We start from the raw sequence: 57,671 nt of genomic DNA, 5'->3' as shown, positions 1-57,671 counted from the left end.
TCCCCCTTAACCCCGCGGTAGCGGTCGTTCAGTCCATACACCGTTGTGTTGTACTGATCGTGTGAGCGCAATGTCTGCAGTACTAGATCCGCCTTACTCGCGCCCTTGCGGCCAATCTTTTTCAGCACCTCGTCTGGCAGTGGTGCCGGCAGCGAATGACTGACAAAGTTTGCTTTTCCGGTGCTGGTATTCCAGCGACGCTGCGCCGCTGAATTCTGCAGGTAAAACCCGCCCGGGGCGGTCAGCTTTTCCTCGAAATTTTCGAATCCAGGAATCACATCTTCGATCAGGGTGCGAATCCTTCGGTAATCCTCGGTGAGCTCACTCCAGGGTACCGGGTGGCTACCAAGTGTCGCCTGGGCAATGCCACAGATAATGGCAGGCTCCGAGCGCATGTCTTTTGATAGCGGCTGCAACTGCCCGAAGGATGCGTGCACCATACTAAACGAGTCTTCCACCGTGACCGCCTGCGGACCGGTATGTTGCAAGTCGATATCGGAGCGGCCCAGACACGGCAGGATCAGCGCTTTCTTACCCGTGACCAGGTGACTGCGATTGAGTTTGGTGCTGATCTGCACCGTTAGGTCGCAGTGACGTATGGCTTTATGGGTGTGGTCGCTATCCGGGGTTGCCCGCGCAAAGTTGCCGCCCAGGCCAATAAAAACTTTGACCTTGCCAGCGTGCATGGCCTCGATCGTCTTCACCACGTTGTAGCCGTCTTGCCGTGGCACCGGGATGCCAAAGCGAGCTTCCAGAGCGTCTAGCAACCACGCCGGTGGGCTGTCATCGATACCCATGGTGCGGTCGCCCTGCACATTGCTGTGACCACGTACCGGGCACAGGCCGGCACCTGGTAGGCCAATCTGCCCTCGCATCAGTTGCAGATTGGTAATTTCCTGAATGGTGGCGACAGAATGACGGTGTTGGGTAATACCCATGGCCCAGCAGATGATAGTGGCGTTGCTGCGACAGTAGATATGCGCCGCCCGCTCCAACTCATCTTTATCAAGACCACTGAAGGCCTGTATCTCATCCCAACCCGTTGCCGCGACCTGCGCCTTGTATTCGTCAAATCCCGTGCAGTGTTCGCGGATAAATGCCAGATCCAGGAGACCATTGTCAGCGTTGCCCTGCTCGGCGCCCTCCTCCCATTCAAAAAGGAATTTGGCGATGCCGCGGATCGCCGCCATATCGCCACCGAGAGCCGGCCTCAGATAGGCAGTATTCAGTGGTGTTTCACCGCCGGTCAGCATCTGTACAGGATCCTGCGGCGCCTGGAATCGCTCGAGCCCGCGCTCACGCAGGGGATTCAGCACCACCACCTGCGCACCCCGCGCTACCGCTTCGCTCAGCGGCTCCAGCATTCTTGGGTGATTGGTCCCCGGATTCTGGCCAATAACAAAAATCGCTTCGGCCTTCTCAAAATCCTCATAGGTGACCGTACCTTTACCGGTGCCAATACTTTCCTTGAGTGCTACGCCACTGGCCTCGTGGCACATGTTTGAGCAGTCCGGCAGGTTGTTGGTACCGAAAGCGCGAGCGAAGAGCTGATAGAGAAATGCCGCCTCATTGCTGGCACGGCCAGAGGTATAGAAAGCGGCCTGATCTGGTGATTTCAGCGCCTTCAGTTCATGGGCGATCAAGGCGTAAGCCTCGTCCCAGCTAATGGGCTGATAATGTGACTGAACCCCATCGAAATACATCGGCTCGGTCAGGCGCCCCTGGTACTCAAGCCAGTAATCCTCCTGCGCCAAAAGGTCTTCCAGGCTGTGGCGGGCGAAGAAGTCTCGGTCGACGCCGCGCCCGGATGCCTCCCAGTTCACTGCTTTGGCACCATTCTCACAGAAGCGGATACGCCCTTCTTTTGGCGCTTCGCCCCAGGCACAACCGGGGCAGTCAAACCCGCCATTCTGATTGGTCTGTAGCATGGCGCGCAGATTCTTGAACGGCTGGCGGCTATCCAGCCAGGCATGCGCAACACTGCGCAGTGCCCCCCATCCCGCAGCGGGGCGCTGGTAAGGTCGAAAGCGAAATCGGTCGACTGGCGTTTTCATGGATCACCCAGCAGTAAGATTTTGGGACGTTAAATGCGCGAAGGCAGCGCCGCTGTATAACCGTGCTGGCCCCCGGGCCGGTTGATGCAGCAAATTCAGCCGATACTGACGTGCCCAGCGCACGGCAATATCTGATGGGGACGCAAGACTGACTAGGGTGCCGATTCCGGCACGCGAGGATTTCTGGATCAATTCAAGACTACAGCGACTGGTGATTGCCACGAAGCCAGCACTGAGATCAAGCCCCTCACGTACACAGGCTCCGATTAATTTATCCAGGGCATTGTGGCGACCGATGTCCTCGCGACAACATCGTGTCTGGCCCTCTTCACTTACAAAAATAGCAGCGTGCATTGCACCACTGGCTTCGCGATACTGCTGGGCGAGCTGGAAGCGCTGTCGCAATCCGGCTAGATGTTCCAGAGGGGGTAACTCGGCAAATTGCGGGGGAAATTCCGGCTCAGGGGAGACCAGCACCTGTGAAAGCGCTTCGGCGCCGCAAAGGCCACAACCGCTAGTGCCGGCCAACGTTCTTCGCGACAATCTGAGTTGATTCAAGGTCCGCTGATTGAGGCTGATATGCAGTAGCGCGCTGTCATTGGCAATCTCGACATCCAGATCCACGATCTGGTCACCGCGCTTAATCACTCCGGAGGTCAGGCTGAAGCCGTAGGCAAAGTCTTCCAGGTCTAGAGGACTCGCCATCATCACCGCATGACTGATGCCGTTGTAGCAAAATGCCACAGCGACCTCTTGCGCCAGAGCCTGCCGGCCGACTGCTGTTCGGGTAACGCCTTCGGCCTCGCTTCCATTGACGTCGAGCACGACGAAAAGACCCTCGGAGGAGCCCGTGTCTCTTTCAGTCTTCGAGTAATTATCGGGCAATTCGGCAGTTCCGTTATTTCAGCGAAGCTTTACTGCTGTACCGCTGACACTGACCATCATCATGCCTCCTTTTTCTCCGACTACTTCGTAATCGAGATCAATACCGACAATGGCATTGCCACCCAGCGCGCGGGTCTGCGCCTCGATTTCGGCAAACGCAATTTTACGCGCCCTGCCCATCTCTCGCTCGTAGGAGCCGGAACGACCACCAATAATATCGGTAATGGAACCAAACAAGTCCTTGAAAATGTTGGCACCAAGAATGGCCTCTCCGACCACGACGCCGAGGTACTCCTGAATCGGCCGGCCTTCTACAGTGTGCGTGGTTGTCTTGAGCATGTGTATATCCCTCCTTTGACGCTGCTAACAGACAATTACCTTGTACTCCCACAGCTTACACAAATAAAAAGCCCCGCGCGCGGCGGGGCTTTCTCCTTTTTATCTAGGCGTTGTGATCAACGCTGACTTGCCTTGAATTCACGGCGGCGACGGTGCAGTACCGGCTCGGTGTATCCGTTGGGCTGGGCACAACCTTCGAACACGAGCTCACAGGCCGCCTGGAAAGCAATACTTTTGTCGAAATTGGGCGCCATATCGCGGTACCCGGCGTCTCCAGCATTCTGGCGATCAACCACCGCGGCCATTCGCTGCATGGTTTCCTCGACCTGGGCGCGGGTACAGATCCCCTGCTCCAACCAGTTCGCAATATGCTGGGAAGAAATACGCAGTGTCGCACGGTCTTCCATCAGGCCCACATCATTGATGTCTGGTACCTTGGAACAGCCAACACCCTGATCAATCCAGCGCACCACGTAACCGAGAATACCCTGGGCGTTGTTGTCCAGCTCACGCTGAATTTCATCAGCACTCCAGTTGGGTGCTTCGGCCACCGGCACGGTAAGAATATCGTCCAGGCTCGCCGGCTTGCGACTGGCCAACGCTTCCTGAACCTCGGCCACATCCACTTTATGGTAATGCAGTGCGTGTAACGTAGCAGCGGTAGGCGATGGTACCCAGGCAGTATTGGCACCAGCTTTCGGGTGGGCAATTTTCGCCTCCATCATAGCCGCCATCTGATCGGGAATGGGCCACATGCCTTTGCCGATCTGGGCGCGACCTTTCAGGCCGGTTGCCAGCCCCGTGTCCACGTTCCAGTCTTCGTAGGCAGAAATCCACTTTGACTGCTTCATCTCACCTTTGCGAATCATCGGTCCCGCGAGCATGGAGGTATGGATCTCATCGCCGGTTCGATCGAGAAAGCCGGTATTGATGAATACCACACGCTCCTGCGCGGCAGCGATACACGCCTTGAGATTCACTGTGGTGCGGCGCTCCTCGTCCATAATGCCCATTTTGAGCGTGTTACGGGCCAGACCTAGCGCGTCTTCCACACGATTAAACAGGGTGTTGGCGAACGCCACTTCTTCAGGACCGTGCATTTTCGGCTTCACGATATATACGCTGCCGCTGCGCGAATTGCGCAGAGGCCCATTGCCGCGCAGATCGTGCATGGCGATGAGGCTGGTGATCATGCCATCGAGAATACCTTCGGGCACTTCATTACCGTCTTTATCGAGAACGGCATCGTTGGTCATAAGGTGGCCAACATTGCGCACAAACATCAGGCTGCGACCGGGCAGCGTTACCTTGCCCCCTTCCGCACCACTGTATTCACGATCCGGGTTGAGCGTGCGCAGGATTTCCTTGCCACCCTTGCTGACTTTTTCCTGCAGGTCACCCTTCATCAGGCCGAGCCAGTTGCGGTACACCACAACTTTATCTTCGGCATCCACGGCGGCCACAGAATCTTCACAGTCCATGATGGTGGTCAACGCCGACTCGACAAGAATATCTTTGACGCCGGCCTTGTCGGTTTTACCGATGGGGCTTTCGCGGTCAATCTGAATTTCGAAATGCAGGCCGTTGTGTGTCAGCAGCAGCGCCTCGGGCGCCTCCTGGGCACCGCGATAACCGACAAACTGACGGCTATTCATGAACGCGGCAACCTTGCCATTTTTCAATTCTGCTTCCAGTAGCGAGCCATTGATACGATACTCTCGCACATCGGTATGGCTGGCACTGTTCAGCGGTGCGGCTTGATCAAGAAACTCGCGGCCGTAGGCAATGACCTTGTCACCGCGCACCGGATTGTACTGTCCAGTTTTCTCCGCGCCGCCCTCTTCGCTAATTACATCGGTGCCGTAAAGCGCGTCGTACAGGCTGCCCCAGCGGGCGTTGGCAGCGTTCAGCGCATAACGGGCATTCATCACTGGCACCACCAGTTGCGGACCCGCCATGGTGGCGATTTCCGCATCAACATTTTCAGTTTTTGCACTGAAATCAGCGGGCTCATCGACCAGGTAACCAATCTCCCGCAGGAATTCCCTGTAGGCATTCAGGTCTTTGTACCCCTGGGGGTTGTCGCTGTACCACTGGTCCATGCGCGCCTGGATATCGTCGCGCTTTTTAAGCAGTTGACGATTGAGCGGGGCCAGGTCATTGACGATTTTTTCGAACTCCACCCAGAACACTTCGGCATCTACGCCGGTGCCTGGGATCACTTCTTGTGCAATCAATGCATGGAGTTCTTCGGCGATCTGCAGACCGCCAATACAGACTCTTTCCGTCATGTCTGACCTCTTGGAACTGATGGTTATTGATGGTGACGACTTAGCTTGCGACTGCTACACGTGACTGCGCAGTTGTATATGGCAGCATTCTAAACAGGCAAACATCCATATCACTAATTTATAGCCACTATCTTCACTATTCTTGATATGAATTTGGGGTCTCAATTAAATTACAACTGACGCCCCACATCCAATATCAGTCGTCGCATCCAGCGGTGTGGTGCGCTCTGCTGCAACAGCGGGCTCCAGGCCATTTTCAGTTCCAGGGGCGGAATTTGTAACGGCGGTTCTCTCAATGCCACCCGCGGGTTGCTGGTGGCGAGCTGCGCGAGGCGCGTTGGCACGGTGACGATCAGGTCGCTCTGCTCAGCGAGCAACATGGCCACCTGATAGTGGCGGGTGAATACGGAAATATCCCGCTTCTGCCCCAGGCGACCGATGGCCTCGTCTACCCAGCCCAGGCGCTGGACATCCTCGGGGTTAACCCCGACCCCGACGCCCATACCGGTTTTGCTGACCCAGATATGCTGGGCGTTGAGATAGCTTTCCAGATTGTAGTCCTGCAGAACCGGATTATCCGTGCGCATAACGCAAGAGAAGGTGTCGCTCCATATGGTGGCCTGGTGGAAGCTCTGGGGCATGGAGTCAAAGCGGTTGATCACCATGTCCACCTTGCCCTGCTCCACATCCACAAAGCTGACGTCACTCGGCGTCATGATGTCTAAACTGATACCAGGAGCACTGACGCGCAATTGCTTCAGCAATGGCGGTATCAGTGTGGATTCCGCGTAGTCACTGGCCATGATACGGAAGGTACGACGGGCGTCTGCCGGTGCAAAATCCCGGTTTGGCTGAATTACCTGATCGATGGCTGCCAGCGCCTCGCGCACCATGGGCTGCAACTCCATGGCGCGTTCGGTGGGCATCATGCCCTCACGGGTACGCACCAGCAGCGGGTCACCGAACAGCTCGCGCAGCCGCTTCAGGCCGTTGCTCATGGCGGGCTGAGACAACCCCAACTGATTGGCGGCACGGGTGACGTTGCGCTCGCGCAGCAGTACATCAAGGTAGACCAGCAGGTTCAGATCAGCTCTTTCCAGATTCATGGATTGGACTCTCGACCGGCACTGTGCAGCCGGCTTCCGGTTGGTGGCAGTTGAGGATTTCCGCGGGCTTCAAGCTACATTCATTATTTGGATAGCGGAAATCAGGACAATAAATTAGCCAAATTATGCCAGCACTCCTACGATACGCACAACCTAACCGCAGTCACCTTTTCGAAGAAATTCGAGGAAATTTGAGGAAACACAGCCATGTCCAATTACTCTAAAGAAATCGAAGCGGCAGCGAAGCTCTGTGATAGCAACGGCAGCGCCTGGAATGCGATCAATCCCGAATCTGTTGCTCGCATGCGTCTGCAGAACAAATTCAAAAATGGTCTGGACATCGCCAAGTACACCGCAGACATCATGCGCAAGGACATGGCGGCGTACGACAAAGACTCCTCCAAGTACACCCAGTCTCTGGGTTGCTGGCACGGTTTTATTGGCCAGCAGAAGATGATTTCCATCAAGAAGCACTTCGAAGGTAAAACCGATCGTCGCTACCTGTACCTGTCTGGCTGGATGGTTGCCGCCCTGCGCAGCGAATTCGGCCCCCTGCCCGACCAGTCCATGCACGAGAAAACCTCTGTCGCGGCGCTGATCGAAGAGCTGTACACCTTCCTGCGCCAAGCCGACGCCCGCGAACTGGGTGGCCTGTTCCGCGAGCTGGACGCCGCCCGCGAAGCCGGTGACGAAGTTGCAGCTAAAGCCGTTCAAAACAAGATCGACAACCACGTTACCCACGTTGTGCCGATCATCGCTGACATCGATGCCGGTTTCGGTAATGCGGAAGCCACCTACCTGCTGGCGAAGAAAATGATTGAAGCCGGTGCCTGCTGTATCCAGATTGAGAACCAGGTTTCCGACGAGAAACAGTGTGGCCACCAGGACGGCAAGGTAACCGTTCCCCACGAAGACTTCCTGGCCAAGATCCGCGCCGTGCGCTACGCGTTCCTCGAACTGGGCGTTGACAACGGCGTGATCGTTGCCCGTACCGACTCCCTGGGTGCAGGCCTCACCAAGCAGATCGCCGTTACCAACAAGCCAGGCGACCTGGGCGACCAGTACAACAGCTTCCTGGATTGCGAAGAAGTGTCCGAAGCGGATTTGAAAAATGGTGATGTGATCATCAACCGTGAAGGCAAGCTGCTGCGTCCCAAGCGCCTGGCTTCCAACCTGTTCCAGTTCAAGAAAGGCACCGGTGAAGCCCGCTGCATTCTGGACAGCGTGACCTCACTGCAAAACGGTGCTGACCTGATCTGGATCGAAACCGAAAAGCCACACGTGCGTCAGATCGGCGCCATGATGGACGAGATCCGCAAGCAGGTACCCGACGCCAAGCTGGTCTACAACAACAGCCCGTCCTTCAACTGGACCCTGAATTTCCGTCAGCAGGTATTCGATGCCTGGAAAGAAGAAGGTAAAGACGTATCCGCTTACGAGCGCGACAACCTGATGAGCGCTGAGTACGACGACAGCGAACTGTCCAAGGCCGCGGATGACAAAATCCGTACCTTCCAGGCAGATTCCTCCCGCGAGGCCGGTATCTTCCACCACCTCATCACTCTGCCGACTTACCACACTGCGGCCCTGTCCACCGACAACCTGGCCAAAGAATACTTCGGCGAGAAAGGCATGCTGGGTTACGTGGAAGGTGTACAGCGCAAGGAAATCCGTCAGGGCATCGCCTGCGTTAAGCACCAGAACATGGCCGGTTCCGATATGGGCGATGACCACAAGGAATACTTCGCCGGTGAGGCCGCGCTAAAAGCCGCTGGTAAAGACAACACAATGAACCAGTTCGGTTGATACCACTTTTAGAGTGTCCCTGAGAAATCGCTTCACTCAGTTCGGGCCGCATTGTGCGGCCCTTTTTTATGCCTGCGTGTTTACCTGTCTGCGTATCAACAGGTCCGTAACTGGTGCTGACCGACAGTTCTTGTCAGTGGAGCTTCCCTCCTCATCGATATGGCGCAAATCTGAACTAGGCTTATGACAAGCCTGCAACGAAACAGCGTGCACATGTCATATTCCCGGTCTTGCCACAGCCAGGTACTCGTCCTCAATTGTGGAAGCTCTTCGCTCAAGTTTGCGGTAATGAATCCTCACAATGGTGATATCGCCATCAGCGGCATTGGCGAATCCCTTGGGCAGGACGAACCAGTGGTCAGCTGGAAAAGCCACGGTGAGCGTCATTCGCAAACACTCCCGGAGAATATCGGGCACACGGAAGTCATCCGGTTTCTGGTAGAGAAAATTCTCAGCGGACACCCGGAACTGCGCGAGCAACTGATTGCCATCGGTCATCGAGTGGTACACGGCGGCGAGAAGTTTTCCCACTCGGTACTGATTGACGACGCCGTGATCAATGCAATTCAGGAGTGTGTTGCCCTTGCGCCGCTGCACAATCCCGCCCATCTCGCGGGTATTGATGCCGCCAGGTCGGCGTTTCCAAATCTGCCCCAGGTCGCGGTATTCGATACCGCCTTTCACCAGTCGATGCCCCGACATGCGTACATCTACGCTTTGCCGTTTGCGCTCTACCGCGATCACGGTATTCGCCGCTACGGTATGCACGGTACCAGCCACCGGTTTGTCACCGAGCGCGCCGCCACACTACTGAACCTGTCGGTAGACGAAGTAAATATCATTTCCGCGCATCTAGGAAACGGCGCATCGATTACCGCGGTACACAATGGTCGCAGTGTGGATACCAGCATGGGACTTACCCCACTTGAAGGGCTGGTGATGGGAACCCGCAGTGGCGATGTGGATCCGGGATTGCTAATGCATCTGGGCAATCGCATGGATTACGCCCTGCACGAGATTAACGACCTGTTAAACAAGAAAAGCGGTCTGCTCGGCATTTCTGAACTCAGTAACGACTGTAGAACACTTGAGCAGGCCGCCAGCGATGGCCACGATGGCGCGCAGCTGGCTTTGGATATTTTCTGTTACCGGTTGGCAAAGTACATCGGCTCTTACCATGCCGTACTGCCCCAGGTGGATGCACTGGTATTCACCGGTGGTATTGGTGAAAACTCCAGCCTGATACGGCAAAAGGTAATGACACAGCTGGCCGGCATTGGCTATACCGTGGATGCGCAAAAAAATGATCGGGCGCGCTTCGGCGAAGAAGGCCCCATTTCCACGGATCAGTCCGCTGTAACACTGGTGATCCCAACGAACGAAGAGTGGGTGATCGCCCGCGACGCCGCGGAACTCGTGCCTCCCGATACGCCAAACCACGATCCGCGCACGAGGGAGTGACTCATGTCTCGCACCATCATGCTTGTCCCCATCAGCGCGGGCGTCGGAATCACCTCAGTCAGCCTCGGCACGTTGCGCGCACTGGAGCGCAACGGCGTCAGTGTGAGCTTTTACAAGCCGATCGCTGAGACGGTAAAGCACGAGAAAAACCGCGATCGAAGCAATGAAATTCTTCGACGCGCGTCCAGCCTGAAGGTACCCGAATCTTTCGCGATGCAACACGTGGAATCCCTGATTGGCCGCGGGGATTTATCCGATTTACTGGAAGAAATACTGGCACGATTCCAGGAGTCGGCCAGTAAATCCGATGTGGCGATCGTCGAGGGCCTGGTACCCAATGCGGACAACCAGTTTGCCAGCCAGCTCAACTTGCAGATCGCGAAAACGCTGGATGCGGAGATTGTGCTGGTGGTGTGCCCGGATCTGGATTCCACCCAGCAGCTGAAAGACCGGCTGGAAGTCGCCATGTCTACATTCGGCGGAGTGAAATCGGGCCGCGTTGTCGGCTGCATAGTCAACAAGGTGGGTGCCCCCTCCCAGGTACCCGATGCGCCGGGGGCGGATATTACCGGGGTTTTTGAGGCGCCAAATATGCGCCGGGGCAACCTTGAAATACTCTCGCTGTTTGGAAAAAGTCCGCTTCCGATTATCGGTTGTATCCCCTGGAATGCGGAGCTGGTGGCACCGAGGGCAAAAGATCTGGCCGACCACTTTCAGGCGGAAATCATCAACTACGGCGAGCTGGACTCCCGCCGACTGCAGAGCGTCACTTTCTGCTCCCGATCCCTGGGCAATATGATCTACCGGTTTGAACCGGGCGCCATGCTGGTCACCTCTGGGGACAGACCGGATGTCATTGTTGCTGCCTGCCTCGCAGCCATGAACGGGGTCAAAATCGGCTGCCTGGTGCTCACCGGTGGTTACAATATTGAACCTTTGGTCAGGAAGCTGTGTGCACCGGCCATGGAAACCGGACTGCCGGTAGTGCTCGTGAACACCAATACCTGGCAGACGGCACTGCAACTGCAAACGTTCAATACCGAAACTCCCACAGATGATCTGGAACGGATTGAAAAGGTACAGGATTTTATTGCCGGCCATCTCGACAACCAGTGGGTGGAGTCACTGGGCAGCAAGTCCAATCGGCCGAAACGCTTGTCTCCTCCTGCCTTTCGCTTCCATCTCACCGAGCTCGCCCGCCGCGCCAACAAGCGTATCGTACTGCCAGAGGGTGACGAACCGCGCACTGTCAAAGCAGCTCTCGCCTGTGCCGAGCGTGGCATTGCCCGCCCGGTGTTACTGGGCGACCCGAAAGAAATCCACCGCGTGGCCGAACAACAAGGACTGTCGCTCAGCGACAAGGTAGAGATCATCGACCCCAAAACCGCGCGCAATAAATACGTGGAGCCCATGGTCCGGCTGCGCAAAAACAAGGGGCTTACGGAGATCGTTGCCAAAGAGCAGCTTCAGGACAATGTGGTACTCGGCACCATGATGCTCGCCGAAGATGAAGTGGATGGTCTTGTTTCCGGCGCGGTACACACTACCGCCAACACCATCCGTCCAGCCCTGCAACTGATTAAGACGGCACCGAATGCTGCGCTGGTTTCGTCGGTGTTTTTTATGCTGTTACCGGACCAGGTGCTGGTGTATGGCGACTGTGCCATCAATCCGGATCCCAATGCCGAGGAGCTGGCAGACATCGCTATTCAATCGGCGGACTCCGCAGAAGCCTTTGGCATCGAGCCCCGCGTCGCCATGATCAGCTACTCTACCGGTAGTTCCGGTAGCGGTTCCGACGTAGACAAGGTACGAGAAGCCACCAAAATCGCCCAGGAAAAACGTCCGGACCTGGTGATCGATGGGCCGCTCCAGTACGATGCGGCCATCATGGAAAATGTGGCGAAGAAAAAGGCCCCGGACAGCCCCGTGGCCGGGCGTGCAACCGTATTTATTTTTCCCGATCTAAATACGGGCAATACCACCTACAAGGCCGTGCAGCGCAGTGCGGATCTGATTAGTATCGGGCCTATGCTACAGGGGATGCGCAAGCCGGTGAACGACCTGTCCCGTGGTGCCCTGGTGGATGACATCATCTATACCATCGCCCTTACAGCAATCCAGGCCAGCCAAATGAAGTAGCCGCCCTCTTATTCATCCGAAATATTCTGGCGCAGCCCTTCCGCGTCAGAGACATCGCCGAGTGGCCGCTCTTTATCGACAAAGCGCACCAGCGAACCCGCCACCACATAAGCTTCAAGCCGGTGCTCAAATGTATCGCTGTAGCCAAACCCCATGCGATCGAGGCAGGCATGTACCTCACGGTATTCCGGTGCACTACTCTTGGAGGCCCTCAGACCCTTGCGCAGTATCGGCCACAACTCCCAGATCTTGCGCCCCTCTTCCTTGACCGCTTTCAAAGCTATGGCAAGCTGTGCTTCCTCGTAAGTGAGGTCCGTGCCCAGAGGGTAGTAAGGTAGTAACTTCGGTCGATGGCCCTGGGTAAAAACGGCGTCTATTCGCTCCGGTGTGTTGTTACTGAATGCTTCGGGTATCTCATAGCTGGATTCTACTTTTCCAGCAGACTTGGCCTTATCGAGCAGCTCCTGTTGAAAGCGCGAATCGGCGATACATAGCATGGCCACTATGACATCGCGGTCGGTCTTGCCACGCAGATCTGCCACCCCATATTCGGTCACTACCATATCTCTCAAGTGGCGAGGAATTGTGCAATGCGGGTACTGCCAGACAATATTACTGCGGATACGACCGCCGGAATTTCGTGTGCTGGCAACCGCAATCACTGAACGTCCGCCGGGAAGTTCCTGTGCCTGAGCGACGAAGTTGTACTGCCCGCCCACACCACTCACTACCGCGCCGTCTTCCAGGCCATCGGAAATCACCGCACCATTCAGAGTCACCATCATCGCGGAATTTACAAAGCGCGCGTGTTGCCGCTGGGCGATCTTGAGTGCGCGACCTTTTTGCAGCTCATTGATGTAGTCAATGGCCGTCATGTTGATGCCTTCCATTTCGCCAGCGGGCATATCCCGCAGTGCGTTATACATGGCGTTGGAGCCTAGGTAGAAGCCACCGTGAAGCCAGATTCCACCCGGGAGCTTTTGGTCTTCACAGCTGCCAAGCAGCCTCTTGCGCCCGCTACTGCTGTGCAGGTCACACTCCTCCATCTCGCCGTGTTTGTCGAGAAAGCGGTGCCCGCGCCAGCTGTAGCTGGGGTCTACGATACCCATGTACTGGAGAAAATCTGTATCTTCTTCCGTCAGTGGGCACTGAATGCGCCCGGCTTCCCTCAGGGCCACGAGCAGTTCTTCGGTGGCCCGGTTTGCAACGATGCCGTCATTGATCAGACGCTGCAACGTCGCGTCTCCATAGACTTCCCGGGTCATGACCCCGCAACGCCGCAGATGCAGGAAGCCCTCGGGCACCATTTCGCTGCAACCGTACAGCCCCTTCTCAAAAGCACCCAGCTCAAGCGGCAACCCGCACAGAGCCTGCTCCCGGTCCTCATTCAGAGACTGCAGAATATCCCGGTAATCGCTATTTTTTGTCTGGCGCAAACTGAGTACATGGCAAATAGCATCACCGAGGGCGCCGATCCCGATCTGTAGTGTCCCGGCATCTTTTACGAGCCCGGCAATATGGAATGCCAGAGCATAGTCGGTGTGCCGGACGGGCGGATTGGGTGCCGGGAAGATTTCCCGCTCGAAGCTCTCCCCCTGCAGCAGAAAATCGAACATGGACGGCTTAACGCGGGCATCGCCGCCCACAAAAGGCAATCGGGGGTTCACCTCTCCCACCATGACAATATGCCCATGGCCTCGCTCTTTCGCCAACCGCAACAGCGGCAAGGTTAAGTCAGGATTGGAACTCAGGCTGAAATCGCCACTTTCGTCGTTGGCGGGCGATACCATTTGAGCGACGACGTTGACTCCCCTATCCAGCAAATCGCGGGGCACATGGGTGTAATTGGCACTGACGTAACTTTGCTGGGCAGAAGGCGCGGAGAGAAAGGCCCCCGGCTGCATAAAGAACTCACACACTTCGACGTTTTTCGGAAGCAATCCTTTTCGGCGTGCGCGATTGTAGGCCAGGTCCTGATAATCGCTGTAGAGCCGGTCCAGAAGCGGCTGAACAAACCGGCGTTGCAACTCACTTCCCGCTGCGGGCCGCTCCAGTGTGAGCGCAGTGAAAATGGTAAGGGAGATTTCCGGGTCCTGCTCCGCGCGGGCATAGATGGCATTGGCGAACTGGTTTGCCTTACCTATCCCCAGTGGCAAACCGAGCACGATGTGTTTGCCCAGTTTTTCCAACACCGCATCGATGCATTCCTCTACCGCGCCGAATGTTTCTGGTTGTGCCATCGCGCCCTGCTCCGCCTGCCCAACGGTCTCGTTCAATTTCCAACAACTTTACAATTGGCCCGCTATTGCAGGGTCTCTTCAGAACCGCGCTGTGGCGAAGTACTGGGGAGAGATTCGAAGTGATCCACCTGTATTGCCTTGTTGACCGCCTCGTAGGTAACCTTGATCGCCTGCGCTTCCTCTTTCGATATCAGCCCTTTTTCCAGGGCCTGATCAATCGCATTTTCATTAAGCGCACGCAGCCCTCCTTTCTTCATTTTTTCGCGAATGGCTTCGGTTTCGTGGGCACTGAGGAAGGCTTGCTCGACGATATCGATTCCGTCACCTTTGTTCCCTGGGAATACACCCTGGGTGAGACGATCACGTGTTTCCGATGGCTCCATAATCAGATTGGCACATGCTCTCGCCTGACGATCGGACGCGGCACGAATGCTGTGCCCCCAGGGCATGGTCAGGAAATGCATCAGTTGGCCAACAAACCGGATAGGGAAATTGTGGAACACCTCGATCAGGCTGACTTCAATGTTGTGGAAGCCCGCTCGCATGGCGAACTCCAGTAGTGGCCGGTCGGCGTCGGGACTACCGTCGTCTTTAAAACGTTTTAACGTTGAACTCATCAGATAGAGCTCACTGAGTACGTCTCCAAGACGGGCGGAGATAAGTTCTTTGCGCTTCAGCTCGCCACCAAGGGACATCAGGGAAATCTCGGTAACCAGCGTCAACACCGCGGAATAGCGGTTCATCTGCCGGTAGTACTTCGCCGCCTCCCCTACTCCGCGGGGACTGCTGGCGAACAGGCCACCGGTCCATCCATGAAAGACCGCCCGGCAAAAAGTTTTAAGTTGGAACAGGAAGTGTTTGGGTAACAGTGCGTCCAGCTCTTTGACTCCGGCCTGCTGATCCGGGTTGGTCGCGGCTTCCATTTCCTGCAGCAGATAGGGGTGACAACGAATGGCGCCCTGCCCGAAGATCATCAGACTGCGGGTCAGAATATTCGCCCCTTCCACGGTAATCGCCACGGGGACTGCTCGATACACGTTGCCCAGATAGTTGAGCGGACCATCAATGATCGCTTTACCCGCGTGGATATCCATAGCGTCGTTTATCGCCTGTCGCAGACCAAAAGTTGCATGGGCTTTCATGATGGCAGAAACCACAGCGGGCTTGCGCCCTTGGTCCAGCGCTCGGGTAGTCGTCTTGTGCGCAGAGTCCAGCACGTAGGCAATGGAAGCGATTTCTGCCAAACGGCGCTGTACCCCCTCAAACTTGCCGATGGGAATTCCAAATTGTTCGCGAATGTGTGAATAGGCACCGGTGGTGCGAGCCGCCAGTTTTGCACCGCCGGTAGACAGTGAAGGTAGGGAAATACCGCGGCCGGCGGCGAGAGCGCTCATCAGCATATGCCAGCCGTGGCCGATATTTTCCTGGCCGCCAATGATCCACTCCATGGGGATGAAGACATCTTTGCCCCAGTTGGGGCCATTCATAAAGGCCTGCATAGCGGGTATGTGACGCTGGCCAATGGTTACCCCGGGGGTGTCGGTGGGAACCAGAGCCACGGTGATACCCAGTTCTTCCTCCTCACCGAGAATATGATCCGGGTCATAGAGTTTGAACGCGAGGCCGAGCACCGTGGCCACCGGCCCCAGGGTGATATAACGTTTGTGCCAATTGACCCGCATACCCAGGGTTTTCTCGCCCTTGTAGTCCTGGTAACAGACGATGCCATTGTCCACCATGGCGGCGGCATCGGACCCGGCCTCCGGGCTGGTGAGACCAAAACACGGAATATCGCGGCCATCCGCCAGCCGCGGCAGGTAGTGCTTTTTCTGTTCAGCGGTACCATGGGCCATCAGCAGTTCGCCGGGCCCAAGGGAGTTGGGGACCATAACGGTAACCCCGACACTGGTACTGCGGGTGGAAATTTTGGTGACAATCTGTGCGTGAGCTGTTGGAGAGAACCCAAGCCCGCCAAACTCTTCCGGAATGATGATGCCGAAGAAGCGGTTTTTCTTCAGAAATTCCCAGATTTCAGGCGATACATCGTGATCTTCATAGGAAATTTTCCAGTCATCCACCATCCGGCAGAGCTCTTCCACCGGGCCGTCGATAAATGCCTGCTCGGCTTCCGTCAACTCGGGCGGCCCCATGCTCAACAACTGATCCCAGTCAGGCTTCCCCGATAGCAGTTGCGCATCCCACCAAACTTCGCCCGCCTCCATCGCTTCCCGCTCGGTATCGGAGATTGGCGGCAGAACTTTTTTGATCCACTTCAAAAGAGGCGTGGTAATCCACTTCTGGCGCAAGCTACTCATTACTTATCCTTGTGTGAAATTGAATGCTGAAACTGGTTTCGAACTGGAGATCAAGACTGACCCATCAAAAGAGAGGTTTGCCAGCAACTATAGGCAACAGCAGCCCATTTATGTGGTCAGGCGAATGCCAGAGTGCCAATGCCACAGAAAATTATCAATGAGGCAAAAATCCGCCGTGGCGAAAACCGCTCGTTGAGTAGAAATACGGATATGACGGAAGCAAACAGAATGCTCACCTCCCGGGTTGCAGCAACCGCGGCAACCGGCATCATGGACGTGGCCCAAAGCGCAATGCCAAATCCCCCAGTAGCCAGCACGCCAGACAAGGAGCTGCGCACAAAATTGGCACGGGCAAACGCGAGGCCTTTCAGTGGCCTGGTGAAAAGTACGGCAAGTATTACGCCACCACCGGAGAGGATTTCCAGCCAGGCAACATAACTGAGGGGGTTGGCAACGCTGCGCACACCAGCGGCACCAATAATTGTGTATCCGGTGATGGCAATTCCAGTGCCCAACGAATAGAGGATTCCCGGCCCACTCACCCGAAGTTCCTTCATGATCAGTGCGAAAATCCCGCAGGTGACCAGTAATATGCCAGTAATCTGCAGAGGCGCGAGCGATTCATCCAGAAACAACAGTGCTGCGGTAGCGACCATCAGTGGCGTTACGCCACGCGCAACCGGGTATGCAGTGCCATAGTCCAGGGCCCGGTAGGACTGGGACAGTAGAAAAAAGTAGAGGTACTGGAAGAAGGCTCCGCCAATCAGGAACGCCAGTGCGTTTTTACCGGGGAGAGGAAGTTGCGTGGCGAGTGCGGCCCCTACCAGCAGGCCGACGCTGCGGATCATTGCCAGCTGCAGGAAGCCTTCTGTACTGTGTTTGACCACCGCGTTCCATACGGCGTGCGCAAGTGCAGACAGCAAAACCAGCGCGAAAAGAATGGATTCCGATATTACCAATTTACATAAGCGATTGGGGAGAAACTATCACACCGTTATTATCGGCGTACAAATACTCTCCAGGTTTAAAGGTGACGCCGCCGAAAGTCACCGCAATATCGCGTTCCCCTATGCCCTTTTTGTCGGTTTTCATAGGGTGGCTTCCCAGCGCCTGTACTCCTAACTGTAGTTCAGAAATTGCGTCCACATCGCGAATGCACCCATACATAAGGATGCCCTCCCACCCATTTGCCACGGCTTTTTCTGCCAACATATCGCCCAGGCAAGCCCTGCGCATGGAGCCCCCGGCATCCACAACCAAGACTTTTCCTGTGCCAGGTTCCGCCACAAGTTCCCGCACCAGTGAGTTGTCTTCAAAGCATTTGATAGTCACTATCTCGCCACCAAACTGTTCGCGACCGCCGTAATTGACAAACATGGGTTCAACCACGCTTACCAGTTCTGGATACTCATCGCACAAGTCGGGGGTAGAGATAACGGCTGCATTCATGGAGCACTCCTATGTATAAGCAGGGTATAAGCGGGGGATTTACTATCCAGTCGATTGCATGATAACCGCAAGAATTCACTACATCAGCGCAAATATAAAAATACCGGGCATTACCCCAGTGGATAGTACCCGGTAAATGGCTTGCCCCTATTCAAGCTGAGAAAAAGCGAGGCAAACTGGGACAAGCGGCTCGCCAAACCTGCTTCTTACTTCTCTACTGCAATTGAGCAATCCAATACATTTTTAACCTGCTCTCAGCGTGTCTATCCCTCAATATGACACGGTTACGGGCATGCCAACACGTGAATACTGATAGAACTTGCGTGCCATGTGCGGCGGCATACGGACACAACCGTGAGAGGCAGGATAGCGAGGGACATGGCCTGAAGCGTGAAGACCAATACCACCGTTGAAGCGGATGTAATGGTTCATCTTCGCACCGCGATAGTAAGTGCCCGGAGGACGGCGATGTTTACGCGTGTCTACATCCGCTTTCACTACCCGGCCGGTATTCCGATCGACATAGCTACCATAAATACTGGACCGGTGATTCGGACGTTTTGCGAGCACGCGGAAATTACCCGCGCCTGTGCGAAAGCCCTGCTTGCCAGATGAGACAAAGGATACACCCACAAGCCGTCCGCCCTTGTAGAAGTACGCTTTCTGCTCTGAAAGATTAATCCGTATGGAAGGAGAGCCCGACGAACTCATCGCCGCCTGATCGTCAAACCAGTTAGCGCCAGTGTTCGCCTCCGTCAGGGTTGGCCAAAGGCTACCTACAAGCGCCCCTACAAACAGCATCAAGGCGGCCATCAGGTTTCTGACGTTCTGCGTGCGCCCCAGATCAGCGGTTCCAGCGGCTGAATTTCTCGTCGCCCCTGCGCTTACTTGCCGGGTGAGGAGATATATCGAGTTTGGTAAGTGGTTTTCTCGTGAGTTTGAGTGACTTCTCTGCATGGCGGCACCTCAATTTCTACTTCAATCGAAGATCCGTTCTTTCAAAACCGAATTTTCAGAAACCCATAGGGAAGCTTTTGAGAACACGGCTTACCGAAGTGTTTCGGCTGCAACCCCGATATCGATCCATATGTGGGGAGCTTCTTCGATTCTATTCCGGGGCCGTTTCCTGCTTAGATTGATTTATATGGGGAGGTCATTGTTTTATGGAATTTGGCAATCGACATAATGTCCTGCCTTGGAAGCCACAAGGTTGTGGCTTGTTAGCCGCCGGCAACGGCTTCGCACCATTTAACCGTCACATAGAACTTTGTTTCTGCTACAGGCACAAAAAAAGCGACCTAAATGGTCGCTTTTTTCGGAGTCAAGCCTTCACTGGCTACAAAATTACTGGAATTGGGAGTTCCGTTACATATTGCCGCCCCAGAGGATTTTGGCTTGGGCTCTCGTCATCCGCTATTCCGCATATCTTCGGCGGTTATACTTTCTGATTGGCAAGGTATAGCCAGGTATCCACGGCGGTGTCGGGATTTAGTGAAACACTGTCGATGCCCTCGTCCATCAACCACTGCGCGAAATCCTTGTGGTCAGACGGGCCCTGGCCACAGATACCGACATATTTACCTGCCTTCTTGCACGCCTGAATAGCGCGGGATAGCAGCATTTTCACCGCCGGATCACGCTCATCGAACAACTCCGCAACCAATCCGGAATCACGGTCGAGGCCAAGGGTCAGCTGGGTCAAGTCATTGGAACCGATGGAAAAACCATCAAAGTACTGCAGGAAGTCTTCCGCAAGTAACGCGTTGGACGGCAATTCACACATCATGATGAGCTTAAGGCCGTTCTCACCACGCTTGAGCCCATTTTGTTCCAGCAGTTCGACGACCTGACGCGCTTCGTCGGGAGTCCGCACGAACGGAACCATAATCTCGACATTGGTGAGCCCCATTTCATCTCGTACTTTCTTCAACGCTTTACACTCAAGAGCGAAACACTGACGGAAGTCCTTGGAGCGGTAGCGCGCGGCGCCGCGGAATCCGAGCATCGGGTTCTCTTCGCTGGGCTCATACATTTGCCCGCCCACCAGGTGCGCGTATTCATTGGACTTGAAGTCGGACAAGCGAACGATTGCGCGGTTTGGCGCAAAAGCGGCGGCCAGGGTAGCAATGCCCTCTACCAGCTTCTCGACAATAAAGTCTTCCGGAGACGCGTATCCGCCGATACGGTTACGGATATTCTGCTGTAGGTCCAGTGGCAAGCTATCCAGCTCCAGCAATGCCTTGGGGTGAATCCCGATCATGCGATTGAGGATAAACTCCAGTCGCGCCAGTCCGACGCCCTGGTTGGGCAAATTACTGAATGCGAAGGCGCGGTCCGGGTTACCGACGTTCAACATAATTTTGAACGGCAGCTCCGGCATGTCCTGGACTTCAGTCAACGAGCGCTCGAAATCCAGCTCACCAGCCATCACAAATCCGGTATCCCCTTCCGCGCAGCTCACGGTGACGGGGGTGCCGGTAGACAGCTTATCGGTAGCATCGCCACAACCAACCACTGCAGGAATACCCAGCTCACGGGCAATGATGGCTGCGTGACAGGTGCGGCCACCGCGATTGGTCACGATCGCACTGGCTTTCTTGAGTACCGGCTCCCAGTCCGGGTCGGTCATGTCGGTAACCAGGACTTCTCCGTCCTGCATCTTCGCCATGTCTTCCACGCTATCCAGTACGCGCACTTTGCCGGCACCAATGCGTTGGCCAATGGCGCGGCCCTCGCAGAGAATGTCACCGCGTTCGTGCAGTTTGTAGCGTTCGATGCTGGTTCCGGTGTCCCGGGAACGGACAGTTTCGGGGCGCGCCTGCACAATGAACAGCTTGCCGCTATCGCCGTCTTTGGCCCACTCGATATCCATTGGACGCTGGTAGTGCGCCTCGATCTTGCGGGCCTGGTTAGCGAGCTCGGTGAGTTCCTCGTCGGTCAACGCGAAACGCAGACGATCTTGCTCGGGCACCTGGACAGTTTTGACCGAACGGCCACATTCGCCACCCTGGTCGTACACCATCTTGATCGCTTTACTGCCACGGTTGCGGCGCAGGATAGCCGGACGACCGGCTTCCAGGGCCGGCTTGTAGAGGTAGAATTCGTCGGGGTTCACGGCCCCCTGAACCACGGTCTCACCGAGACCATAGGCTGCGGTCACGAATACCACATCGCGGAAACCACTTTCGGTATCCAGGGTGAACATGACACCAGAGGCTCCCGTCTCACTACGCACCATATGCTGGATACCCGCGGACAGGGCCACGCCCACGTCGGCGTACCCGGTATGGACCCGGTAAGCGATAGCGCGGTCGTTGTAGAGCGACGCAAACACCTCTTTCACCGCTTGCAGTACGGTTTCGATACCGCGAATGTTTAGAAACGTCTCTTGCTGGCCGGCAAAGGATGCGTCGGGAAGGTCCTCTGCGGTCGCCGAAGAACGGACGGCAACGGCGGTTTCACCGCCGCCAAGCGCATCGTAACCTGCACGAATTTCCGCCTCGAGCTTACTCGGGAAAGGTGTGTCCAGTAGCCACTGGCGAATCTCCTCACCGGCTGCGGCCAACGCGGTGACATCTTCAACGTCCAGACCTTTCAGGCGATCCGCGATGCGCGTATCCAGATCCGCCCCGGCAAGGAATTCACGGAAAGCGTCAGCAGTAGTGGCAAAACCACCGGGGACACTGACACCAGCGCCAGACAGCGAGGAGATCATCTCTCCCAAAGACGCATTTTTGCCGCCAACTTTGTCGACGTCTGCCATGCCCAGCTTTGCGAATTCGATAGTGTACGTGGTCAATGGATTGCCCTCTGAAACAGCATTTCTGGCGGCAGATTATAAGGAAGGGTTTTGTAAATAATACCCCGCAAAATGCAGCGAAAATGCACCATTTGTGTTGTAATTTTTCTACAAAACTACCGCTGGAGAGCGGAAAGCCGCATGGCCGTTAAGCAAATGCACCCACACCATTACGGGAGCCGGGGTGTTTGCGATACCATGCCGTCGAAAAATGAGAGATATTCCATGAATGAGCAGCCTTCTTCCGCTACGCCGAGCCCGGCTGGCGTCAAAAAACGCACGGCATTTTTTATTTCCGATGGTACGGGCCTCACTGTGGAAGGGATCGGCCACAGTCTGCTGGCTCAGTTTCGCGATCAGCAGGTAGAGCAGGTCACCCTTCCCTACGTAGACTCAGATGCGCGGGTAAACCAGGTGTTGCAACGCATTGAGCGTGCGGCAGAAGAATCCGGGCTGCAGCCGATCATTATCACCAGCATCGTATCCGACCAGATACGCAAGCAATTGCACCAAAGTTCTGCACTGATGTTGGATGTGTTTGAAAGCTATCTTGCGCCACTGGCCAACCTGTTCGGTACAGACCCCGCACGTACGGTTGGTGTTTCCCACGGGATCGCCGACAACCGACGCTACACAGCGCGTATCGATGCAGTACATTTTGCGATGGATAACGATGACGGCCGCCGAACACGCGAATTTGAAAGTGCCGACATCATTCTTGTGGGCGTTTCACGCTCAGGCAAAACCCCCACGTGCCTTTATCTGGCACTGCAGTTTGGATTGCGCGCAGCGAACTACCCCATTACCGAGGAAGACATGGATTCGACCTCGCTACCCAAAATTTTGCGCCCCTTTCAACACAAGCTATTCGGGCTCACTATCGACCCGCGCCGTCTGATGAGCATTCGCCAGGAGCGCCGTGCCAACAGCCGCTACGCCTCACCGGAACAGTGTGAATTTGAGGTGCGCCAAGTAGAGCAGATGCTGCGGCGCGCACAGATCCCCTTTCTCGACGCCACCGAGCTTTCGGTGGAAGAGCTCGCCACCCGTTTGATGTCCCAGGCGGGGATCGAGCGTAGAATCAGCTAGATTTTCTAAAGGCACTTGTTATCTAGGCGCGAATTATCAAGTAAAGTAGCGCCGCCCAGGAGCGAGGCCAATACTGGCCTGTTACCCCGTCCCGGGCGCTTAGCGCTGCGGTGTTACCAGCGGCCCGAATGGAACCGGCGTGGAGATCCCGCGCCGAAGTTTGGTTGAAGTTTTGCAAATAGTATCTCTGCCCTATTCCCGCAACAGCGGTGCTGCCTTTGCGGCAATGGCTGATTTGCCGAGCCCGGTCTGGCTGGATTCCGGGCAGCCTGCGGCCCATGGCGGTCGCTTTGACATCCTCAGCGCCGACCCGGTGAATAGCCTCGTACTCTCCGCTGAAGAGCGGGCCCCTTTTGAAGCCCTGGATGACCTTCTGTGCGAGCTCGCCCCGCAAGAGGTAGATCAGCAACTGCCCTTCTGTGGCGGCGCTATCGGTTATGCCGGCTATGAACTTGGCACTTACGGCAACTACCTTGCTGCAGACAACCGCGAAACACCCCTGCCCGCGGGACAGTTCGGGCTGTATACCTGGGCCCTGATCATTGACCACCAGCTGCAGGCTTCACATCTGATCTTTCATCCCGCCTGCACCGAGATACAAAAGCGCGATCTGAAGTCCCGCTTTACGACACTGGATTGGGATAGCACCCCGAATACGGATGCATTTCACCTGAGCGCCAGTTTCCGTCACGAGTTTACAGAGGATGAATATCGGGCCCAGATCCTGCGGATTCTCGAATATATCGGCGCCGGTGATATTTACCAGGCGAACTTCACCCAGCGTTTTTTCGCGGAATACAGCGGTTCTCCGCTAACCGCCTACCTCGCACTGCGTGAAGTGGCTGCGGGTCCCTTCTCGGCATTTTTGTCATTGCCCCAGGGCGATATTCTCAGTCTCTCGCCCGAGCGTTTTATTCTCGCCGACGGCAACTTCCTGCAGACAGAACCAATCAAGGGCACCGCTCCGCGCAGTGCCGACCCCGCCCGCGATTCCGATCTGGCAGCAGGCCTTGCAGCGAGCCGCAAAGATCGTGCGGAAAACCTGATGATTGTGGATCTTCTGCGCAATGACTTCGGCAAAATCTGTCAGCGTGGTAGTGTACGGGTACCCAACCTGTTTGAACTCCAGAGCTTCGCCAATGTGCATCACCTGGTAAGCACCATCACCGGCCAGATACCGGATGGCCAGGGTTTTGCGGAAGTGCTCGAAGCGACCTTCCCCGGTGGCTCCATTACCGGCGCCCCCAAGCGACGTGCAATGCAGATCATTCGCGAGCTGGAGCGCAGCCCCCGCGGAGTCTATTGCGGGAGCATCGGGTATATCAGCAGTTGCGGCCGGGCCGATTCAAATATTGCCATCCGCACACTCACCGCGAGCAACGGGCAGATCTCCTGTGCCGCCGGCGGCGGTATTGTGGCGGACTCAGATCCCGCAGCGGAGCATCGTGAGTGCCTCGACAAGGTACGCGTGTTGCTGGAAACCCTGGAACACCGCTTCTCCTGAGGCTTCTGGAGCCCCAGGGCTGCACAGGCAAAAACCCTGCTCGCTGTCGAAAATTCGGGTTATAAACCTATCGCGCAATCGTATTTCCCCCGCGCACCCCAGTCTGCTAGATTTCGCGCCATTCAGAATTCCGACGACAGATGCGCCAGAGGCGTCCGTTGTGAAACATAAGGCAGTGTGAGATGCGAATTACCCTGGTCAAAAAAGTACTTGCGGATGGATCCCTGTGCGCCAAGTGCAATGATGTTGAGCAGAAGCTGAAAGAAAACGATCAGGAGAAATTTCTCGATGAAACCCTGATTGCCGATGAACGGGATCCGGAAAGTGCAGGCATGCAACTGGCGCAGCGCCTGAACGTACAGCGCGCACCGTTTTTTGTAGTTGAAGCAGAAGGTAAAGAACCCGAGGTGTACACGGTGTACTTCAAGTTCGTCAAGGAAGTGCTGGGCAGCATCCGCTGAACCACCAGCCCCGCTGCACACTTGAAATAAAAAAACCGGCTTTTTGCCGGTTTTTTCGTTTTGATCCGGCTATTTGTCAGTACACCGGCAGGTCAATATGGGAAAACAGTTCGTCAACTTCCGCCCGTGAAGAGGCCTGCGCGGCTTTATCCACCAGCTCTCTGGTCAGGTGTGGCGCGAACTGCTGGATAAATTCATACATAAAACCGCGCAGGAAAATACCTTTGCGGAAACCAATTTTGGTCACACTGCTTTCAAACAGATCGCTTGCATCCAAAGCCACCAAATCACTGTCTTCGTCCTCTACCGCTGCCATATCCGCGACGATGCCAATGCCAAGCCCAAGGCGAACATAGGTCTTGATGACATCAGCATCCGCAGCGGTAAATACGACTTTGGGCGAAAGCCCCTTTTCCAGAAAAGCTTCATCCAGCTTGGAGCGGCCAGTAAACCCGAACACGTAAGTGACAATGGGATACTTGGCCACCTCTTCCAGGGTGAGCTTCGGGATCTGCGCAAGCTCATGGCCCTTGGGTACCAGGATACAGCGATTCCAGCGGTACACCGGCATCATCACCAGATCACTGAACAGCTCCAGGGCCTCGGTGGCAATAGCGAAGTCAGCGGTCCCGTCTGCGGCCATTTCCGAAATCTGCATAGGAGTACCCTGGTGCATGTGCAGGGATACTTCCGGGTAGCGGGCAATAAACCCTTTTATAACGGCGGGTAGCGCATAGCGTGCCTGGGTGTGAGTGGTAGCAATGGCGAGACTGCCGCGCTTGTCGTTGCTGAACTCCTGCGCCACCTGCTTGATGTTTTCCACCTTGCGCATGATCTCGCCGGCGGTCTTGAGGATGGCTTCCCCGGCTGGGGTGACACGGGTGAGGTGCTTGCCACTGCGAGCAAAAATTTCGACCCCCAGCTCATCTTCCAGCAAGCGTATCTGCTTGCTGATCCCTGGCTGTGATGTAAACAGACTCTGTGCCGTGGCAGAAACATTGAGGTCGTGATGGGCAACTTCCCAGATATAGCGCAGCTGCTGCAGCTTCATAGCCTCTCCCTGTCGATAGCCGGCACTGATTGCACCGGCAACAAAATGCTCATTTTTGCGCCAGCGAATAGTTATAAAAACTAAGTGAGTTTATGCGGGAAAAGCATAGCAGCGAAATGACTAGCGAGCCAACCTCTGGCTATAACGAGGAAGAAAAAACGAGAAACGAGTTACTAAAAGCGACTAGTTAGGAGGTTCAATACGCCAATGAGGAAGACTTGGCGTATAAGTGTTTGCCCAGCGGCGCGTCACTGCTCTTCGAGATTGGCAATACCGTGAGGAACATGTCCCGTGGCCACATGTTCCGCAGCGGAGGCACAGTGATTGGGTTGATCGTCAAAGAACACATCGGCACCAAAAGCACCTAAAAATTGACCTTTGGGCAGGCCACCCAGAAAGATCGACTCGTCAATTCGGATATTCCAGGCCCGCAGGGTACGTATTACGCGCTCGTGTGCCGGAGCGGAACGCGCGGTAACAAGGGCCGTTCTTATCGGGCAATCGTCCGCATGAAACTCGGCCTGCAGATGTTGCAGCGCCTCGAGGAATCCTTTGAACGGACCACCTTGCAGTGGCTGCTTTGCGGATGCCCGCTCCGCAGTGGTGAAAGCGGCCAGCCCTTCACGCTTGAAAATCTGCTCCGCCTCATCGGAAAAAATTACGGCGTCGCCATCGAAGGCGAATCGCAGCACTTCGTCCCCACGCTGACGCGCACCGCCGGGAATCAGCGTCGCGGCGGCTATGCCCTGCTCGAGCGCCCTGCGCACATCGCCGCCGTCAGTGGACAGGAACAGGTGGCAACCAAAGGGCGCAATATAGCGGTAAGGACTGCCGCCATTACAGAAAGCGGCGCGGCTGATGCTGAGGCCATAGTGCTCGATAGAATTGAAAACCCGCAGCCCGGTATCCGCGCTGTTGCGGGAGAGCAGAATGACCTCGACCCGTGGCGCCCCTCCGAGGCGCTCATTGATCTGCAGGAATTTCTCAACCAGAGAAAAGGCCTCCCCTTTCGGCAGGACATCGTTTTCCCGCTCGATCTGATACGCAGAAAACGCCTCCACGCCCTGCTCTTCGTACACCTGATGGCTCTCGCGCAGGTCAAACAGGGCGCGGGAAGAAATCGCAATGATCAGTTTGTTGGCAGAAGGGTTTTCGCGGTTGCTACTCATGACACTTGTCTTTCCTCAGGGTGCCTCTACATCATCCAGGCCGGAGGGTTTTTCATCGTTACGGTGGGGTTCCAGCAATACCATCAGCATGTTGAGCAGATCTGCGCGGGTGCGTTCAGCACGCACGCCCTGCTGATTGACCACCACCAGCAGCATTGCGTGGCAGGTTTCCAGCGTGGCCCGCGCCAGACGGTTAGACTCATTTGGCGGGCAGCTAAAACCGAGTCGGCGGAACATTTCAACGAGATGGCTGATTACCAGTTCATCGTGGCGCTGGTCCAGCTCATGTAGCTCGGGAATGCCCCACATGGCCTGAACCAGAGGTAAGAGGCCACGCTGTTCACGATACACCGAAACCCAGCGCTCAAGCAGCTCGTCCAGGAAATCTCTCAACTGGAGCTGCTCAAGCTCACTTGCCGCCAGCTCATCCAGACGTTCGGTGAGACTCGCCAACCACTGCTCGCCCATAGCGTAGAGGATCGCGTGCTTATTGGGAAAATAGTGGTACACCGAGCCAACGGAAACACCCAGCTCTTTCGCGATCAGAATAGTGGTTAGATCGTTGAGGCCCACCTGCTCCAGCAAGCGGCCGGTGGTATCGAGTATCTGACGGGCCCTTTCCCGAGCCCGGGCCTGCACTGGCTCCCGACGCGGGGACAACTGGTTTTTCCGGCGGTTCTGTTCTTCTGTCGACACTTCATCATCCCTTTGAGACAAGTGCCTTTTTTAACATAAATGGCGCACTCGCTCATTAACAAAAAGGCCGGCTTGAAGCCGGCCTTTTTGCTCATCCTGTGAGATGAAGGGAGAGACTGATCAGAAACGGTAGTCCAGGTTCACACCGACAACACGACCGCGCGATGGATCGGTCTTGGTGGCAGGCAGGTTGTACAGCGCATCTGCGTAACCCCAGTGGTAGTACTCTTCGCCAGTCACGTTCTCGGCATAGATACCTGCGGTCCAGCTGTCTTCCGGAGAAGTCAGGGCCACACGCAGGTTCACTACGTTGCGGGCATCCAGTTTCACCTCTTCGGTGTTTTCCAGCTCGGACCACTGCTCACCGGTGTAGGTGTATTCACCGGAGTAAGACAGCTCACCAAAGCTGGTGGCCTGGGTGTAAGTCAGCACAGTGGCAGAGGAGAACTTCGGAGAGAAGGCCATCTCGTTGCCGTTACACGCGTCACACAGTTCTTCCGGCGCTCCGCTGAACTGGGTATCGAGCAGTGCGGCGCCAAAGTACAGATCCAGGTTGTCGGTGATCAGCCAGCGGGCATCTACTTCCAGGCCGCGGCCTTCGGATTCACCCACGTTGCGGGTAATGGCTGCCGCACCTACCCAGAATGCCTGCTGCATGTCTTCGTAGTTGTACTGGAACGCGGCTGCGTTCAGAGCCAGGCGGTTGTCCAGCAGGCGGGCCTTCACACCCAGCTCGTAGGACAATACGGTCTCTTCGTCGAACTTGCTCGGCTCGGCGTTGCTGGCATTGACCTCGTATCCCTGCTCGTCCAGCCAGGCATACTGGCTGTCTTCGTCCGTGCCGTAGGCCGGATCGGTGATGTGGTAAGACAGGTAGTCGAAACCACCGGACTTGTAGCCGGTAGCAACGCTCGCGTAGGTGGTCAGCTCGTCGCTGATCACGTGGGTAAGGGTCGCGCGGCCAGATACGTTGCTCCAGGTGTTGTCACCGGTGATACCGTCTTCATCGGTGTACATGGCCTGGTAGTTCCAGCCACCGGTCCAGGTTTCCGGCCACGGAGAAACTACGTCGTAAGTCTTCTGGTCTTCGGTGTAACGCACACCCAGGCCAAGCGTGGTGGCTTCGGTGATATCGAAGGTGGTGTTGGCGAATACACCCCAGCCCTTGTAGTCGCCGAGGGTGTCAGCGGCTTCAATGGACAGGTTGTCAGTGGCGTACTCCCAGGGCTCACCTTCAAAGCCAAAGGCTTCGTCGAGGACGTCCTGCGGCAGCGCGTCACAGGTTACGAAGCTGTCGACCCCCTCTTCCCACTCGTCTGCATAAATGCCATCACAGATGAAGTCTTCGTTGTCGATACCGGCAAAGTCCGCTTCCAGTTCTTCCTGGTAGTAAGACGCACCCAGAACGTAGTTGAACGGACCGCTGCTGTTTGAGGCAATACGGAATTCCTGGCTGAAGAAATCGCCAGTCTGCTCGCGGGTATAGGTGTCGATCGGCAGCGGAGTTCCGTCAAAGTCTTCCCGGTAAGAGTAGGTGTGCGACTTGTAACCGGTAATGGAGGTCAGGGTATTACCACCGGCAAACTCGTGCTCAACGGTCAGTACTACGTCGGCGATCTCCGACTTATCCAGACCATCCACGTCGTTGTAAACCTGGTCGTAGGCGCCTTCCGGAATGTCGTAGTTGTAACCGGCATCGTTGTCGAAGGCGCGATAAATGGAGCCGTCGCTCTCGCGATCTTCATACTGCGCCAGCAGGGTGACAGTAGTGGCATCGGAGGCATCGTATACCGCGGTGATACGCGCGGCGTTCAGCTCGCTGGCGCCCAGGTCGCGGCCGGTAGTGAGGTTTTCAACGTGACCGTCTTCAGAGAAGTGCTTACCGGCGATGCGCACGGAAAAATCTTCGCTGACCGGAACGTCGACACCACCTTCCAGCTCGGTACGGCCGTACTGGCCGGCACCTACGGAGATATCGCCGGCGAAGATTTCACCCGGCTTCTTGGAAACCATGGAGATGGCACCGGAAGCAGTATTACGGCCGAACAGGGTACCCTGCGGGCCCTTGATCACTTCCACGCGTTCGAGGTCGTACATGCTCGGGGTGGCACCGGTGCGGCTCTGGTAGACGCCGTCAAGGAAAATACCCAGAGCCGGGTCGCTGCCGCTACCGAAGCTGTTGTTGTTTACACCGCGCACGGAAACGGAGTCGAAGAAGGAATCGTTGGTCTCGCCGGAAACACCGGGGGTAAGCGCAAACAGGTCCTTGAAATCGCTCAGGTTGCTGTTCTTCACGGTATCGCCGGTGAATGCGGTAACCGCTGCGGGTACATCTTTTAGGGACTCAGCACGCATCTGCGCGGTAACAGTCACCTCTTCAATCTGGTCTGCCGCCAGCGCTACGCTACTGACAGCCATTACTGCCGCACCGATAGTGGTAGCCAGCAGGTTCTTTTTGGCCACAAATGGCTGTGTTGATAATGTCATCTTTACTCCCCGTAGGTTATTTTTATCGGGTTTCTGCCCACTAAATACCACTCAGGACGGACCCAGTAACTGAAGCGACCGGTCTGTTATCCCACAAACCGAATTATCATTCAACTTTCATTTCATCGGCCCAGCTTGTCCTTCAAGCTGTAATAGAGCATTCCCGCTACCAGCCCGGGCCAACGCAACAATGTTCCCCCGGGGAAAGTGTGCGTTGGAATGCGCGACAATATATCAAACCTTTCCTCGGTGCCTGCAACCACTTCCGAGATAATTTTTCCGGCAAAAGTGGCGGTAGGAACGCCGTGCCCTGAATACCCCTGGCTGTAGTACACATTGGGTTCCAGGCGACCGATACTCGGCATTCTGTTCAGGGTGATCGCCAGCGTGCCGCCCCATCCGTAATCGATGCGGGTATCGGCGAGCTGTGGATAGACTTCCAGCATGTATTTGCGCACGAAGGCGCGAATATCCTGAGGGAAACGGGAGGTGTAATTTTCTCCCCCGCCGAAAACCAGCCGGTTGTCCCCGGACAGTTTCCAATAGTTGATCACAAACAGCGTGTCTTGAAGCGCGTAATCGTTCGCAATCAATTCCCGTGCCAAATCCTCGGGCAATGGCTCAGTCGCCAACACAAAATTGTTGATGGGCATAATCCGGCCGGCCATCCGCGGCTCGAGATTCCCCAGGTAACCGTTGCAGGCCAGCACCACATTGCGCGCCCTCACCTGTCCCTTGGCGGTATTCACCAGACAGGGGCTGCCACCGCGGTAATCGGTAACCCGGCTGTGTTCATAAAAAGTGACACCCGCTTTGGCCGCCGCGTCGGCAAGACCCAGGGCATAGTTGAGCGGGTGTAGATGCAGGGAGCCTTCGTCGATCTGACCTCCATGGAAGCGATCAGAACCAACCAGTGAACGCACTTCGCCTTTATCCGCATAGCGCATCTTGCTGTAGCCATAGCGCTCGTTAAGCAGCTCGACCTCTTCTTTCAGCCACGCATCATGACTTGGCTTGGCGGCCAGGTGCATGATGCCGCGCTTGAGGTCGCACTGGATGTCATGTTTACGGATGAGATCCTCGACCAGCTGCACCGCCTCAAGCCCCATATCCCAAAGGGATTTCGCGGTATCCAGGCCGAACATCTTTTCCAGGTCTTCCTGTCCCTTGCGCTGCCCTACTCCTACATGCCCGCCATTGCGCCCGGATGCCCCCCAGCCGATGCGTTCCGCCTCCAGGACCACCACCTTGAATCCGCGCTCTGCCAGATGCAGCGCCGAAGACAGGCCTGTGTACCCTGCACCAATAATGCACACATCTGCCTCAACCCCGCCTTCAAGTGCACCGTAGAAAGGCGCGCCATTGGCGCTTGCAGCGTAATAGGAATCAGTGTGGCCAAGCAGCTTGGTAACAGTTCCGCTCTCGGACATGGACATTCTCCAAAACAATCAGGTAGTTGCCGGTTTATATGCGAACAGGCCAGCGCCTGTGTGCGCCACTTTTCTGTGCACGCTACTTGTTGTTAACAGACTTGTTGTTAACAGACGGCCAGCCAACCAAATAAACCGAAGCATTATTCAATATTTCTTGAATGATAATTCGGTTTCTTGTCATAATCAAAGTGCGCAGACAGAAAAACTTTCATAAAGGACTGCGCCCCGCGCCCTTCAGCCCCACTATTTGCGTTGATTGGGCGGGATATATACTAATGAACCCCGTTCGGGGAAAGACCTTCTATCAGCTAGGTGTACAATGGACAAGATTACCCAGTGGCTCGCAGAACACTCCATTTCCGAGGTCGAGTGCCTGGTACCGGACATGTCCGGAAATGCGCGGGGCAAATTTACCCCAACGGATAAATTCCTTACCGAAGACAGCCGCCTGCCAGAAAGTATCCTGGTTCAGACAGTGACCGGCGACTACGTCGACGAACACAATGAACTGGTAGACCCCGCGGATACCGACATGCTGCTTGTTCCGGACCCGGAATCCATCCGCCTCAACCCGTGGGCCAACGAACCCACCGCCCAGATCATTCACGATTGCTACACCCGTGATGGCAAGCCTCACCCAATCAGCACCCGAAACATTCTCAAGTTTGTTCTGGAGAAGTATGCGGAACAGGGCTGGCAGCCCGTCGTTGCACCCGAGGTGGAGTTCTATCTTGTAAAACGCAACCTGGACCCGGATGAAAAGCTCTCCGCCCCCGTGGGACGCTCCGGGCGCACCGAAAAAACACGGCAGTCCTACAGTATCGATGCGGCTAACGAGTACGAGCCGATCATCGAGGACATGTACGATTTCTGCGAAGCGCAGGGCCTGGACGTAGACACCCTTATTCACGAGTCCGGCACCGCGCAGATGGAAATCAACTTCCTGCACGGCGACCCACTGAAACTCGCCGATCAGGTGTTCACCTTCAAGCGCACAGTGCGCGAAACCGCACTGCGCCACGGCATCTACGCCACCTTTATGGCAAAGCCGATGGAAGATGAGCCCGGCAGTGCGCTGCACCTGCACCAGAGCATCATCGACATCAAAACCGGCAAAAACATCTTCGTGGACGAAGACGGCAAAGAAAATGAGCGCTTCATGCACTTTATCGGTGGTATGCAGAAGTACACCCCGGGCTTTATCACTTTCTTTGCCCCCAACGTGAACTCTTACCGTCGGTTTACCCCGGAAATGGCAGCCCCGACCAGCCTGCATTGGGGGTACGACAACCGCACCACAGGACTGCGGGTACCAGATAGCTCGCCTCAGGCAAAGCGCCTGGAAAACCGCTTCCCGGGCGCCGACTGTAACCCCTACCTGGCAATCGCAACCTCACTGGCATGCGGCTATCTCGGTATGATGAACAAGATCAAGCCGAGTGATCCCTATAAAGGAGACTGCTCTTCTGAGCCGATCACCCTGCCGCGAACGCAGGAACACGCCCTGAGCCTGCTTGCCGAATGCCCGGAGGCCGTGGAAATGTTCGGCGACACCTTCGTCCGGGCATGGGCCGCGATCAAGCGCGATGAGTATGAAGAGTTCAACCGGGTAATCAGCTCCTGGGAGCGCGAATACCTGCTGCTGAATGTGTAGCTAATCCCGCTTCCTGAGCTAATAAAAAAACCCGGCAATTTGCCGGGTTTTTTGTGCTTTGCCTATTACTACTTGTGGCTAGGATCTTTCCAGTAATCCTTGACCGTATCCTTCATTTCTCGTGCGAGTATCGAGATACCAAACAGGTTGGGCAAGGTCATCAATACGATCGCCACTGCCGACAGGTTCCAGATGACCGTGGTGTCCTCGATAGCGGCCCAGAAAAATGCTACCACGTACACCAGCCGGTACGGCATTACCGCCTTGGGCCCGAACAGATAGATCATCGAGCGGTCGCCGTAATAAGACCAGGCGATGGCTGTCGAGAAGGCAAACAAAAGGATACCCAGCGTCACGATGTAGCTGCCGTACTCTCCGAAGAAACCCTTCTGGAAAGCGCGGTTGGTCAGTGCCACCGAGTGCAACAATGAGTTACCCCATACTTCCACATTCGGATTCACCAGGCGCCCGTCGTTTACATTCAAGACACCGGAGAAGTTGTCGTCCCCTACCCGGAACTCAACACCTTCCGCCACAGAGCGCGCATTGATTAAGGTGAACTCGTTCTTGTTCAATGGCTGGCCATCGGCAACCACGATGGTACCGGTATAAGTGCGCACATCACTGTCCAGCCCACTCAGGAAACCGAACAGCTGCTTAACATCCGCTTCATCCTTATCCGTATACTCTCCCGCCAGTACGCGCATATCCGCACGCTCAAAACGGTTCATATGCTTCTCTGTCCACACGCCGGAAGAAAGGATCACCAGGCCGGTGAGCGTACAGATAATCAGAGTATCGATAAACGGCTCCAGCAGGGAAACCATGCCCTCGGAAACCGGCTCATCGGCTCGGGCCGAGGCGTGCGCAATGGGTGCAGAGCCCTGACCCGCTTCGTTGGAAAACAACCCGCGGTTCACGCCACGGTTGAAAGCGTACGCAAAGCTGGCACCAAGGAAGCCACCCATTGCAGCACTGCCGTTGAAGGCGTCGGAGAACACCGCCGCAAAGGATGGAATGATGTTCTGATAGTTGTAGAGGATGACTGCCAGCGCACCTACGATGTACAAGGCCGCCATCACCGGAACAATGGTAGAGGTGACTTTGGCAATACGGGTAATACCACCAATGATCACCATGCCCAGCAGAATCGCCAGTACACCGCCGGTCAGCATTTTACTGAGACCAAAGGTGTCGTACATGGCCTGGGCAATGTTGTTTACCTGCGGCAGGCTGCCGGTACCAAAGGAGCTGATCACCGTGGCGATAGCGAAGATCACCGCCAGCCACTTCATGTTCAGGCGTCGCTCCATGTAGAACATGGGGCCACCCGCATAGTAACCGTCTGCGGCTTTGATACGGTATTTATGCGAAAGGGTTACTTCGACAAACTTTGTCGTCATCCCAAGAAAGGCCGTAACCCACATCCAGAACAGTGCTGCCGGCCCACCCAGGAAAATGGCGAGGCCCACACCACCGATATTACCGGTACCAACAGTACCAGACAGCGCAGTGGATAACGCCTGAAAGTGCGAGGTATCGCCGGGATCACTGGGCTTGTCGTATTTTCCCTGAACGATTTTAATCGCGTGACCAAAATAGCGAATCTGCGGGAAGCCGAGGTAGATAGTGAAGAAAAAACCTACCCCTAACAGCACCCAGGGAAACCAGGCCGCCGAGCCCAGCATCCCATCCAGGGATAACAACAAATGATTGAATGATTCCAAACCAACCCCCAACTACCTATTATTTTGATTAAATCATCACCAGAATGACCGCGTCATGATCGAACGAAACTCGATCGAAGACTGTGCCCACTCTGCTGTCTTGATGCCAGACGAACAGAGATAAAAGAACCGTAAAAATAGCCGGGCGCCATTCATTGCCGCGCAGATTAGCAGCTTCATTCCATATAGAACAGTAATCCGCCAATTATCAGCATCATAGCCTTTATTGCTGCCACGTTTTGATCAATTTACTAACTGTTTTGCCAAATTTGGCAATTCTGTCGCAAAAGTTTACACGATGTTGCGCCTCGGCTGGCACAGTGCGAAATAGAATTGCCGCTTACCCCGACTGTGCCGGCGACCAGCTTTTTTGAAAGCCCGAGCGCTGCGGAAATATCCCGAACTGGCCGCCAGTATGCATAAACACCAAGTTTTGGCAGCCTGCGTAGTGCCCGCGCTGTATATCCTGCAACATGCCATGAAAGGCTTTGCCGGTGTAAACGGGGTCGAGCAATATGCCTTCAAGTTGCGCCGCCAGGGCAATCGTCTGGTAAATTTCTTCGGTCGCAATGGCATACCCGGGCCCGATGTAGTCGTCGATCACATGGATCCGATTTTCATCCAGGGTAAACGATTGCCGATAACGATCGGCCCAGTCTTGCACGTCGGCAGCAACCTTGTTTACAAAATACTCGGCATCATCACAAACGGCATAGCCTGTGACCTCGGCACCGCTTTCAAACAACTGACAACCGAGGGTGAGGCCCGCCTGCGTACCGCCACTCCCGCTGGCACACACAACACTGTCTGGTGCAAATCCCGCCGCTTTACAGTCCGCCAGAAGCTCTTCCGTGCCGAGCAGATAGCCCCATATTCCCAGCCCGTCACTGCCGCCAGTAGGTATGCACAGTGCGCGGTCGCCCTGCTGCTCGTAATACGCGGACCAATGCTCAAACAGCTGTGGCAGGCTATCCAGATATTCACGGAGTGGATAGATGGACACCTCTGCGCCTGCCAGGTAATCCACCAATAGATTGCCATCCGGCACGCCCGCTGCATCACTCCGCCCCTGCCGCAAAATCAGGTGCGCCTTGAGCCCCACTTTGGCAGCCGCAAGCGCGGTAGCGCGACAGTGATTGGACTGCTCCCCGCCGCAGGTAATCAGGGTGTTACAACCGCGGGCGCGGGCTTCCGCAATGATGAATTCCAGCTTCCGCAACTTGTTGCCGGACATGGCACTCTCTGTAAGGTCGTCGCGCTTGATCCAGATTTTCGGCCCGCCATGGGGCAGCGAGAACCGTTCGCTGATCTTGTCGAGAGGTTGTAATGGCGTCGGCAGGTTGGCAAGGCGCTCTCGCGCTGGATACTGGATTTTCACGGTACTCTGCTCCCCAAGTCGAAATTGCATTTATTGTTTTCATCCATAAAAAAACCCGGCAAGCGCCGGGTTTCTTGTCTGGATGCGCAGGCCAATTTTGCCGTTGGCATAATCGCGCAGCCCGGATCAGATGTTCTTGATGGTGCCTTTGGGCAATACCGCATGCACGGCAACCTTCTGGAACTTAAGCTTCATATTGTCGGCTACTTCCAGAATCAGGTAGTCGTCGTCTACTTTTTCGACACGGCCCAACATGCCGCTGGTCATTACGACCTCATCACCCTTTTTCAGGGCACCTACCAGTTCCTGGTGCTCTTTCTGGCGCTTGCGCTGTGGGCGAATAATAAACAGCCACATAAACACAAACAGGCCACCGAACATCAGCAGGGTGATCAGCGGGTTACCCTGGGGAGCCGGAGCCGCCTCTTGTGCCATTGCAGCAGGAATAAAGAAATCCATGGTCTAAACCTCAATAGAGTCAGTAAAAATTCTGGAGCCAACTCTAACGGCTTTGACAAAATGAGGCAATCCAGAGCACCGGTGTTTACCGGAACTCTGGATTACGTGATGCGAGGTATTAGTCTGTTAAGGATCGCTGAAAAACGTAGCGAGCGGGTGTCTGGTGCTGACCGCCGGAACAGAGGAAGCGGAGTGTACTTTAGTACATGAGCATTCCGAGTACCGCCGGGCGGCGCCAGGCGCACGCGCAGTAGTTTTCCAGTGATCCTTTAGAAGCGCTGACGAACCTGCCGGCGATACCCCGTCGGGGACATACCGGTCCAGCGCTTGAAGGCACTGGTAAAGCTGGTTCTGTCAGAGAAGTCGAGAATACGGGAAATGCCGTCGACGCTCAGTGCAGTATCTTTCAGGAAGTGCACTGCGTGGCGGAAACGCACGTGATCGCGCAGAGAGGCGAAACTCAGGTTGTGTTCCTGCAAGCGACGCTGCAGGGTCCGGGTAGACATACTGAGGTCAGATGCCACCGGGCGAATGGCCAGAGATGCCTTTCCAATCCGTTGTTCCAGCACGTCGATGACTCGAGCGGCGATACCGAAGCTGGTTGCCTCCGGTGGCGCCAGCAGCTGATCAAGAATGTTCGGATCACCCGACAATCTTGCCTGCTGCAGGGGTTTGTCTTCTGAGAGCGAAGCTTGGTCTGGCTGAATATGGTTCATTGAGCTGCTCCTTGATGGGTTCCTTGAGCCGCGGTTATTGTTCTACGCCCGCTTCCTGCGAGTCCCTGAATACCACTGCCAGCAATATAACGCGTGATTGCTAGTGCTGGCTACTACCTGGGTGCGGGGGCGCACCTGAAAACAGGCATCGAAGCCTACCCAGAGTGAATGATTTTTGTACTACTTCCTCGCACCACACCCAATCGCTCTGGGCCAGACGGTTGAGCGGCGCTCCTTTACACAAGCCAGTATAGACCATCTGGGGATAATGCAAGGGACGACAGTAAATTTTTTTTAATTCCTGCACAAAAAGATACTGCCGCCACGCTGCAGCTTGTGACCAAGATGACTTTCCTGCCACTCGACAGAGTTAGAGGGCAGCTATTTTGCAGGCCCAATGGCCCGATAGAGCCACACCTCGGGCGCACATCGAGCCGCAACCAATGAACTCCTGTCCCCGTGAAGGCTCAGGCCAGGTTTTCATCCAGCCATTTCAGCAGGTCGTCGTGATGGGTTTTGGTCTTGAACTTGTCCATGATGTGCTGGAGACGCCCTTCCTTATCAATGATAAAAGTGGTGCGAATCAGCCCCATAAATTCCCTACCCATGAACTTCTTGAGGCCCCAGCAACCATATTTATCGGCAATTTTATGATCTTCATCGGCCAGCAGATCAAAGTTGAGTTCATGCTTTTCCATAAACTTGTGCAACTTGGCTTCCGGATCCGGGCTCAGGCCGAGAACGACGGTATCACGCTTTTCCAGCTCATCCGCGCTGTCGCGGATACCACAGGCCTGGGTGGTACATCCCGGAGTGAGCGCCTTGGGGTAGAAATACAGCACCACATTTTTCTTGCCCCGAAAATCCTTGAGCGACACCTTTTCACCATTCTGGTTTTTCAGTGTAAATACCGGTGCGAGGTTGCCGATTTTAGGATGTGCCATGGTCTCTCCCCTGATGAATCATTGAACGCTGTAAAAAGGCCCACCTCATTCGAGGTGGGCCCGGCGCATTATATCCGTTTGAACCCTGCAAGCAGCAAAGGCGTTTTTCCTTAACGCTACCGCGGACTCAGAAATCTTGTAATCTGTAGCATTGTTCTTTGCGCGCGCGCAAACCACAACTACCAAGCTTTTCCACCAATGCCGCTTTTTCCGCATCAGTAAGGAATTCACCAATTTCGAGGCAGCCTTCAGGGCCGGTGAAGGTAACCGAAGACGGCTCCGTGGGGCTCGGCCCCATTCGCACCAGTACCGCAAGGCTCTCGCGGTCAAATTCAGTGTGATACACCGGGCGCTTTAGGCTGCCGCGGCTGGTATCCAGCACTACGCGCTCATCACTGATCTGGATCACCTCACGGCGAGTCCCCTCCATATACACGTATCCGAACAAAACGCCGAGGAGAAGCACTTCAAGGCCAGCAAATGGAATTACCATCCACGCGCCAGCCAGCGCAAAAGCCACGCTTATACCGAGGGATACTGCGACCAGGGAGATAAATACCCAGAGGTTCCCCGCCATGGAGAGGGACTGATTAGGCGCGAGAAGGATACAGGCCCGACGCCCGCGCGCGCCGCCGACTTCTTTGACCATGGGAACATCATCCATCACTGTGACATTTTCAGTGTAGGACAGGGCTTTAGGGAACAAAGAGTCACGATTCCCCGCACAATCTGCCGAAAGGTTCCCTTCCCTACCTCGTTTTGCGCAATAAACTACACTCACAGGCGAATAGCGTACCGGGCGGTCACGACACCCAGCACAAAGCCTAACTTCGGGGACTGGATTTTCGTGCTATCAGGGGGCAAGATGCCCGCGCTAATTGCCGTACGTGGCCACAAGCCGCGTTTACGACCTGCATAAATAGCCGCGTGAGGATATCCGGGGTAAGACTATCCGGGATGAGGCACTCGGGCCCCAAAGATCGGCCCGGCCTAGGCGACACCAGCAAACGCGAACAACAAGAGCACCATCATGCAAGTTGAATCTATCGACACTCTTTTGAAATCCACCCAGCGCGAAGGCGAGCCTGCCCGCGTTCAGGGCTGGATCCGTACCCGCCGCGATTCCAAGGCGGGCCTGTCTTTCCTCGCCGTTCATGACGGCAGCTGCTTCGACCCGATCCAGGTGGTGGTGGAGTCTTCCATCAACAATTACCAGTCCGAAGTTCTTCGCCTCACTACGGGTTGCGCAGTCGATATTGAAGGCACCATCAAGCCTTCCGAGGGCAAGGGCCAGTCCATCGAATTGCTCGCCTCCAGCGTCACCGTTGTTGGCTGGGTGGAAGATCCGGACACTTACCCCATGTCCCCCAAGCGCCACACGATGGAGCACCTTCGCGAACACGCTCACCTGCGTCCGCGGACCAATGTGAGCGGCGCCGTGGCGCGAGTGCGCAACTGCATCGCCCAGGCCGTGCACCGCTTCTTCCATGAGCGCGGGTTCAACTACATTCACACGCCGATTATTACCGCTTCCGACTGTGAAGGCGCGGGTGAGATGTTCCGGGTGAGTACCCTCGACCAGACCAACCTGCCCCTGACCGACAAGGGTGAGGTGGACTACTCAGAGGATTTCTTCGGCGAGGAAACCTTCCTCACCGTATCCGGCCAGCTGAACGTGGAAAGCTACTGTCTGGCGCTGTCCAAGGTGTACACCTTCGGTCCCACCTTCCGCGCAGAGAACTCCAATACCACCCGCCACCTGGCGGAATTCTGGATGGTGGAGCCGGAAATCGCGTTTGCAGACCTGGCGGACTGCGCCAACCTTGCAGAAGAAATGCTGAAATATGTATTCCGTGCGGTTCTGGAAGAGCGTCCGGACGACATGGCATTCTTTGCCCAGCGCATCGACAAGGAAGCCATCTCGCGCCTGGAAAACATCATCGACAATGACTTCGCGCGTATCAATTACTGCGAGGCCATCGAGATCCTGGAAAACTGCAAAGAGAAGTTCGAGTTCCCGGTTTCCTGGGGTATCGACCTCGCTTCTGAGCACGAACGCTATCTGGCCGAGAAGCACTTCAAGAAGCCGGTAATCGTGCTCAACTACCCCAAGGACATCAAAGCGTTCTACATGCGCATGAACGACGACGGCAAGACCGTTGCGGCCATGGATGTTCTCGCCCCCGGAATCGGCGAGATCATCGGCGGTTCCCAGCGCGAAGAGCGCCTGGACAAGCTGGATGCCCGGATGGATGAAATGGACATCCCCAAGGAGCACCTGGACTGGTACCGGGATCTGCGTCGCTACGGCACCGTACCGCACGGCGGTTTCGGCCTTGGCTTTGACCGCATTGTTTCCTATGTCACCGGTATGGGTAACATCCGCGATGTAATCCCCTTCCCTCGCACGCCCCGGAACGTAAAGTTCTAAAACGTGAAGTTCTGATTTCACCGTCAGAAACTTCGAGGCATAAAAAAACCCGCACATTGAGCGGGTTTTTTCGTTTTCGCGACTGTGTCAGTCGACGAAATCAGGGCAGCAGGTGCGCAACGGCATCGCGCTCTTCTGCCAGCTCGGTCTCGGTCGCAGTCATCTTCTCACGGGAGAAATCATTGATGTCCACGCCCTGTACGATTTCCCAGTCGCCGTTCTTGCACACAACCGGGAAGGAGTAGATCAGACCTTCCTGGATGCCATAAGAACCGTCGCTGTACACGCCCATGCTGGTCCAGTCGCCTTCGGCGGAACCCAGTGCCCAGTCGCGCATGTGGTCGATGGCGGCGTTGGCAGCAGAAGCTGCAGAGGACGCACCACGAGCCTTGATGATGGCCGCACCGCGCTGCTGCACAGTCGGGATGAAGTCGTTTTCGTACCACTCCTGCTCAACTTTGCCCATGGCGTCTTCGCCCTTGACCTTAACCTGGTGCAGGTCCGGGTACTGGGTAGCAGAGTGGTTGCCCCAGATGGTCATGTGGGTGATGTCGTTGACGGTGGAATCGGTCTTGTTGGCCAGTTGAGTCAGGGCACGGTTGTGGTCCAGACGGGTCATGGCGGTGAAGTTACGCGGATCCAGGTCCGGCGCGTTGCGCTGGGCGATCAGTGCGTTGGTGTTGGCCGGGTTGCCGACTACCAGAACTTTCACATTGCGCGCAGCAACGTCGTTCAGGGCTTTACCCTGAGCGGAGAAGATCGCGGCGTTGGCTTCCAGCAGATCCTTACGCTCCATGCCCGGTCCACGCGGACGCGCGCCAACCAGCAGCGCGTATTCGGCGTCCTTGAAGGCAACGGTCGCGTCGTCGCTCTGTACGATGCCGGCCAGCAGCGGGAAGGCACAATCTTCAAGCTCCATGGCTACGCCTTTCAGCGCTTCCAGTGCCGGGGTAATTTCCAGCAGCTGAAGAATAACTGGTTGATCCTTACCCAGCATTTCGCCGGAAGCGATGCGGAACAGCAGCGAGTAGCTGATCTGACCGGCGGCGCCGGTAACTGCAACACGAACAGGTGCTTTCACGATGTATCTCCGTTGTTTTCAGGCGCCCGCATTATAGGGCCTGGCAAATTAAATGCATTATCCTTTGGTCGCAAGTTATCAGGCCAAATCCTTCTGAGAGCCCGGATAACGGCTTTTCAGCGCCGTATACAGCTGATTGCTGAAATTTTCTGCTGCACTGTCTAAAGATTCAGCGATCTCTGCCAGGTGTTCATTGTCTTCCCTGCCGCCCCACAGTTTCTCGTAGGTGCCGTCTTTGTAGCCGTGGTCCTGACGGAAACGGTTCAGGACATTTTTACCAACGTAGCGGCGGTACAGATCCTCGAACGGCATTTCACAATCGGCCATTAATTGTGCAAATCCAACCAGATCGAACTGCTTGGTGGAAAGCGTATTCAGGGTAAAAGCCTCCAGGTTTTCGCGGAAGCCACCCGCCACCGGTTGCTTGGCGGAGAGCTGCCGCTCCATTTTTTCCGCGACGGCTTCCGGACTACCCTGCTGCAGTTCCAGGCTCAACCCAAAGTGCCAGATGTCGACCAGCTCCAGCTTGACCTGCTCCATCTCCGGCTGCTGTTTTTTCCACCACTTCCATCCGTAGTGATCGAGCAGCTCAGCGCTCTCCACCCAGATGGCGCGATACCAGGCAAAGTTCTGCTCGCGCCAGTGTTCATTGACCAGCGTATTGATCTCGTCCTGCAGTGCCAGCATGGTCTGCAATTGCTGTTGCAACATAAAGATTAATCCTAAGAGTTCAGGGCCCGCACCTAAGCAGCGCGGGGAAAAAGACGGAAGAAGTTTTCGCTGGTAATGGCCGCGAGCTCTTCATAGGAAATACCTCGGAGCTCTGCAATAAACTCGGCCACTTCCCGCACATAAGCCGGAATGTTTGGCTTGCCACGGTAAGGCACCGGTGCGAGATAGGGAGAATCGGTTTCTACCAGCAGGCGATCCAGCGGCACCTGTTTCGCGACTTCACGAAGCTCTTCCGCATTCTTGAAGGTCACGATGCCAGACAGAGAGATGTAGTAGTTAAGGTCCAGAGCGGCCTTGGCCATGTCCCAGCTCTCGGTAAAGCAATGCAGGACGCCAGCGTGCTCGCGACTGCCGTGCTCACGGATAAGGTCGATGGTGTCCTGGCGCGCATCCCGCGTGTGCACGATTACCGGCAGAGCAACCTCTTTGGCAGCCTGCAGGTGAGCGATAAAGCTCTGCTGCTGCACCTCTCGGGTCTCGGTGCTGTAGTAGTAGTCGAGCCCGGTTTCGCCGAGGGCGACCACGTTGGGGCGCGTCGAGAGGGATTTGAGCTTGTCCACGTCGGCAAGCCCGGATTCCACGTCCAGTGGGTGGACACCCACGGAGCACACTACATCGTCATAGCGGCCGGCAATATCGACCACATCGTCGACGTTTTCCACGCTGATGCCGACACACAAAAACTTGCCCACACCCCGGCTGCGCGCCAGCTCGAGCACGGCGTCCAGGTCGCCATCAAATTTGTCCAGCTTGAGTCTGTCGAGATGACAGTGAGAATCTACCAGCATGACACTCTTTCTATTGGTACAGGCATGCGCCTGTAAATGAGCCCCCGCGGCGCGAACCACAGCGGGCGGAAAAACGAAGTTGGGAATTATACAGATAGAATGTCCGGTACGCGCGCTCTGGCACCGGACCATGCAAGGCAGGAAACGGGGGCACGAAATATGCCCCGGCAGGCAGTATTACAGGGTGTGGGTGGGACGACTGGACTCCAGCGACCCTGCCAACAGCGTCTCGATCTTGCTCTGGGCAGTATTTTCCTTGTCGCTGAACTGGATACCAATACCCGGAGTGCGGTTACCCTGTGCACCATTAGGAGTAATCCATACTACCTTGCCGGCAACCGGTAGCTTTTCCGGTTCATCCATCAGGCTCAACAGCAGAAAAACCTCATCGCCGAGGCTGTAGGTTTTGTCGGTATTGATGAACAGGCCACCATTCTTCACGAACGGCATATACGCCGCATACAGCACGGATTTGTCCTGAATTTTCAGCGACAGGATACCGTTGCGGGCACCGCCCCCCATACCTTTCATATTTGACCCCGTTTCGGATACAACCGGTTTTTCTTGTGCTTAGCATTGTTGATTTTTCGCGCAATTGGGCGCAACAAAAAGGCCCGCAACGCACTATTCCGCGCCAACTGGTAACTTACCCCGGCTGCGCGCGCCCTGTCTACTGCCACACCGTATTGGTGATACCTCCATCTCCCTAGCGAAAAAGCGCAGACCAGCGAATCAACAGCTCTTCCATCAACAGGCGCTTGTTGGGGTTGCTGTTGCCGCTCAGCAGGCCACGGGCTTTCAATAGCTGGTCGTAAAACGCAAATAACGGGCGCTGGCTCTCCGGACCCGAGCCCGGCAAGCGCTGCAAGAGTGCCATCACCGGCGCATCCGCCGCCTCATCGGTACTGCGCGCCTTCAGCATTTGCCCCAGCCAGCTTTGCCAGAACTGCAACAGCAGATTCAGGTCCGCGCCCTCCCCCGGGGATTCCCAGCGCCCAGCCAGGGTCACCGGATTCTCATCGCCACGGGTAAGCGCAGTGATATCTGCCAGAAACTGATCGCGAATTTCCCGGGCTTCCGGCTCCATGAGTCTCACCGCCAGCAACGGCGCCCCGCCTGCGAGCGATAGTGCACTGCTGGCCTGCTCACCCTCAACACCACTGTCGCTCAACCAGCGTAGAGAGGACTGTTGTGGCGGTACCGGAAAGGCGATGGTCTGGCAGCGACTGCGAATGGTCGGCAGCAGACCGGAGGGGTTATCGGTGATCAACAAAAAGATCACCGAACCCGAGGGCTCCTCAAGATTTTTCAGCAGCGCGTTGGCCGCATTGATATTCATGGACTCAGCGGGAGCTAGCCAAACCACCCGGGCCCCTTCGCGCGCACTGGTGCGCCCGACAAACTCCCCGAGTTCACGAATCTGCTCGACCTTGAGCGGCCCCTGCTCTTTTTCCGGCACCACACGGATAAAATCCGGATGCGAGCCAGCAATCCGCAGATGACAGCCACGGCATTCGCCACAGGCAAGACCGTGACGCGGCTGGTCGCACAACAAGATAGCTGCAAAGGCATCGGCAAACCGTCGCTTGCCCAGGCCTGGCTGCCCGCTAAGTAGCAGCGCGTGCGGGCAACGCCCGGCAGTCCACTGGGCCCCCAGGCGCTGCCACTGCGACGCCTGCCAAGGCAATGGCGAAGGAATCGGTATAGGCGCTTCGACAGTGGTTTCAGCCTTATCAGACACTTTGCTCATTGATCACCCGCAATGGCTTCAAGTTCGCGTGCCAGATGCGCCTGCACATCCTGCAGCGGCAGAGATGCGTCAATCAGTGCATAGCGGTCGGGTGCGGCCTCAGCACGTGCGCGGTAGGCTGCGCGGACCTTGCGGAAGAATGCGGCCTGCTCACTTTCAAATCGATCGGCCTCACCGGTCGCCGCCGCTCTCTGCAGCCCGATTTTCGGGTCCAGATCCAGCAACAGCACGCGATCTGGCCGCAGGTCTCCCTGAACCAATTGTTCCAGCTCACCAATCATGGCACGGTCCAAACCGCGTCCGCCGCCTTGGTATGCATAAGTGGCATCGGTAAAGCGATCGCAAATCACCCATTTGCCATCGGCGAGTGCAGGTTTGATAACCTGGTTAAGGTGCTGCGCTCGTGCGGCAAACACCATCAGCAATTCTGCCGTGGGGTCCACGGATTCCTCGCGCTTTTCCAGCAGCAGCGTACGCAGCTGTTCTGCCAACGGTGTGCCGCCGGGTTCACGGGTCTGGACGAATTCGATTCCCTGGCGTTCGAGCCACTCGGTAATAAATCGGAGGTTGGTGGACTTACCAACGCCCTCTCCCCCCTCGAGGGTAATAAATTTGCCTGAAGTCTGTTGTGACATGAAATCTCTGTCGACCGGGTTTACTTCCGGTTCTCTAATTAATCGCTGTCTGAGTTCTTTACCGGACTGGAGCGGTAATCGGATCGACGCTTCAACTGATATTCGCGCACCGCGCGGTTGTGTTCGTTCAGCGTCGAGGAAAAGTGATGAGAGCCATCGCCCTTGGCAACAAAGTATAAACTGTTGCCATCTTTAGGGTTTAGCGCCGCATGGATAGCTTCACGCCCCGGCAATGCGATGGGCGTGGGTGGCATTCCGCCAATCACGTAAGTGTTATAGGGCGTAGCATTACGCAAGTCTTTGCGGCGCAGGTTGCCATCATAATTGTCGCCTAACCCATAAATAACCGTAGGGTCAGTCTGCAACCGCATGCCGCGGTCCAGGCGCCGCACAAACACGCCTGCGATTTCATCGCGCTCCCAGGGCACACCGGTTTCCTTTTCCACGATGGAAGCCATGATCAACGCCTCGTAAGCGTCTTTGTAGGGAAGGTTTTCAGCGCGATTTTCCCACTCCTGCGCCAGCACCGAATCCATACGCTCGGCAGCCTGGCGCAACAGATCCAAGTCCGAAGCGCCGGAGCGGTAAATATAAGTATCCGGGAAAATGCGGCCTTCTGGATTGCCTTCAAGCCCCAGCTCTTTCGCTGCGGCATCTACGGATGCTCCCGCGTCCGTCTGACGAATCTTGTTGGAATTGCGGATCTGAGAAAGCGCCTGCGCGAAAGTCCAGCCCTCGACAATGGTGACGCGGTAGCGGGTAACATCGCCACGATTGAGCCTTGCCACAAGATCCATGGCATTGCTGCCCGCAGGAATCATGTATTCACCGGGATGAATACTGCTCTGGTCTTTTACGCGCGCATACAGCCGCACCCAGAGCGGTGAGCGCAGTACGCCCTCCGACTCAAGGCGTGTCAAGACTCTGGAGAGATTACTACCGGTCTCGACATCCATACGAAAACCATCGACCGGAACCTCAAGCGGCTTGATCAGCGCGTTCTGCGCAGACCAGAAGGCTACCCCACCGCCGGCCACGCCGAGGAGAAATAGCAGCAGGAATCCACGGAGCCACCTGCCGAGGCGACTACTATCAGCGCGCTTTTTCGCGTTGCGTTTCGCTTTTATTTTTTCGGCCGATTTGCCGTTTTTGTTCGCCACGTTTTGTACAACCAATTGTTACTGCGATGGATTCTGGACGGTTATGCGGGCCAGAGAGCTCAGTTACCACAGCGCGTCAGCAATCATCGCCTGAACACTGCGGGTAGCCGGGCCGTTTTTCAAAACCCTGGCGGTTCCGGATGGCGCCCCTACTTCGAGGGATAGTTGCACCACTGGCACCACTCCGCGCACAGCATTACAGACCGCGAGTTCCTCAGCCTGTTCAATATCCGCAATCAGGAGGTCATCTTCCCTGATTTTGACCCGTCCCGCCAGCCACTCGAGCATGACCCCGCGAACCCCGCATTTGCGCAGGCTTGGGGTGATCCAGTGACCGTTTCGCCACACCAACAGGTTGCTGCGCAACCCCTCGATTACATGACCGGCACTGTCCTGCAGCATCCCTTCCTGAAACAGGCCGTTGTCCACGTCAGCTGAGAGCGCACCCAGCTCTTCTTCTGCACGGCGGTAAATATCCCGCTGGAGTAACTTACACCCGCGCAATGAATCCTGCGCAGTGCCATTTCTCGGTTCCGCCAATTCGCCCGCTGCAGCACCGGTTGCAAATGGGGAAACCGAAGCCTCTTCCGTCACGCGGGTGCTACAGAGTGTCAAGGCCACTCCGCGGGCCCAGGGCGACTTCAGCTCCAGGGGCACTACGGCAAAGTCCCATATCGTTTTGTCTTGCACAACGCCGTAGCGGAGCCGTACTCGAGCACCCTGCGACCAGCCGGCAGTCTGCTGGGCAATGGCGATCGCCTGGGCGTGAATCGTTTCGAGGGTGGACGGAGCTGGAGCGGCCGAACGAGCGAGACGCGCCATATGACCGGCGAGGAGAGGGATAATACCGCCCTGCGCGCGCATGGTTTCCAGCACACCGGCGGAGAACGCAGCGTCAGAAGGCAGGGGTCCCGCGGTTCCGCCAGTAGAAGACACAAAGAATGGCGAGGGACTTGTCACAGGAGGCGGTGTCACAGGGGATAGGAACAGGTGCTGGCCCGTGCGCGCGGCGCAGGACCAGCTCCCCGAGGCGGGTTAGACCCGCTGGAAAACCAGCGAGCCATTGGTACCGCCAAAGCCAAACGAATTCGACAGCACCGCGTCGATTTTCATTTCCTGCGCCTTGTGCGGCACCAGGTTCACACCCGTGCAATTTTCATCGATGTTATCGAGGTTGATCGTGGGCGGTGCCACCTGATCCTGCAGAGCCATCACAGAGAAGATCGCCTCGATGGCACCGGCTGCCCCCAGAAGGTGACCAGTCATGGATTTCGTGGAACTCACCGCGAGCTGATCCAGATTACCGCCAAATACCGAGCGCACCGCAGCGATTTCCGCCTTATCACCCAGCGGGGTGGAGGTTCCGTGCGCATTGATGTATTGCACGGCAGAGGGCTCAAGGCCAGCATCCTTCAGCGCGTTCTCCATGGAGAGTGCTGCGCCGGCACCATCTTCGGGTGGCGAGGTCATGTGGTGGGCGTCACCACTCATACCAAAACCAATGAGCTCTGCATAAATCTTTGCTCCACGCGCTTTGGCAAACTCGTACTCTTCCAGCACCAGCACACCAGCGCCCTCACCCAGCACAAAGCCGTCACGGTCCTTGTCCCAGGGGCGACTGGCGTTCTGCGGATCATCATTGCGTGTAGACAGTGCACGTGCCGCACAGAAACCACCGAGACCAACAGGCGTGGTCACCATTTCCGCTCCGCCGCACACCATCACATCGGCATCGCCATATTGAATGCTACGCATGCCCAGGCCGATGGCGTGGGTGCCGGTAGTACAGGCCGTGGTGGTCGAAAGGTTTGGGCCTTTCATCCCGTATTTAATAGAGAGATTGCCGGAAACCATATTGATGATGGCGCCGGGCACAAAGAACGGAGAAACCCGACGGGGGCCCTTCTCCGCAATCAGCATGGCATTGTTTTCGATGGCAGCAATGCCACCCATCCCGGAACCGATGCAGGCACCAACGCGCGGTGCATTGGCATCGGTCACTTCCAGGCCGCTGTCTTCCACTGCCTGGATAGCGGCGCTCAGGCCATACTGCAAAAATATATCCATCTTGCGCGCTTCTTTCTGCGCGATATGGGGCTCGGGGTCAAAGTTTTTTACGGTTGCGGCAAAGCGAGTGCTAAACGCCGATACATCAAATGACTCGATCGGAACGACACCACTTTTTCCTGCCAACAATGCAGGCCAGGTATCTTCCAGGGTATTTCCCAGCGGGCTAACGGTGCCCATTCCGGTAATAACAACTCTTCTACGCGTCACTTGCGCCTCCCCCGAAATCAATCAAACACACCGGTTACTCGAAAACGTTTACCGGTCGCTTTTTACAAGGTTCAAATAGACGGAGAGCCGCGCTATGCAACATAGAACGGCTCTCACAGTACAACAGTAAAGGGCAACACTTACCCAATACTTATGCTATCCAGCAGGAATCAACCGAGGTTCTGGTTGATGTAATCGATGGCCAGCTGAACAGTGGTGATTTTTTCTGCTTCTTCGTCAGGAATCTCAGTTTCGAATTCCTCTTCCAAAGCCATTACCAGCTCAACTGTGTCGAGGGAGTCAGCGCCCAGATCTTCAACAAAGGATGCTTCAGGTTTTACATCTTCTTCCTTCACGCCCAGTTGTTCAGCAACGATCTTTTTTACGCGCTCTTCAATGCTGCTCATGATTCAATTTAACTCCTAGTGGATAAAAATCTGTTTTGGTCACTGTTTAAAATTTACCCACGACATGTGGTTATTCAGTAACCGGCTAACACAGCTAACGGTTAATGCGAGGCGGCATTGTACCCTGATTTTTTCGGGATGTAATGCACCGCCTCCCAGCAACCCATGAATGATAAAAATTAACTTACCAATCAATCACTTACGTCAATTTTCTCGAAAGAAAATCAACCCATATACATGCCGCCATTCACATGAATGGTCTCTCCGGTCACATAACCACCAGCATCGCTGGCCAAAAATGCAACAACAGAGGCAATCTCTTCCGGCGCACCCAAGCGGCCCAGCGGAATCTTGCCCATCAGCGCTTCACGCTGAGCTTCCGGCAGCACCTTGGTCATATCTGTATCAATAAAACCAGGCGCAACGGTGTTTACGGTAATTCCGCGGGAGCCAACTTCCGCCGCGAGTGCGCGAGCGAAGCCGCCAACGCCAGCCTTGGTTGCCGCGTAATTGCTCTGACCCGCATTACCCATACTACCCACGACGGAACTGATGTTGATGATGCGGCCCCAGCGGGCTTTGGTCATATCACGCAGACAACTTTTGCTTACACGGAAGACAGCGGTGAGGTTGGTGTTCAACACATCTTCCCACTCATCATCTTTCATGCGCATCAGGAGATTGTCTTTGGTAATACCCGCGTTGTTCACCAGGATGGTGGGGGCACCAAATTCTGCCTTAACCGATTCCAGCACAGCAGCGATGCTGTCGAGACTGGTTACGTCCAGTTCTTTACCGGAACCTTTGATACCTTTCTCGGCAAAACGTGCAGAAATTTTTTCCGCGCCGCCGGCACTGGTAGCAGTACCGATGACGATAGCACCCTGAGCGCCCAGCAGGTCTGCAATCGCTGCACCGATGCCACGACTGGCGCCAGTGACGAGGGCAACCTTGCCTTCAAGTGAAGTTGAAATAGTCATAATTTCTCCCGACTCCCCTCCTTTGCAACCTGTATTGTGAACAGGTGACAGCGGACGGGTTCGTAATTATTCTGCGGTGGATTTAACGGCTTCCGACAACTGTGCCGGTGTTTCAATATTGTGTGCGGTGAGACTGCGGTCGATACGCTTGGCCAAACCGGCCAGTACTTTGCCTGGACCACATTCAACCAGCTGTTCGGTACCTGCCTCCGCCATCGCCTGAACGCATGAGGTCCAGCGAACCGGGCTGTAGATCTGCTCGACCATCAGCGCCTTGATCGCCGCGGGATCACTCTCCGGCTTGGCGTGCACGTTATGGATTACCGGGATTTCCGGTGCGCGAAACTCGGTCGCCTCGATTTGTGGCGCAAGTTTTTCCGCCGCCGGGCGCATCAGTTCTGTATGGAATGGAGCGCTGACGGGCAGCGGTAGCGCGCGCTTGGCGCCGGCGGCCTTACAGGCTTCAATCGCCCGCTCGACGGCCGCCGCACTACCAGCGATGACCACCTGACCCGGGGAGTTGTAATTGACTGCGGTTACTACGCCGCCCTGAGCAGCTTCGGCACAAGCGGCTTCTACTGCCTGATCATCCAGGCCAATGACCGCAGCCATGGCGCCCTCGCCAGCGGGTACAGCCTCTTGCATCAGGCGGCCACGCTCACGGACTAGACGCACAGCGTCTTCAAACTGCAAAACGCCGGCACAAACCAGTGCGGACCATTCGCCAAGGCTGTGACCTGCCATGCGCGCAGGGGCCACACCACCCTGGGCTTGCCAGGCACGGTAAAGCGCCACGCTGGCGGTAAGCAACAGCGGCTGGGTTCGCTCGGTGAGATTGATATCTTCCTGCGCGCCGTTCTGGCACAGATCCCACAGATCGTAACCGAGGACCGAGGAAGCTTGAGAGAAGGTTGCGCCGATTTCCGGGAAGGCCTCAGCGGCCTCCGCCAGCATACCAATCTGCTGGGAGCCCTGGCCGGGAAATACAAACGCCAAAACTGGGTTGGTCATGGAACATCCTTTAACCAAGTGGGTGAAGCCTTGAGTAAAAGGGGCTGGCCGGAAGTTTCAGACCGCGATGCGATCAGGCGCTTGGCCTAATCACATCCTGCCTGCTGCTGTGCCTGTAGCGCCATGGCCCGGCCCAGCTGCAGTGCCAAATCCGATTCGGCACACTCTTTTGCGGTCAGCATCGCGCGATAAAACGCCTCGCTACTGGCACCGCCATGACTCTTGATGACGTTGCCTTCCAGCCCCAAAAAGCTGGCGCCATTATAGCGACCGGGTTCTAGCTGTGCGCGCCATTTTCGCAACAGATTTATGGCTAATTGGCCAAAAAAGCGCTTGATCGGCGCCTTCTTGTCAATCGTGAACGTCTTCTGACCTATGAGTCGGATAACGCCCTCGGCGGATTTCATGGCCACATTACCCATCAGGCCATTGCACACCACCACATCCACGATACCGGTAAAAATATCGTGCCCTTCGACGAACCCAACGTAATGAATCGAGGGTTCAGCCTGCAGCATCTTGCCGGCACGCCGAATCTCTTCGGTTCCCTTGTGCTCCTCGGCACCGATATTTAGCAGCGCGACGGTCAGTTCCGATTTACCCGAGAACACCCGCTGCGCCTCCTGCCCGAGACGAGCAAACTGCACCAGGTCTTCAGCGCTGCAGTCCACGTTCGCACCCAGATCCAGCAGAAAACAGGAGCCATCGGCCGTCGGCAGGGATTTACCCAAAGCCGGCCGGCGCACACCTTCAACTGTGCCGAGAATACTGCGGCCGAGAGCAAGCAACGCACCGGTGTTACCGGAAGTCACCATGGCGCCACAATCACCACTCTTCACCGCCTCCAGTGCGCGCGCCATGGAGGACTCGCGCTTGTGGCGCAGTGCCTGGACCGGATTGCACCCCTGGGTAATCACCTGGGCACAGTCGACCACCTCGAGGCGCTCACGCACCGAAGGGGGTTGCTTGATCAGAAGGGATTGCAGCTGGGAGCGGGGGCCGAACAGTTTGAGTTCTGCCTGGGGATAGCGGATAAGAAATCTTGCGCAGGCCGGAACGACAGAGCGGGGACCTAAGTCCCCGCCCATCGCATCCACGGCCAATCGTAATTGGCTGGACAAAGCTTACTCTTCTTCGGAAGAGCCGCCCACGTCAATCACTTTGCGACCACGGTAGAAACCGTCTTTGGTCACGTGGTGACGGTGGTGCTTCTCACCGGTGGTCGGATCAACGGACAGAGTCGGTCCGCTCAGAGCGTCGTGAGAGCGGCGCATGCCGCGACGGGAACGGGTTTTTTTGTTCTGCTGAACAGCCATTTGGTGCTCCTAAACATAACTAACAGTTTACACCGGAACCGGGGCGCCTACCGGCGAGCCCAAACCCTTCAAACATCTCTCAAGACCAACTCAAGACTTGTTTGACGAACCCTTCAACTGTTCCAGTACTTTAAAGGGGTTTTCCTGTTGCTCTACCGCTTCCGGCTGCTCGCCACCACTCTTGAAGGTCTCCTTGGAGACACATTCCTCGTCGTGGAAAGCCACCATCGGCAAGTTGAGCAAAATCTCATCTTCCAATGCCTGATACAGATCCAGCTCATCGCCATCCTGTATCACCGGGTCGAGAGATTTAGGCAATGACTTGCCCTGCTCTTCCGACCACACAAAGCCCCAGGCTATATCAGCCTCAATCTGCTCGCTCACCGGCTGCAGGCAGCGCTGACATAACAGCTCCACCTCCAACTGAAGATGCCCGGTAGCCACCTGGTTACGCTGCAGATCTCTGGCAAACGCCAGGGTCACTGCCACATCACCTTTTACTGACTCCGTAGACGCTACCAGTCGCGAAAGCTCGTTTCGCGGAACAGTACCGTCCAGTTGCTGCTCGCGCTGCACCAATTTTCGTGCATCAATGCGTCGCGGAAGCGCAGATTTATGGGGGGGTATCGACATAAGCGCGCAATTCTATGGACTCACCTGAGCCTTGTCAAAACAATTCAACCACCGCATGATCAGCGGCCCCGGACCGACCGGAATCACCCTGCAATCCAGGAAGCCAGACCGGAAACAAGAACCATGCGCCGACTGATTCTAGCCTCCAGCTCCCCCTATCGCCGCACCCTCCTCGAAAAGCTGCAACTGCCGTTCGAATCGGCAAGCCCCCATATAAATGAAGAAGCATTGCCCGGCGAATCAGCCCCTCAGCTCGCAATCCGGCTCGCCACCGAGAAAGCCCGCGCCCTGTGTGACCAGCATCCGGATGCCCTCATCATTGGATCGGACCAGGTAGCCGAATGCCAAGGGCGGCAGCTGGGCAAGCCGGGCACAGTGGAAAACGCCGTGGAGCAGCTCATGTTCTGCGCCGGCCACCCGGTCACCTTCCACACCGGCCTGTGCGTAATGGATAGCAGCAGTGCCTCGCACACGGTTGTGTGCGAACCTTTCCGCGTGTATTTCAAGAGCCTGAGCAGAACCGAGGCGGAACGCTATGTCGAACTGGACAATCCGCTGGATTGCGCCGGATCGTTTAAAGCCGAAAGCTTAGGGGTCGCCTTATTCGAAAAAATGGAAGGGAATGACCCAAATTCACTGGTCGGGCTTCCATTAATTAGGCTAGTTGAAATCCTTCGGACGCAAGGCATCAGCCCGCTAGCCAGCAAAGCGTCAAAGTCGCAACAGTAAAACTGGGTACACGAGCGGCCAATCCGCGCTCACAACCCGGAATCCGAGGGCAAACCACCGAGACGCATGGAGCGCACATGGCGCTTATTGAGTGGCTGAACGGGCCGATTGTTGGGGCCGATAATGGAGGTCAGCGCCTCAATCTGGGCCGCCGACATGGTTGGATGGGCTCGCAGCACAAACCACTGCACACCCTCACTGCAAGGGGGTGTGGTCAGCGATCCGTTATACACGTAAGCGCCCTCCCCCTGGGGAACATGTAAATGCAGATCCAGGGTTAACCCTTCGAGGCTTTTTCTCTCCCCCTTTACCTTTGGGAGGTGAGGAGCAATCTTCGCAAAACTGGGGCTTTCGTCCCCCTCGTCAACAAGAACACCCACAACCACAAAGTCGCCAGACTCACCCTGGTGCACAAAGTGCATCTCCACAGGGAACTGCCGGCCATCAATCGTGTGCTCGCTGGGCGTGTGGAAGTGGAACTGCTTCAGCTGATAGGCTTTTCCGCCGACATTGAGCTTGCTGCCCTCGTCCACGTTGACCTGAATGGTGTGACCATTGTCCACCACATTTTCAACGTGCTGGTGAAATGCAATATTGAGTTCTGAGGTGCGGTAGTCGAATACCAGTGGCGTCTCACCATCCACCTCTTTGTGGTCTATATCGACCGGAGACTGGGAAGCCCCACTGCTACAAAGTACATACTCGGGGCTGAGATTACCCCACTCTGCAGGCCCCTCCGTACCTTCATAGCCCCAATGAACATGCCGGCCAGAGCCATGCCCCTCATCAGAGCAGGAAGCAACAACCAACAACACGGGCGCAAAGAGCAGGCAGCGCGCGACACAGGTGTTTGCAGCCGACAATTTCATGAAAACTCCCTTTTCACTCCCCAAGGCAATCCGTCAGGCGCCCTCAATCAGGGCTCACCCTCAGGCAACGAGAGGCGACCATTGCAGCAATTCAGTAAAGTGATCGATGATTCGATGAGGCCGACAGTCAATTAAGCGCTCACGACTGTGGACGCCATAACTCACACCCACCGCGGCCATGTTGATGGCGGACGCCATTCTAAGGTCGTACTCCGTATCCCCAACCATGACAGCCTCGGACACATCCACCCCCGTTTCCGCCAGGATCTCCCGCAACATAAGCGGGTTCGGCTTGGAGGCGGTCTCATCCGCGCAGCGACTCACAGGGAATAGATGACCGAGCCCATGGTCGGCAAACTCTCGATTCAAGCCGCGACGGCTTTTGCCAGTAGCTACTGCCAACTGGTGACCCGCGCACAGCAGCGTGTCCAGCGTTGCCAGCACACCATCAAACAGCGGCAGCGGCTCCTTTGCGGCAGCAATCCACTCTTCAGCATAGAAGTCCCTGAGCCGCTGCCGCTGCTCGCTATGGGATTCCGGGAAAAGCTCGGCGATCGCCTCGGGCAGGCCGAGACCAATGATATTGCCGATCGCAGCAGGCTCGAGCACAGGTAGCCCCACGCGGTCGGAAGCCCGCTGCATACAGGAAATGATGCGCGCCTCAGAGTTACACACAGTGCCATCCCAATCGAGAATCACCAGCATCACCAACCTTCCTTTATTTGCACCTAGCGTAAATCACCAGTAGCGGGGAAGCGCTTCAGCCCTTCCGCAGCGCCGCCAGTACCGACTCGAGCTCTGATGGCAGAGGCGCCTTAACATCAACGCGGGTTCCGTCTGGCAGGGTGCAGCCAACCCGCGCAGAGTGCAGGAACAGGCGCTTGAGGCCAAACTCCCGAAACGCGCCGTTGATCTCATCGGTGGCGTACTTGGTATCACCCGCCAGAGGACAGCCCACAAACTGCGCATGCACCCGGATCTGGTGCGTACGACCGGTAACCGGCTCTGCCGCCACCAGGGTCGCCCCCTTGAAGCGCTCTTCCACCTGGAAGCGCGTGGTCGACGGCTTGCCCTCACCATCCACGGTGACCATGCGCTCCCCGCTCTTCAGGGTGTTTTTGCGCAGCGGCGCCTCGACCAATTTCTGACCTCGCGGCCATTTACCTGCCGCAAGCGCGAGGTAAGATTTGCCCATCTTGCCGGCGCGCAGCTCCGACTGCACGTGCAGCAGCACGGAACGCTTACGGGCCACCAGGATCGCGCCACTGGTATCGCGGTCCAGGCGGTGAACCAGCTCCATAAATGGACTGTTGGGATACATCTGGCGCAAAGCCTCGATCAGCCCCAGTCGCACGCCGCTGCCGCCATGCACCGCAAGCCCCGCCGGCTTATTCACAACCAGCAAGCCACCCTCGTCATACAGTATGGCCGCCTCCAGGGTTCGGCGCAGGGACTCGCCCGCCACTGCTGGCGCCGACTCCTCAGCCACACGAATCGGGGGAACACGCACCTGATCACCGCCCTTCAGGCGGTATTCGGCCTTTACCCTTCCTTTATTTACTCGTACCTCGCCTTTACGCAAAATCCGGTAAATTCTGGAGCGCGGCACACCCTTGAGGCGCGCCTGCAGGAAATTGTCGATCCGCTGCCCGGCCAGCTCCTCGGGCACTGTAAGAAACTGGACGCCACTCCCTAGCTTGTCAGACGCACTACTGGCGCCATCTCTGCGGGAATCGGCGGACTTGGGGGGATTGTTTGGGGGGCTACTTCGCATGGGGCGCATGATAGCCGCAAGCCTCCCCCATTTGAAGCGCCCCGATTGATGCCCCAGAAACACCGTGGTATATTCGGCCGGCCTGAATTGGGGCTGGTTTTCGGCGGTGCACGGTTTTTCTGCTATACAAAAACCCAGGTGCCGCTCTCGAGAAAATACCGCCAGTCGGGCCGGTGCGCGCAATGTCGCGTTATCAACAAAACTTTGTCGGTGAGACTCTTCAAGAGCACGTCGCAAGATGGTGCCCAGGGATAAAGGCCAAGAGGCCATTCCCGAAGCTCTCGCCGACCCGACCCCGTAAACAGACGGGATTATTGCGAAGGTAAGACGGGCTGACGCCCGCAGCGCTTGGAACAGACTCTACTCGTTACATCTCGCTCCGCGAATTTGCGCCAGCGACCGAACTGGCCCCCGGCCCCTGCAAGTGATGCAAAGTGGCACAC

49 protein-coding genes (1 of these 49 only partly in view) are annotated in these 57,671 nt (G+C 56.2%); 9 read left to right on the top strand and 40 right to left on the bottom strand.

What is annotated here, in order from left to right; translation table 11 throughout:
* The 5 genes from LC059_RS06835 to LC059_RS06815 form a co-directional block, all read right to left on the bottom strand.
* A protein-coding gene (locus LC059_RS06835) for an FdhF/YdeP family oxidoreductase (protein ID WP_226703058.1) crosses the window boundary here: on the bottom strand, positions 1–2,054 show its 5' portion. It extends 283 nt beyond the left edge of the window; the window shows 2,054 of its 2,337 coding nt (coding positions 1–2,054); it begins with the start codon at positions 2,052–2,054; the stop codon falls past the left edge of the window.
* 3 nt (positions 2,055–2,057) lie between these two features.
* Positions 2,058–2,939 carry a formate dehydrogenase accessory sulfurtransferase FdhD gene (gene fdhD, locus LC059_RS06830; RefSeq protein ID WP_226703057.1) on the bottom strand — a complete coding sequence of 294 codons (882 nt, stop codon included), beginning with the start codon at positions 2,937–2,939 and terminating at the stop codon, positions 2,058–2,060.
* Between the two features lie 18 nt (positions 2,940–2,957).
* The gene (locus LC059_RS06825) at positions 2,958–3,278 is read right to left on the bottom strand and encodes a heavy metal-binding domain-containing protein (RefSeq protein ID WP_226703056.1); all 321 of its coding nucleotides are present in this window, start codon (positions 3,276–3,278) and stop codon (positions 2,958–2,960) included.
* A gap of 116 nt (positions 3,279–3,394) precedes the next feature.
* Positions 3,395–5,569: a malate synthase G gene (locus LC059_RS06820; protein WP_226703055.1), complete on the bottom strand. Its 2,175-nt coding sequence runs from the start codon at positions 5,567–5,569 to the stop codon at positions 3,395–3,397.
* 170 nt (positions 5,570–5,739) lie between these two features.
* Positions 5,740–6,675 (bottom strand): LysR family transcriptional regulator, encoded by a 936-nt coding sequence (locus LC059_RS06815; RefSeq protein ID WP_226703054.1) that lies wholly within the window; start codon positions 6,673–6,675, stop codon positions 5,740–5,742.
* A gap of 207 nt (positions 6,676–6,882) precedes the next feature.
* Here LC059_RS06815 and LC059_RS06810 point away from each other — a divergent pair, with 207 nt between their 5' ends.
* The 3 genes from LC059_RS06810 to pta all read left to right on the top strand — a co-directional run bounded on the left by LC059_RS06810 (position 6,883) and on the right by pta (position 12,084).
* Entirely contained in the window at positions 6,883–8,481 is a 1,599-nt protein-coding gene (locus tag LC059_RS06810) for an isocitrate lyase (RefSeq protein WP_226703053.1), read from the top strand.
* 183 nt (positions 8,482–8,664) lie between these two features.
* Positions 8,665–9,942 carry an acetate kinase gene (locus tag LC059_RS06805; RefSeq protein ID WP_319005075.1) on the top strand — a complete coding sequence of 426 codons (1,278 nt, stop codon included), beginning with the start codon at positions 8,665–8,667 and terminating at the stop codon, positions 9,940–9,942.
* Positions 9,943–9,945: 3 nt separating this feature from the next.
* A complete protein-coding gene (gene pta, locus LC059_RS06800; RefSeq protein WP_226703051.1) occupies positions 9,946–12,084 on the top strand; it encodes a phosphate acetyltransferase in 2,139 nt (712 codons plus the stop codon).
* An 8-nt stretch (positions 12,085–12,092) separates the two neighbouring features.
* Here the strand turns inward: pta and LC059_RS06795 are convergent, their stop codons facing one another.
* From LC059_RS06795 to ppsA, 6 genes are all read right to left on the bottom strand, one after another.
* Positions 12,093–14,360, bottom strand: a complete 2,268-nt coding sequence (locus LC059_RS06795; RefSeq protein WP_226703050.1) for an acetyl-CoA hydrolase/transferase C-terminal domain-containing protein — start codon at positions 14,358–14,360, stop codon at positions 12,093–12,095.
* 26 nt (positions 14,361–14,386) lie between these two features.
* On the bottom strand, positions 14,387–16,639 hold the full coding sequence (locus LC059_RS06790; protein WP_226703049.1) for an acyl-CoA dehydrogenase: 2,253 nt from the start codon (positions 16,637–16,639) through the stop codon (positions 14,387–14,389).
* Positions 16,640–16,755: 116 nt separating this feature from the next.
* On the bottom strand, positions 16,756–17,562 hold the full coding sequence (locus tag LC059_RS06785) for an SMR family transporter (protein ID WP_413231539.1): 807 nt from the start codon (positions 17,560–17,562) through the stop codon (positions 16,756–16,758).
* A gap of 37 nt (positions 17,563–17,599) precedes the next feature.
* A complete protein-coding gene (rraA, locus tag LC059_RS06780; protein WP_226703047.1) occupies positions 17,600–18,088 on the bottom strand; it encodes a ribonuclease E activity regulator RraA in 489 nt (162 codons plus the stop codon).
* A gap of 270 nt (positions 18,089–18,358) precedes the next feature.
* The gene (locus tag LC059_RS06775; protein WP_226703046.1) at positions 18,359–18,901 is read right to left on the bottom strand and encodes a L,D-transpeptidase family protein; all 543 of its coding nucleotides are present in this window, start codon (positions 18,899–18,901) and stop codon (positions 18,359–18,361) included.
* 622 nt (positions 18,902–19,523) lie between these two features.
* Complete coding sequence (ppsA, locus tag LC059_RS06770) at positions 19,524–21,887, bottom strand: phosphoenolpyruvate synthase (RefSeq protein ID WP_226703045.1); 2,364 nt, start codon at positions 21,885–21,887, stop codon at positions 19,524–19,526.
* 225 nt (positions 21,888–22,112) lie between these two features.
* On the opposite strand from ppsA, the gene LC059_RS06765 reads away from it, so the two are divergent.
* The 3 genes from LC059_RS06765 (at position 22,113) to LC059_RS06755 (ending at position 24,941) form a co-directional block, all read left to right on the top strand.
* The gene (locus tag LC059_RS06765; RefSeq protein WP_226703044.1) at positions 22,113–22,976 is read left to right on the top strand and encodes a pyruvate, water dikinase regulatory protein; all 864 of its coding nucleotides are present in this window, start codon (positions 22,113–22,115) and stop codon (positions 22,974–22,976) included.
* Positions 22,977–23,148: 172 nt separating this feature from the next.
* Complete coding sequence (pabB, locus tag LC059_RS06760) at positions 23,149–24,480, top strand: aminodeoxychorismate synthase component I (RefSeq protein ID WP_226703043.1); 1,332 nt, start codon at positions 23,149–23,151, stop codon at positions 24,478–24,480.
* Positions 24,481–24,662: 182 nt separating this feature from the next.
* The gene (locus LC059_RS06755) at positions 24,663–24,941 is read left to right on the top strand and encodes a hypothetical protein (RefSeq protein WP_226703042.1); all 279 of its coding nucleotides are present in this window, start codon (positions 24,663–24,665) and stop codon (positions 24,939–24,941) included.
* A 76-nt stretch (positions 24,942–25,017) separates the two neighbouring features.
* On the opposite strand, the gene cysB is transcribed toward LC059_RS06755, so the two are convergent.
* The 5 genes from cysB to LC059_RS06730 form a co-directional block, all read right to left on the bottom strand.
* Entirely contained in the window at positions 25,018–25,992 is a 975-nt protein-coding gene (gene cysB / locus LC059_RS06750) for an HTH-type transcriptional regulator CysB (protein WP_226703041.1), read from the bottom strand.
* Positions 25,993–26,240: 248 nt separating this feature from the next.
* Positions 26,241–27,161, bottom strand: coding sequence for a 5'-nucleotidase (locus tag LC059_RS06745; protein ID WP_226703040.1), 921 nt, complete (start codon positions 27,159–27,161; stop codon positions 26,241–26,243).
* A gap of 15 nt (positions 27,162–27,176) precedes the next feature.
* Positions 27,177–27,857 (bottom strand): TetR/AcrR family transcriptional regulator, encoded by a 681-nt coding sequence (locus LC059_RS06740; RefSeq protein ID WP_226703039.1) that lies wholly within the window; start codon positions 27,855–27,857, stop codon positions 27,177–27,179.
* Positions 27,858–27,977: 120 nt separating this feature from the next.
* A complete protein-coding gene (locus LC059_RS06735; protein WP_226703038.1) occupies positions 27,978–30,344 on the bottom strand; it encodes a TonB-dependent receptor in 2,367 nt (788 codons plus the stop codon).
* Positions 30,345–30,466: 122 nt separating this feature from the next.
* On the bottom strand, positions 30,467–31,774 hold the full coding sequence (locus LC059_RS06730) for an NAD(P)/FAD-dependent oxidoreductase (RefSeq protein WP_226703037.1): 1,308 nt from the start codon (positions 31,772–31,774) through the stop codon (positions 30,467–30,469).
* A gap of 322 nt (positions 31,775–32,096) precedes the next feature.
* Here LC059_RS06730 and LC059_RS06725 point away from each other — a divergent pair, with 322 nt between their 5' ends.
* Entirely contained in the window at positions 32,097–33,431 is a 1,335-nt protein-coding gene (locus tag LC059_RS06725; RefSeq protein WP_226703036.1) for a glutamine synthetase family protein, read from the top strand.
* A gap of 68 nt (positions 33,432–33,499) precedes the next feature.
* On the opposite strand, the gene LC059_RS06720 is transcribed toward LC059_RS06725, so the two are convergent.
* The 6 genes from LC059_RS06720 to LC059_RS06695 all read right to left on the bottom strand — a co-directional run bounded on the left by LC059_RS06720 (position 33,500) and on the right by LC059_RS06695 (position 39,361).
* Positions 33,500–35,158 (bottom strand): alanine/glycine:cation symporter family protein, encoded by a 1,659-nt coding sequence (locus LC059_RS06720; protein WP_226703035.1) that lies wholly within the window; start codon positions 35,156–35,158, stop codon positions 33,500–33,502.
* Between the two features lie 340 nt (positions 35,159–35,498).
* Positions 35,499–36,566 carry a D-cysteine desulfhydrase family protein gene (locus LC059_RS06715; RefSeq protein ID WP_226703034.1) on the bottom strand — a complete coding sequence of 356 codons (1,068 nt, stop codon included), beginning with the start codon at positions 36,564–36,566 and terminating at the stop codon, positions 35,499–35,501.
* Positions 36,567–36,662: 96 nt separating this feature from the next.
* Entirely contained in the window at positions 36,663–36,995 is a 333-nt protein-coding gene (yajC, locus tag LC059_RS06710; protein WP_010130736.1) for a preprotein translocase subunit YajC, read from the bottom strand.
* Positions 36,996–37,264: 269 nt separating this feature from the next.
* Positions 37,265–37,711 (bottom strand): helix-turn-helix domain-containing protein, encoded by a 447-nt coding sequence (locus LC059_RS06705; protein WP_043316188.1) that lies wholly within the window; start codon positions 37,709–37,711, stop codon positions 37,265–37,267.
* Positions 37,712–38,178: 467 nt separating this feature from the next.
* Complete coding sequence (gene bcp / locus LC059_RS06700) at positions 38,179–38,655, bottom strand: thioredoxin-dependent thiol peroxidase (protein ID WP_226703033.1); 477 nt, start codon at positions 38,653–38,655, stop codon at positions 38,179–38,181.
* A gap of 127 nt (positions 38,656–38,782) precedes the next feature.
* Positions 38,783–39,361, bottom strand: coding sequence for a DUF2244 domain-containing protein (locus LC059_RS06695; RefSeq protein WP_226703032.1), 579 nt, complete (start codon positions 39,359–39,361; stop codon positions 38,783–38,785).
* Positions 39,362–39,685: 324 nt separating this feature from the next.
* On the opposite strand from LC059_RS06695, the gene asnS reads away from it, so the two are divergent.
* Positions 39,686–41,086, top strand: a complete 1,401-nt coding sequence (asnS, locus tag LC059_RS06690) for an asparagine--tRNA ligase (protein WP_226703031.1) — start codon at positions 39,686–39,688, stop codon at positions 41,084–41,086.
* Positions 41,087–41,186: 100 nt separating this feature from the next.
* Here the strand turns inward: asnS and LC059_RS06685 are convergent, their stop codons facing one another.
* The 15 genes from LC059_RS06685 to LC059_RS06615 all read right to left on the bottom strand — a co-directional run bounded on the left by LC059_RS06685 (position 41,187) and on the right by LC059_RS06615 (position 53,856).
* Entirely contained in the window at positions 41,187–42,167 is a 981-nt protein-coding gene (locus tag LC059_RS06685) for a malate dehydrogenase (protein WP_226703030.1), read from the bottom strand.
* A gap of 78 nt (positions 42,168–42,245) precedes the next feature.
* A complete protein-coding gene (locus tag LC059_RS06680) occupies positions 42,246–42,878 on the bottom strand; it encodes a dUTP diphosphatase (RefSeq protein ID WP_226703029.1) in 633 nt (210 codons plus the stop codon).
* A 32-nt stretch (positions 42,879–42,910) separates the two neighbouring features.
* Entirely contained in the window at positions 42,911–43,687 is a 777-nt protein-coding gene (locus LC059_RS06675; RefSeq protein WP_226703028.1) for a TatD family hydrolase, read from the bottom strand.
* Between the two features lie 177 nt (positions 43,688–43,864).
* Positions 43,865–44,218, bottom strand: coding sequence for a PilZ domain-containing protein (locus LC059_RS06670; RefSeq protein ID WP_226703027.1), 354 nt, complete (start codon positions 44,216–44,218; stop codon positions 43,865–43,867).
* Between the two features lie 175 nt (positions 44,219–44,393).
* The gene (locus tag LC059_RS06665) at positions 44,394–45,437 is read right to left on the bottom strand and encodes a DNA polymerase III subunit delta' (RefSeq protein WP_226703026.1); all 1,044 of its coding nucleotides are present in this window, start codon (positions 45,435–45,437) and stop codon (positions 44,394–44,396) included.
* On the bottom strand, positions 45,434–46,072 hold the full coding sequence (gene tmk, locus LC059_RS06660) for a dTMP kinase (RefSeq protein ID WP_226703025.1): 639 nt from the start codon (positions 46,070–46,072) through the stop codon (positions 45,434–45,436). Before tmk ends, LC059_RS06665 begins: the two co-directional genes overlap by 4 nt.
* 38 nt (positions 46,073–46,110) lie before the next feature.
* On the bottom strand, positions 46,111–47,232 hold the full coding sequence (mltG, locus tag LC059_RS06655; protein WP_226703024.1) for an endolytic transglycosylase MltG: 1,122 nt from the start codon (positions 47,230–47,232) through the stop codon (positions 46,111–46,113).
* A gap of 63 nt (positions 47,233–47,295) precedes the next feature.
* A complete protein-coding gene (locus LC059_RS06650) occupies positions 47,296–48,192 on the bottom strand; it encodes an aminotransferase class IV (RefSeq protein ID WP_226703023.1) in 897 nt (298 codons plus the stop codon).
* Positions 48,193–48,267: 75 nt separating this feature from the next.
* Entirely contained in the window at positions 48,268–49,509 is a 1,242-nt protein-coding gene (gene fabF / locus LC059_RS06645; protein ID WP_226703022.1) for a beta-ketoacyl-ACP synthase II, read from the bottom strand.
* Positions 49,510–49,679: 170 nt separating this feature from the next.
* Positions 49,680–49,916 (bottom strand): acyl carrier protein, encoded by a 237-nt coding sequence (gene acpP / locus LC059_RS06640; RefSeq protein ID WP_010130751.1) that lies wholly within the window; start codon positions 49,914–49,916, stop codon positions 49,680–49,682.
* Positions 49,917–50,140: 224 nt separating this feature from the next.
* Positions 50,141–50,896 carry a 3-oxoacyl-ACP reductase FabG gene (fabG, locus tag LC059_RS06635; protein ID WP_226703021.1) on the bottom strand — a complete coding sequence of 252 codons (756 nt, stop codon included), beginning with the start codon at positions 50,894–50,896 and terminating at the stop codon, positions 50,141–50,143.
* Positions 50,897–50,962: 66 nt separating this feature from the next.
* Complete coding sequence (fabD, locus tag LC059_RS06630) at positions 50,963–51,907, bottom strand: ACP S-malonyltransferase (RefSeq protein WP_226703020.1); 945 nt, start codon at positions 51,905–51,907, stop codon at positions 50,963–50,965.
* 86 nt (positions 51,908–51,993) lie between these two features.
* Entirely contained in the window at positions 51,994–53,028 is a 1,035-nt protein-coding gene (gene plsX, locus LC059_RS06625) for a phosphate acyltransferase PlsX (protein WP_226703019.1), read from the bottom strand.
* Between the two features lie 3 nt (positions 53,029–53,031).
* Positions 53,032–53,223 (bottom strand): 50S ribosomal protein L32, encoded by a 192-nt coding sequence (gene rpmF / locus LC059_RS06620; protein WP_043316110.1) that lies wholly within the window; start codon positions 53,221–53,223, stop codon positions 53,032–53,034.
* Between the two features lie 90 nt (positions 53,224–53,313).
* Positions 53,314–53,856, bottom strand: coding sequence for a YceD family protein (locus LC059_RS06615; protein ID WP_226703018.1), 543 nt, complete (start codon positions 53,854–53,856; stop codon positions 53,314–53,316).
* 123 nt (positions 53,857–53,979) lie between these two features.
* On the opposite strand from LC059_RS06615, the gene LC059_RS06610 reads away from it, so the two are divergent.
* Positions 53,980–54,585 (top strand): Maf family protein, encoded by a 606-nt coding sequence (locus tag LC059_RS06610; protein ID WP_226703017.1) that lies wholly within the window; start codon positions 53,980–53,982, stop codon positions 54,583–54,585.
* A 29-nt stretch (positions 54,586–54,614) separates the two neighbouring features.
* On the opposite strand, the gene LC059_RS06605 is transcribed toward LC059_RS06610, so the two are convergent.
* The 3 genes from LC059_RS06605 to rluC are packed head-to-tail and all read right to left on the bottom strand — an operon-like array spanning position 54,615 to position 57,240.
* A complete protein-coding gene (locus tag LC059_RS06605; protein ID WP_226703016.1) occupies positions 54,615–55,454 on the bottom strand; it encodes a carbonic anhydrase in 840 nt (279 codons plus the stop codon).
* A 60-nt stretch (positions 55,455–55,514) separates the two neighbouring features.
* Complete coding sequence (locus tag LC059_RS06600; RefSeq protein ID WP_226703193.1) at positions 55,515–56,159, bottom strand: HAD-IA family hydrolase; 645 nt, start codon at positions 56,157–56,159, stop codon at positions 55,515–55,517.
* A 55-nt stretch (positions 56,160–56,214) separates the two neighbouring features.
* Positions 56,215–57,240, bottom strand: a complete 1,026-nt coding sequence (gene rluC, locus LC059_RS06595; RefSeq protein ID WP_226703192.1) for a 23S rRNA pseudouridine(955/2504/2580) synthase RluC — start codon at positions 57,238–57,240, stop codon at positions 56,215–56,217.
* Between the last annotated feature and the right edge of the window lie 431 nt (positions 57,241–57,671).

The organism is Microbulbifer elongatus (assembly GCF_020524885.1).
Taxonomy (GTDB): domain Bacteria; phylum Pseudomonadota; class Gammaproteobacteria; order Pseudomonadales; family Cellvibrionaceae; genus Microbulbifer; species Microbulbifer elongatus_A.
This window is presented reverse-complemented; position numbering and strand designations above follow the sequence as displayed.

What these genes read in the sequence shown, in the direction of transcription:
- LC059_RS06825 (WP_226703056.1), bottom strand. Translation starts at nt 3,278, where the DNA reads ATGCTCAAGACAACCACGCACACTGTAGAAGGCCGGCCGATTCAGGAG.
- LC059_RS06820 (WP_226703055.1), bottom strand. Translation starts at nt 5,569, where the DNA reads ATGACGGAAAGAGTCTGTATTGGCGGTCTGCAGATCGCCGAAGAACTC.
- LC059_RS06815 (WP_226703054.1), bottom strand. Translation starts at nt 6,675, where the DNA reads ATGAATCTGGAAAGAGCTGATCTGAACCTGCTGGTCTACCTTGATGTA.
- LC059_RS06810 (WP_226703053.1), top strand. Translation starts at nt 6,883, where the DNA reads ATGTCCAATTACTCTAAAGAAATCGAAGCGGCAGCGAAGCTCTGTGAT.
- LC059_RS06805 (WP_319005075.1), top strand. Translation starts at nt 8,665, where the DNA reads ATGACAAGCCTGCAACGAAACAGCGTGCACATGTCATATTCCCGGTCT.
- pta (WP_226703051.1), top strand. Translation starts at nt 9,946, where the DNA reads ATGTCTCGCACCATCATGCTTGTCCCCATCAGCGCGGGCGTCGGAATC.
- LC059_RS06790 (WP_226703049.1), bottom strand. Translation starts at nt 16,639, where the DNA reads ATGAGTAGCTTGCGCCAGAAGTGGATTACCACGCCTCTTTTGAAGTGG.
- rraA (WP_226703047.1), bottom strand. Translation starts at nt 18,088, where the DNA reads ATGAATGCAGCCGTTATCTCTACCCCCGACTTGTGCGATGAGTATCCA.
- LC059_RS06775 (WP_226703046.1), bottom strand. Translation starts at nt 18,901, where the DNA reads ATGGCCGCCTTGATGCTGTTTGTAGGGGCGCTTGTAGGTAGCCTTTGG.
- LC059_RS06765 (WP_226703044.1), top strand. Translation starts at nt 22,113, where the DNA reads ATGAATGAGCAGCCTTCTTCCGCTACGCCGAGCCCGGCTGGCGTCAAA.
- LC059_RS06755 (WP_226703042.1), top strand. Translation starts at nt 24,663, where the DNA reads ATGCGAATTACCCTGGTCAAAAAAGTACTTGCGGATGGATCCCTGTGC.
- cysB (WP_226703041.1), bottom strand. Translation starts at nt 25,992, where the DNA reads ATGAAGCTGCAGCAGCTGCGCTATATCTGGGAAGTTGCCCATCACGAC.
- LC059_RS06745 (WP_226703040.1), bottom strand. Translation starts at nt 27,161, where the DNA reads ATGAGTAGCAACCGCGAAAACCCTTCTGCCAACAAACTGATCATTGCG.
- LC059_RS06735 (WP_226703038.1), bottom strand. Translation starts at nt 30,344, where the DNA reads ATGACATTATCAACACAGCCATTTGTGGCCAAAAAGAACCTGCTGGCT.
- LC059_RS06730 (WP_226703037.1), bottom strand. Translation starts at nt 31,774, where the DNA reads ATGTCCGAGAGCGGAACTGTTACCAAGCTGCTTGGCCACACTGATTCC.
- LC059_RS06725 (WP_226703036.1), top strand. Translation starts at nt 32,097, where the DNA reads ATGGACAAGATTACCCAGTGGCTCGCAGAACACTCCATTTCCGAGGTC.
- LC059_RS06715 (WP_226703034.1), bottom strand. Translation starts at nt 36,566, where the DNA reads ATGCAATTTCGACTTGGGGAGCAGAGTACCGTGAAAATCCAGTATCCA.
- yajC (WP_010130736.1), bottom strand. Translation starts at nt 36,995, where the DNA reads ATGGATTTCTTTATTCCTGCTGCAATGGCACAAGAGGCGGCTCCGGCT.
- LC059_RS06705 (WP_043316188.1), bottom strand. Translation starts at nt 37,711, where the DNA reads ATGAACCATATTCAGCCAGACCAAGCTTCGCTCTCAGAAGACAAACCC.
- bcp (WP_226703033.1), bottom strand. Translation starts at nt 38,655, where the DNA reads ATGGCACATCCTAAAATCGGCAACCTCGCACCGGTATTTACACTGAAA.
- asnS (WP_226703031.1), top strand. Translation starts at nt 39,686, where the DNA reads ATGCAAGTTGAATCTATCGACACTCTTTTGAAATCCACCCAGCGCGAA.
- LC059_RS06680 (WP_226703029.1), bottom strand. Translation starts at nt 42,878, where the DNA reads ATGTTGCAACAGCAATTGCAGACCATGCTGGCACTGCAGGACGAGATC.
- LC059_RS06675 (WP_226703028.1), bottom strand. Translation starts at nt 43,687, where the DNA reads ATGCTGGTAGATTCTCACTGTCATCTCGACAGACTCAAGCTGGACAAA.
- LC059_RS06670 (WP_226703027.1), bottom strand. Translation starts at nt 44,218, where the DNA reads ATGAAAGGTATGGGGGGCGGTGCCCGCAACGGTATCCTGTCGCTGAAA.
- LC059_RS06665 (WP_226703026.1), bottom strand. Translation starts at nt 45,437, where the DNA reads ATGAGCAAAGTGTCTGATAAGGCTGAAACCACTGTCGAAGCGCCTATA.
- tmk (WP_226703025.1), bottom strand. Translation starts at nt 46,072, where the DNA reads ATGTCACAACAGACTTCAGGCAAATTTATTACCCTCGAGGGGGGAGAG.
- acpP (WP_010130751.1), bottom strand. Translation starts at nt 49,916, where the DNA reads ATGAGCAGCATTGAAGAGCGCGTAAAAAAGATCGTTGCTGAACAACTG.
- fabG (WP_226703021.1), bottom strand. Translation starts at nt 50,896, where the DNA reads ATGACTATTTCAACTTCACTTGAAGGCAAGGTTGCCCTCGTCACTGGC.
- fabD (WP_226703020.1), bottom strand. Translation starts at nt 51,907, where the DNA reads ATGACCAACCCAGTTTTGGCGTTTGTATTTCCCGGCCAGGGCTCCCAG.
- rpmF (WP_043316110.1), bottom strand. Translation starts at nt 53,223, where the DNA reads ATGGCTGTTCAGCAGAACAAAAAAACCCGTTCCCGTCGCGGCATGCGC.
- LC059_RS06615 (WP_226703018.1), bottom strand. Translation starts at nt 53,856, where the DNA reads ATGTCGATACCCCCCCATAAATCTGCGCTTCCGCGACGCATTGATGCA.
- LC059_RS06610 (WP_226703017.1), top strand. Translation starts at nt 53,980, where the DNA reads ATGCGCCGACTGATTCTAGCCTCCAGCTCCCCCTATCGCCGCACCCTC.
- LC059_RS06605 (WP_226703016.1), bottom strand. Translation starts at nt 55,454, where the DNA reads ATGAAATTGTCGGCTGCAAACACCTGTGTCGCGCGCTGCCTGCTCTTT.
- LC059_RS06600 (WP_226703193.1), bottom strand. Translation starts at nt 56,159, where the DNA reads ATGCTGGTGATTCTCGATTGGGATGGCACTGTGTGTAACTCTGAGGCG.